This is a genomic window from Pseudomonas sp. AD21, from assembly GCF_002878485.1.
GTDB lineage: Bacteria > Pseudomonadota > Gammaproteobacteria > Pseudomonadales > Pseudomonadaceae > Aquipseudomonas.
On sequence record NZ_NQYG01000008.1, the window covers coordinates 135477 to 190551 of the forward strand.

At 59.8% G+C, this 55075-nt stretch carries 47 protein-coding genes and 1 pseudogene; 24 read left to right on the forward strand and 24 right to left on the reverse strand.

The window, feature by feature from the left end; all coding sequences use genetic code 11:
* Positions 1 to 201 precede the first annotated feature (201 nt).
* The 3 genes from zapE to PseAD21_RS07545 all read left to right on the forward strand — a co-directional run bounded on the left by zapE (position 202) and on the right by PseAD21_RS07545 (position 2544).
* Positions 202 to 1320 (forward strand): cell division protein ZapE, encoded by a 1119-nt coding sequence (gene zapE, locus PseAD21_RS07535; RefSeq protein WP_102355146.1) that lies wholly within the window; start codon positions 202 to 204, stop codon positions 1318 to 1320.
* A 17-nt stretch (positions 1321 to 1337) separates the two neighbouring features.
* Complete coding sequence (locus PseAD21_RS07540) at positions 1338 to 1919, forward strand: DinB family protein (protein WP_102355147.1); 582 nt, start codon at positions 1338 to 1340, stop codon at positions 1917 to 1919.
* A gap of 127 nt (positions 1920 to 2046) precedes the next feature.
* The gene (locus tag PseAD21_RS07545) at positions 2047 to 2544 is read left to right on the forward strand and encodes a GNAT family N-acetyltransferase (protein ID WP_102355190.1); all 498 of its coding nucleotides are present in this window, start codon (positions 2047 to 2049) and stop codon (positions 2542 to 2544) included.
* Between the two features lie 83 nt (positions 2545 to 2627).
* Here the strand turns inward: PseAD21_RS07545 and PseAD21_RS07550 are convergent, their stop codons facing one another.
* Positions 2628 to 2837 (reverse strand): hypothetical protein, encoded by a 210-nt coding sequence (locus PseAD21_RS07550; RefSeq protein WP_102355148.1) that lies wholly within the window; start codon positions 2835 to 2837, stop codon positions 2628 to 2630.
* Between the two features lie 202 nt (positions 2838 to 3039).
* Positions 3040 to 5286: a TonB-dependent siderophore receptor gene (locus tag PseAD21_RS07555; RefSeq protein WP_102355149.1), complete on the reverse strand. Its 2247-nt coding sequence runs from the start codon at positions 5284 to 5286 to the stop codon at positions 3040 to 3042.
* Here PseAD21_RS07555 and PseAD21_RS07560 point away from each other — a divergent pair.
* Both PseAD21_RS07560 and gorA read left to right on the forward strand, forming a co-directional pair.
* Complete coding sequence (locus PseAD21_RS07560; protein ID WP_102355150.1) at positions 5273 to 5500, forward strand: hypothetical protein; 228 nt, start codon at positions 5273 to 5275, stop codon at positions 5498 to 5500. The two genes, PseAD21_RS07555 and PseAD21_RS07560, sit on opposite strands and share 14 nt — an antisense overlap.
* Complete coding sequence (gorA, locus tag PseAD21_RS07565) at positions 5484 to 6842, forward strand: glutathione-disulfide reductase (protein WP_102355151.1); 1359 nt, start codon at positions 5484 to 5486, stop codon at positions 6840 to 6842. Before PseAD21_RS07560 ends, gorA begins: the two co-directional genes overlap by 17 nt.
* Here the strand turns inward: gorA and PseAD21_RS07570 are convergent.
* Positions 6839 to 7855 (reverse strand): DNA-binding protein, encoded by a 1017-nt coding sequence (locus PseAD21_RS07570; RefSeq protein WP_102355152.1) that lies wholly within the window; start codon positions 7853 to 7855, stop codon positions 6839 to 6841. The genes gorA and PseAD21_RS07570 overlap by 4 nt on opposite strands.
* A gap of 178 nt (positions 7856 to 8033) precedes the next feature.
* Between PseAD21_RS07570 and PseAD21_RS07575 the strand changes: the two genes are divergently transcribed.
* The 3 genes from PseAD21_RS07575 (at position 8034) to ahpF (ending at position 11359) form a co-directional block, all read left to right on the forward strand.
* Positions 8034 to 8972, forward strand: a complete 939-nt coding sequence (locus PseAD21_RS07575) for a site-specific integrase (protein ID WP_102355153.1) — start codon at positions 8034 to 8036, stop codon at positions 8970 to 8972.
* A 136-nt stretch (positions 8973 to 9108) separates the two neighbouring features.
* On the forward strand, positions 9109 to 9672 hold the full coding sequence (gene ahpC / locus PseAD21_RS07580) for an alkyl hydroperoxide reductase subunit C (protein WP_003224621.1): 564 nt from the start codon (positions 9109 to 9111) through the stop codon (positions 9670 to 9672).
* A gap of 124 nt (positions 9673 to 9796) precedes the next feature.
* The gene (gene ahpF, locus PseAD21_RS07585) at positions 9797 to 11359 is read left to right on the forward strand and encodes an alkyl hydroperoxide reductase subunit F (RefSeq protein ID WP_102355154.1); all 1563 of its coding nucleotides are present in this window, start codon (positions 9797 to 9799) and stop codon (positions 11357 to 11359) included.
* An 88-nt stretch (positions 11360 to 11447) separates the two neighbouring features.
* Here ahpF and gloA read toward each other — a convergent pair whose 3' ends face one another.
* Positions 11448 to 11969 (reverse strand): lactoylglutathione lyase, encoded by a 522-nt coding sequence (gloA, locus tag PseAD21_RS07590; RefSeq protein WP_102355155.1) that lies wholly within the window; start codon positions 11967 to 11969, stop codon positions 11448 to 11450.
* A 139-nt stretch (positions 11970 to 12108) separates the two neighbouring features.
* Between gloA and PseAD21_RS07595 the strand changes: the two genes are divergently transcribed.
* Positions 12109 to 12627: a DUF4946 domain-containing protein gene (locus PseAD21_RS07595; RefSeq protein WP_102355191.1), complete on the forward strand. Its 519-nt coding sequence runs from the start codon at positions 12109 to 12111 to the stop codon at positions 12625 to 12627.
* A 218-nt stretch (positions 12628 to 12845) separates the two neighbouring features.
* Here PseAD21_RS07595 and PseAD21_RS07600 read toward each other — a convergent pair whose 3' ends face one another.
* From PseAD21_RS07600 to PseAD21_RS07610, 3 genes are all read right to left on the reverse strand, one after another.
* Positions 12846 to 13211 (reverse strand): histone-like nucleoid-structuring protein, MvaT/MvaU family, encoded by a 366-nt coding sequence (locus PseAD21_RS07600; protein WP_102355156.1) that lies wholly within the window; start codon positions 13209 to 13211, stop codon positions 12846 to 12848.
* A 235-nt stretch (positions 13212 to 13446) separates the two neighbouring features.
* Positions 13447 to 14982: a cyclic diguanylate phosphodiesterase gene (locus tag PseAD21_RS07605; RefSeq protein WP_102355157.1), complete on the reverse strand. Its 1536-nt coding sequence runs from the start codon at positions 14980 to 14982 to the stop codon at positions 13447 to 13449.
* A 115-nt stretch (positions 14983 to 15097) separates the two neighbouring features.
* Positions 15098 to 15970: a LysR family transcriptional regulator gene (locus tag PseAD21_RS07610; RefSeq protein WP_102355158.1), complete on the reverse strand. Its 873-nt coding sequence runs from the start codon at positions 15968 to 15970 to the stop codon at positions 15098 to 15100.
* A 78-nt stretch (positions 15971 to 16048) separates the two neighbouring features.
* Between PseAD21_RS07610 and PseAD21_RS07615 the strand changes: the two genes are divergently transcribed.
* Positions 16049 to 16996 carry a DMT family transporter gene (locus PseAD21_RS07615; RefSeq protein ID WP_102355159.1) on the forward strand — a complete coding sequence of 316 codons (948 nt, stop codon included), beginning with the start codon at positions 16049 to 16051 and terminating at the stop codon, positions 16994 to 16996.
* Positions 16997 to 17241: 245 nt separating this feature from the next.
* Positions 17242 to 18318 carry a 4-hydroxyphenylpyruvate dioxygenase gene (gene hppD / locus PseAD21_RS07620; RefSeq protein WP_102355160.1) on the forward strand — a complete coding sequence of 359 codons (1077 nt, stop codon included), beginning with the start codon at positions 17242 to 17244 and terminating at the stop codon, positions 18316 to 18318.
* Between the two features lie 126 nt (positions 18319 to 18444).
* Here hppD and rarD read toward each other — a convergent pair whose 3' ends face one another.
* The 4 genes and pseudogenes from rarD to PseAD21_RS07640 form a co-directional block, all read right to left on the reverse strand.
* A complete protein-coding gene (gene rarD / locus PseAD21_RS07625) occupies positions 18445 to 19326 on the reverse strand; it encodes an EamA family transporter RarD (RefSeq protein ID WP_102355161.1) in 882 nt (293 codons plus the stop codon).
* A gap of 287 nt (positions 19327 to 19613) precedes the next feature.
* Positions 19614 to 20627, reverse strand: coding sequence for an aldo/keto reductase (locus PseAD21_RS07630; RefSeq protein WP_102355162.1), 1014 nt, complete (start codon positions 20625 to 20627; stop codon positions 19614 to 19616).
* Positions 20628 to 20695: 68 nt separating this feature from the next.
* A pseudogene (locus PseAD21_RS07635) lies at positions 20696 to 20905 on the reverse strand (LysR family transcriptional regulator); the annotation flags it as partial.
* 224 nt (positions 20906 to 21129) lie between these two features.
* Entirely contained in the window at positions 21130 to 22440 is a 1311-nt protein-coding gene (locus PseAD21_RS07640) for an MFS transporter (RefSeq protein ID WP_102355163.1), read from the reverse strand.
* Between the two features lie 172 nt (positions 22441 to 22612).
* Here PseAD21_RS07640 and PseAD21_RS07645 point away from each other — a divergent pair, with 172 nt between their 5' ends.
* The 4 genes from PseAD21_RS07645 to PseAD21_RS07660 all read left to right on the forward strand — a co-directional run bounded on the left by PseAD21_RS07645 (position 22613) and on the right by PseAD21_RS07660 (position 28286).
* Positions 22613 to 23731, forward strand: coding sequence for a sugar diacid recognition domain-containing protein (locus tag PseAD21_RS07645; protein ID WP_102355164.1), 1119 nt, complete (start codon positions 22613 to 22615; stop codon positions 23729 to 23731).
* 221 nt (positions 23732 to 23952) lie between these two features.
* The gene (locus PseAD21_RS07650) at positions 23953 to 25095 is read left to right on the forward strand and encodes a glycerate kinase (RefSeq protein ID WP_102355165.1); all 1143 of its coding nucleotides are present in this window, start codon (positions 23953 to 23955) and stop codon (positions 25093 to 25095) included.
* A 336-nt stretch (positions 25096 to 25431) separates the two neighbouring features.
* A complete protein-coding gene (locus PseAD21_RS07655; protein ID WP_102355166.1) occupies positions 25432 to 27057 on the forward strand; it encodes a methyl-accepting chemotaxis protein in 1626 nt (541 codons plus the stop codon).
* Between the two features lie 41 nt (positions 27058 to 27098).
* Positions 27099 to 28286: a pyridoxal phosphate-dependent aminotransferase gene (locus tag PseAD21_RS07660; protein WP_102355167.1), complete on the forward strand. Its 1188-nt coding sequence runs from the start codon at positions 27099 to 27101 to the stop codon at positions 28284 to 28286.
* 144 nt (positions 28287 to 28430) lie between these two features.
* On the opposite strand, the gene PseAD21_RS07665 is transcribed toward PseAD21_RS07660, so the two are convergent.
* From PseAD21_RS07665 to PseAD21_RS07685, 5 genes are all read right to left on the reverse strand, one after another.
* On the reverse strand, positions 28431 to 29408 hold the full coding sequence (locus PseAD21_RS07665; RefSeq protein WP_102355168.1) for a D-glycerate dehydrogenase: 978 nt from the start codon (positions 29406 to 29408) through the stop codon (positions 28431 to 28433).
* Positions 29409 to 29421: 13 nt separating this feature from the next.
* Positions 29422 to 30720 (reverse strand): MFS transporter, encoded by a 1299-nt coding sequence (locus tag PseAD21_RS07670; protein ID WP_102355169.1) that lies wholly within the window; start codon positions 30718 to 30720, stop codon positions 29422 to 29424.
* A gap of 43 nt (positions 30721 to 30763) precedes the next feature.
* Positions 30764 to 31822, reverse strand: coding sequence for a sugar kinase (locus tag PseAD21_RS07675; protein ID WP_102355170.1), 1059 nt, complete (start codon positions 31820 to 31822; stop codon positions 30764 to 30766).
* Positions 31815 to 32597, reverse strand: a complete 783-nt coding sequence (locus PseAD21_RS07680; protein ID WP_102355171.1) for a sugar phosphate isomerase/epimerase — start codon at positions 32595 to 32597, stop codon at positions 31815 to 31817. The genes PseAD21_RS07675 and PseAD21_RS07680 overlap by 8 nt, the downstream gene beginning before the upstream one ends.
* Positions 32598 to 32775: 178 nt before the next feature.
* Positions 32776 to 33804, reverse strand: a complete 1029-nt coding sequence (locus PseAD21_RS07685; RefSeq protein WP_102355172.1) for a LacI family DNA-binding transcriptional regulator — start codon at positions 33802 to 33804, stop codon at positions 32776 to 32778.
* Between the two features lie 201 nt (positions 33805 to 34005).
* On the opposite strand from PseAD21_RS07685, the gene PseAD21_RS29455 reads away from it, so the two are divergent.
* The 3 genes from PseAD21_RS29455 (at position 34006) to PseAD21_RS07695 (ending at position 39311) form a co-directional block, all read left to right on the forward strand.
* Positions 34006 to 34800, forward strand: coding sequence for a hypothetical protein (locus tag PseAD21_RS29455; protein ID WP_146011268.1), 795 nt, complete (start codon positions 34006 to 34008; stop codon positions 34798 to 34800).
* A 90-nt stretch (positions 34801 to 34890) separates the two neighbouring features.
* The gene (locus PseAD21_RS07690) at positions 34891 to 36858 is read left to right on the forward strand and encodes a hypothetical protein (protein WP_102355173.1); all 1968 of its coding nucleotides are present in this window, start codon (positions 34891 to 34893) and stop codon (positions 36856 to 36858) included.
* Between the two features lie 161 nt (positions 36859 to 37019).
* On the forward strand, positions 37020 to 39311 hold the full coding sequence (locus PseAD21_RS07695) for an autotransporter outer membrane beta-barrel domain-containing protein (RefSeq protein ID WP_256588102.1): 2292 nt from the start codon (positions 37020 to 37022) through the stop codon (positions 39309 to 39311).
* 754 nt (positions 39312 to 40065) lie between these two features.
* On the opposite strand, the gene PseAD21_RS07700 is transcribed toward PseAD21_RS07695, so the two are convergent.
* The 3 genes from PseAD21_RS07700 to PseAD21_RS07710 all read right to left on the reverse strand — a co-directional run bounded on the left by PseAD21_RS07700 (position 40066) and on the right by PseAD21_RS07710 (position 45143).
* Positions 40066 to 40707 carry a DUF1345 domain-containing protein gene (locus PseAD21_RS07700; RefSeq protein ID WP_102355174.1) on the reverse strand — a complete coding sequence of 214 codons (642 nt, stop codon included), beginning with the start codon at positions 40705 to 40707 and terminating at the stop codon, positions 40066 to 40068.
* Positions 40708 to 40871: 164 nt separating this feature from the next.
* Positions 40872 to 43970: an efflux RND transporter permease subunit gene (locus tag PseAD21_RS07705; protein WP_102355175.1), complete on the reverse strand. Its 3099-nt coding sequence runs from the start codon at positions 43968 to 43970 to the stop codon at positions 40872 to 40874.
* Positions 43971 to 43985: 15 nt separating this feature from the next.
* Positions 43986 to 45143 carry an efflux RND transporter periplasmic adaptor subunit gene (locus PseAD21_RS07710; protein ID WP_102355176.1) on the reverse strand — a complete coding sequence of 386 codons (1158 nt, stop codon included), beginning with the start codon at positions 45141 to 45143 and terminating at the stop codon, positions 43986 to 43988.
* 201 nt (positions 45144 to 45344) lie between these two features.
* Between PseAD21_RS07710 and PseAD21_RS07715 the strand changes: the two genes are divergently transcribed.
* Both PseAD21_RS07715 and PseAD21_RS07720 read left to right on the forward strand, forming a co-directional pair.
* Positions 45345 to 46046 carry a response regulator transcription factor gene (locus tag PseAD21_RS07715; RefSeq protein WP_003224662.1) on the forward strand — a complete coding sequence of 234 codons (702 nt, stop codon included), beginning with the start codon at positions 45345 to 45347 and terminating at the stop codon, positions 46044 to 46046.
* Between the two features lie 4 nt (positions 46047 to 46050).
* Positions 46051 to 47352 (forward strand): ATP-binding protein, encoded by a 1302-nt coding sequence (locus tag PseAD21_RS07720; protein ID WP_102355177.1) that lies wholly within the window; start codon positions 46051 to 46053, stop codon positions 47350 to 47352.
* A gap of 117 nt (positions 47353 to 47469) precedes the next feature.
* Here the strand turns inward: PseAD21_RS07720 and pncA are convergent, their stop codons facing one another.
* From pncA to PseAD21_RS07740, 4 genes are all read right to left on the reverse strand, one after another.
* The gene (gene pncA / locus PseAD21_RS07725; protein ID WP_102355178.1) at positions 47470 to 48096 is read right to left on the reverse strand and encodes a bifunctional nicotinamidase/pyrazinamidase; all 627 of its coding nucleotides are present in this window, start codon (positions 48094 to 48096) and stop codon (positions 47470 to 47472) included.
* Positions 48097 to 48145: 49 nt separating this feature from the next.
* On the reverse strand, positions 48146 to 48904 hold the full coding sequence (locus PseAD21_RS07730) for an anti-sigma factor (protein WP_102355179.1): 759 nt from the start codon (positions 48902 to 48904) through the stop codon (positions 48146 to 48148).
* Entirely contained in the window at positions 48901 to 49377 is a 477-nt protein-coding gene (locus PseAD21_RS07735; protein WP_256588103.1) for a sigma-70 family RNA polymerase sigma factor, read from the reverse strand. The genes PseAD21_RS07730 and PseAD21_RS07735 overlap by 4 nt, the downstream gene beginning before the upstream one ends.
* 72 nt (positions 49378 to 49449) lie before the next feature.
* Entirely contained in the window at positions 49450 to 49983 is a 534-nt protein-coding gene (locus PseAD21_RS07740; RefSeq protein WP_102355181.1) for a tetratricopeptide repeat protein, read from the reverse strand.
* Positions 49984 to 50158: 175 nt separating this feature from the next.
* On the opposite strand from PseAD21_RS07740, the gene PseAD21_RS07745 reads away from it, so the two are divergent.
* The 3 genes from PseAD21_RS07745 (at position 50159) to nudC (ending at position 52803) form a co-directional block, all read left to right on the forward strand.
* On the forward strand, positions 50159 to 50932 hold the full coding sequence (locus PseAD21_RS07745; RefSeq protein ID WP_102355182.1) for a class I SAM-dependent methyltransferase: 774 nt from the start codon (positions 50159 to 50161) through the stop codon (positions 50930 to 50932).
* A gap of 221 nt (positions 50933 to 51153) precedes the next feature.
* Positions 51154 to 51966, forward strand: coding sequence for a crotonase/enoyl-CoA hydratase family protein (locus PseAD21_RS07750; RefSeq protein WP_102355183.1), 813 nt, complete (start codon positions 51154 to 51156; stop codon positions 51964 to 51966).
* A 6-nt stretch (positions 51967 to 51972) separates the two neighbouring features.
* Positions 51973 to 52803: an NAD(+) diphosphatase gene (gene nudC, locus PseAD21_RS07755; protein ID WP_102355184.1), complete on the forward strand. Its 831-nt coding sequence runs from the start codon at positions 51973 to 51975 to the stop codon at positions 52801 to 52803.
* Here nudC and PseAD21_RS07760 read toward each other — a convergent pair.
* A complete protein-coding gene (locus PseAD21_RS07760; protein ID WP_025109917.1) occupies positions 52771 to 53550 on the reverse strand; it encodes a TSUP family transporter in 780 nt (259 codons plus the stop codon). The genes nudC and PseAD21_RS07760 overlap by 33 nt on opposite strands.
* Positions 53551 to 53872: 322 nt before the next feature.
* Between PseAD21_RS07760 and sfnG the strand changes: the two genes are divergently transcribed.
* A complete protein-coding gene (gene sfnG, locus PseAD21_RS07765) occupies positions 53873 to 54967 on the forward strand; it encodes a dimethylsulfone monooxygenase SfnG (RefSeq protein WP_102355185.1) in 1095 nt (364 codons plus the stop codon).
* Positions 54968 to 55075 lie beyond the last annotated feature (108 nt).

A 55075-nucleotide genomic window follows, 5' to 3' on the forward strand; every position in this document is an offset into this window, starting at 1 on the left:
GTGAGCTTGCTCACGAAGGCGGTGTGTCATTCAACGATGATGTCGGCTGACCCGGCGCCTTCGCGAGCAAGCCCGCTCCCACAGGGGCTTTATTCCATGCTGTTTGAGCATTGGCTGTGAGGCTGCGAGACACAAAGTCGACCTCTGATACACCACAAAAGTCCACCTGTCTTTCAGGGACATCGTGGCATACTGCCGCGCATGACTTTCGACTCTCCTTTAAGCGCCTGGCAACACGCGATCGAGCACAAGGGCTTCATTCAGGATGAAGCCCAGGAGCACGCGGTCTGGGCGTTACAGAAATGCCATGAAGCCTTGCACGCTGGTGCTCGTTCGGTCACTGGCGTGTACTTGTGGGGCCCGGTCGGGCGTGGCAAGACCTGGTTGATGGATCAGTTCTATCAGAGCCTGCGGGTGCCGGCCCGGCGTCAGCACTTTCATCACTTCATGGGCTGGGTGCACCAGCGCTCGTTCCAGTTGACCGGAATTGCCGACCCGCTGCGGGCGCTGGCCAAAGAGCTGGCGGCCGAAGTGCGGGTGCTGTGTTTTGACGAACTGTTCGTCAATGACATCGGCGACGCGATCATCCTCGGTCGACTGTTTCAGGTGATGTTCGACGAAGGCGTGGTGGTGGTCTGCACCTCCAACCTGCCGCCGGATGAGCTGTACGCCGACGGCTTCAACCGCGATCGTTTCGTTCCGGCGATTACCGCGATCAAGGCGCACATGCAGGTGGTGGCGGTGAACGGTGCCGAGGATCACCGCCTGCATCCGGGCGCGGGGCAGCAGCGTTATTTTGTCGCTGTGCCGGGGCAGGCCAGTGCGCTGGAGCCGGTCTTCCACTCACTCAACGCCGGGCAACCCGCCAGCGCTCTACCGGTGTCTGTCGGCCATCGGACATTGAACGTGGTGCAGGCCAGCGAATCGGTGCTCTGGTGCCGCTATGCCGATCTCTGCGAGCAACCGTTTGCCGCCATGGACTTCATCGCCCTGTGCGACCGCTATCGGTCTATCCTGTTGAGCGAGGTGCCGAACCTCAGCGCACAGAAACGCGAGGGGCGCATCGCTCGCGGTACGGAAGACGGCTCGGCGCAGGTGGTGGCCGGTGACCGCGAATTGCCGCAATTGTCGGTACACGACGACGGTGTGCGTCGCTTCATTGCGTTGGTGGACGAGTGTTACGACCGTAAAGTCCCGCTGTACATCGAGGCCCAGGTACCGATGGAGGCGCTGTACACCGAGGGTTATCTGGAATTCCCGTTCCGCCGCACCCTCAGCCGTCTGCAGGAGATGCAACTGCAGCGTTTTGCCGAATCCTGAGCGAAGAGGGCGCGAGCATGAGCCAACCGCTGTCTCATCATTTACTGACCATGGCCTACCAGAACGCGTGGGCCAATCATCGCCTCGGCAAAGCCTGGGGCCAGCTTGACGCTGAGGCTCTGGCGGCGCCGCGAGCGAGCTTCTTTCCGAGCATCCGCCTCACCCTCAATCACATCCTCACCTGCGACTGGTTCTACGTCGATGCGCTGGAACGCGAGTTGCGCGGCGTCGAGCCGCGTCCCGATTGCTATGTTTTTTTCAATCGTGATGAGCCGTTTACCGAGGCCACAGCGCTGCGCGTGGAGCAGGCGCACGTGGACCGACGGCTGATCGCCTATTGCGAACAACTGCGCGATGCCGATCTGGGACGAATCGTCACCATCGCCCGGGAAACGCCGCAGCACGACACTCGCCTGCGCATGGTCTCGCATCTGTTCGAGCACCAGATCCATCATCGCGGCCAAGTGCACGCGATGCTCAGCGCGACTTCGGTCAAACCGCCGCAACTGGACGAGTTTTTCTGCGCTGGCGAAAGTGGATTGCGCGCTCAGGATTTTGCTGAACTGGGCTGGACCGAAGAGCTGGTCTGGGGGCATTGAGCAACCGACATCTTTCCTCACGGATGTTTTTCATCTTTGAGGTTGTGGGTTGAATCAGCCTCGCGTTATGGTCGAACAGCCTTTCAGGTGTGCACCTTGCACGCCGGGGTCATGATCGGGGATGGAAATGGATTCCGCAGAAATTCTTGTGCTGCAAGCCAGTTACACCAATCCACTGCACGCCGAAGCGATCGGCATCGTGCTCAATCACTACGCAGAAGACCCCATGGGTGGCGCTCATTCGCTTGCCCCCGAACTGCTGCGCCGCGTGCCCGAAGAACTGGCGCGCCGACCCCATGCCTTCAGTGTGCTGGCTTTTGTTGGCGGTGAGCCGGCAGGGTTGGTGAACTGCTTTGAAGGCTTCTCGACGTTTGCCTGCAAACCGCTGGTCAATGTCCACGACGTGGCGGTGGTGGCGAAATTTCGCGGTCTCGGGCTGAGCCAGAAAATGCTGCGCAAGGTCGAGGAAATCTGCCGTCAGCGCGGCTGCTGCAAGATCACCCTCGAAGTGCTCGAAGGCAACGAGGTGGCGCAGAATGCCTACCGCAAGTTCGGCTTCGCCCCTGGGATGTTCAACCCGGAGCACGGCCGCATGCTGTTCTGGATCAAGGATCTGCAGGCATAAAAAAAGGCGCCCGGACAGGGCGCCCAACTGTCGTCTCCGAGGCCAGAGCGGAGCCATCGGAGGTCCATCGGTTGCTCGTTGAATCAGCGGCGATAAGACTCGGTGACTTGCGCGGTCTGATCGTCCGGAACCTTCAGTTCCACCGTTTTGGCTTCGGTCTGCTGCTCGCTTTGCGCGGGGTGGACCGGGAAGTTGTCGTAGTAATGCCGCATGCGTTCGGCGCCACCCTCGGCAAAGGCGCTGGCGGAACCGAGGGCGAGTAGCCCGGCTAGAATGGCGGTGCTGGTTTTCATGATGCCTCCTACTGAAAAACGTGGGAGCCGTTCGCCCATGAAGCAGATCTCGGGGCGCAGTGTCCCCAGCGTGAATTAACTCGGGGTTAACAGCAGCGGCGAGGGGGTTGGTGACGCATTGCGTGTCATCGGAGATTGGGGCCGCTTGGCGACCCATCGGGGATGAATCCCTTCACCACAGGGTTTTGTTTGAACGGATCAGTCAGAGCTTCCAGTCCAGGCTCAGCGTCACCGTGCGCGGATCGCCCCAGTACACGCCGTTGTAGAAGCCGACATTGTCGTAATACTTCTTGTCGAACAGGTTATCGACGTTCAGCGACGCCGACAGGTGTTTGTCGAACTCATAGCGCGACATCAGCTTGACCACGGTGTAGGCGTCCTGATTGATCCGCGCACGTTCGGTGATGATCCGGCCGTTGGCACCGCGACCGATCGGGCGGCTGGCACTGCCATAGACATCGCTTTGCCAGTTCACCGCGCCGCCCACGGTCAACGCGTGCCAGTTGCCCGGCAGGCGATAGGCCGTGGACAGCCGCAGCATGTTCAGCGGCTGAGTAGTATTGCTGCGTTGCTTTTTACCATCGACGGAGTGGGTGTAGGTATAGCCGGCGGTCATGTTCCAGCCGTCGAGGACTTCGCCGGAGACTTCCGCCTCAAAGCCATTGACCTTGCTGCCCTTGCCACCGGATTTGAAAAACTCCTCGCCGGTCACCGGGTCCGGAGGCACCGAGTTGTCACGTTCGGCGACGTTGTCCTGCTTGCTCCAGAACAGCGCTGCCGTGAGGTTGAGGCGCTCCTCGAGCAGGCTGCCCTTGAGCCCCAGTTCGTAGTTACTGCCAACCACCGGATCGAGGTAGTTGCGGCTGCTGTCGCGAGCGCTCTGCGGTTTGAAAATGTCGGTGTAGCTGACGTACACCGTGTACTCCGGCGTCAGGTCATACAGCAGACCTGCGTAGGGCGTCCAGATAGCGTTCTGGCGTTGATGGGTGGTTTTGGTAGTGGCGGGCTTTTGCTGCTCGTCATAGTAGTAATCGGTGTTCGACTCCTCCCAACTGCCATAGCGGCTGCCGAGCACGGCGTGCAGTTCATCGGTCAGGCTCAGGCGGGTCGCGAGATAACCGGCTTTTTGCCGGGTTATGCCATGTGAACCCGGCAGGCCGGTAACGGTATCGGCGAATTTGGCGATATCGCTCATGTATTTCCAGTCGCGGATATTGCTGTAGCCGGCAGCCTGCGGCGCATCGAAAGCGTAGGGCGAACTCGAACGGTTTTGTGCCTCACCGTAGCCGAACATCAACTCGTGTTCGCGACCCAACAGTTGGTACGGTCCCGCCAGGTTGACGTCATACACTTCCATCTTCTGTGTACCGAGCATGTGCCCCTTGTACGCCGTCATGCCGCTGCGGTCGGCCTCGGGAAAACCTGCGCCGCCGTAATAAATCTTGCCGTCGACATCACTTTCGCGATGGGTGTAGGCGGCCTTCAGTTTCCAGCCATGGCCCAGTTGCTGGTCAAGCGTGGCGAACGCGGTCCTGTCTTTCAGTGGCCAGGAACTCCAGGGCGTCGCCATGTTGGTCGAACGACCCAGGCCAGCCTTGCTGCCGTCGGCATTCCAGTACGGCACGGTGCCCCAGGAGGTGCCCTGGACCTGCTTGTCCTGATAGTCATAACCGACGGCGAGGACCGTGGATTCGCTCAGGTCGGCCTCGAGGATGCCGTAGCCGACCTCGCGTTGCAGCGCGTATTTGTCGCGGAACGACTGGCTGTCGCGATAGGCCAGCACCGTGCGCCCGCGCAGGCGTCCATCGAACGCCAGCGGCCCGCCGACATCGACGTAGCTGTAGTAATCGTCATAGCTGCCGCCGCTGACACCGGCCAGCGCTTGCAACCGGGCGGTTGGACGTTTGCGCACCATGTTGATCGTCGCCGAAGGATCGCCCGCGCCAGTGGTAAGCCCGGTCGCGCCGCGTACGACTTCGATGCGGTCATAGATGATGGTGTCCGAGTCCGACTTCATCCGCCCGAAGGTATTGAGCATTCCGTCGATCTGGAAGTTGTTGATCGGGTAACCGCGCGCCGAGTAGCTGACCCGGTCCGAGTCGTTGTGCTGCACGACGATGCCGGTGGTCTGGCTCATGGCCTCGGACAATGTACCGAGTTTGAAATCGTCCATTTGCTGACGCGTGACCACGGACACCGACTGCGGGGTTTCCTTGATCGACAGGTTCATCCGCGTTGCTGTGCTCATCGCGCCGGTGGTGTAGGCGTTGCTGTTCTCGGTGTTGATGCCCAGGCCCTCGGCGCTGACGCTGGTGGCCGCCAGTTCCACTGCCTGGGTGGCGGATTGTGGCGCTGTTTCAGGGGCGGTTTCAGCCAGCAGGTCGGGGCTCAACGCAGCACTGCACAGGCCGAAAATGAGGGTCATGGAACGGGTGATGGGCGCGAACATCGCAGCCGACTCCTTGTCTTCGAGAGAAAAAATCCGTTGGTTCAAAGACGAGGTGCAGCCCGGCGATTTAGTATCAAACGAGAAATATTATTATCTGGAGATGTTTCCCGGAATCGCCTGCCAGGCTGAAAAGCTGCGCACAGCGCTTGCCCAATGGAGCGCTGCGGGTATGCTGATGGCCTGCCGAGGAGATAGAAATGGCCTACGATTTTGACCTTTATGTGATTGGTGCCGGTTCCGGCGGTGTACGCGCGGCGCGCTTTGCTGCCGGTTTCGGCGCGAAAGTGGCGGTGGCCGAGAGTCGTTACCTGGGTGGCACCTGCGTCAACGTCGGCTGTGTGCCGAAGAAACTGCTGGTGTACGGCGCGCATTTTGCTGAAGACTTCGAGCAGGCGTCCGGTTTCGGCTGGAGCCTGGGTGAAGCGGATTTCGACTGGGCGACCCTGATCGCCAACAAGGACCGAGAGATCAATCGCCTCAACGGCATTTATCGCAACCTGCTGGTCAACAGCGGCGTGACCCTGCACGAGGCGCACGCGAAGATCGTCGGCCCGCATGAGGTCGAGGTCAACGGTGAGCGCTTCACCGCGAAAAACATCCTGATCGCTACCGGCGGCTGGCCGCAGATTCCCGAGATTCCAGGGCACGAGCACGCGATCACTTCCAATCAGGCGTTCTTCCTCAAAGAGCTGCCGAAACGTGTGCTGGTGGTCGGTGGCGGTTACATCGCGGTCGAGTTCGCCGGGATTTTCCACGGTCTGGGTGCGCACACCACGCTGCTGTATCGCGGCGATCTGTTCCTGCGCGGTTTCGATGGCTCGGTGCGCAAGCATCTCCAGGAAGAGCTGACCAAGCGCGGCATGGATCTGCAATTCAATGCCGACATCGCGCGTATCGACAAACAGCCTGACGGCAGCCTGAAAACGACCCTCCAGGATGGCCGCGTGCTGGAAGCCGACTGTGTGTTCTACGCCACCGGTCGCCGTCCGATGCTCGACAACCTGGGCCTGGAAAACACCGATGTGCAGCTCACCGACAAGGGCTTCATCAAGGTCGACGAGCAATACCAGACCGGCGAGCCGTCGATTCTGGCGTTGGGCGATGTGATCGGTCGCGTGCAACTGACGCCAGTGGCACTGGCTGAAGGCATGGCGGTGGCGCGTCGGTTGTTCAAGCCTGAGCAATACCGTCCGGTGGATTACAAGATGATTCCGACGGCAGTGTTCAGCCTGCCGAACATCGGCACTGTCGGCCTGACCGAAGAAGAGGCGCGTGGCGCGGGTCACGAGGTGGTGATTTTCGAGAGCCGCTTCCGCCCGATGAAGTTGACTCTGACCGAGTGTCAGGAGAAAACCCTGATGAAGCTGGTGGTCGACGCCAAGACTGACAAGGTGCTCGGCTGCCACATGGTCGGCCCTGATGCCGGGGAAATCGTGCAAGGCCTGGCGATCGCCCTGAAGGCCGGCGCCACCAAACGTGACTTCGACGACACGATCGGGGTTCACCCGACGGCCGCCGAAGAGTTCGTCACGATGCGTACACCGGTCGGCGCTTAAGCGTCTTTCGCTTTGGCTGTGTCTGGCGCTGCCGCAACGGTAGCGGCCAGACGCAAGCTGTCTTCGAGGCTCGCCTGAGTCTTGGTCAATTCTTTTTCCAGTGACTGATTGAGCTGCAGCTGTTCGTCGACGTTCTGTTTCAGCGTCTGACTTTCCAGCAGGGCCACGCGCAGGCGTTCCTGGAGGAGGGTGCGTTCGCTGTCGACGCGGCTGGCTTGTTCCAGCAGTTGATCCTGGCGCTGGTTGCTGTGCTTGAGCTGATCCTGCAGCAGGCTCAGTTCGCGCTGAGTGCCACGGTTCTCGGTGAGCAGGCGTTCGTTGTCACGGTGCAACTGGGTGATCTCGTCCTGACGCACCAGCGCACTTTGTTGTGCCTGACGCAGTTCCATCTGCAGTTGCTGCATCTGCCCTTCGTGGCGGGCCTGCTCCTGCTCGCGCTGCTCTTTAGTGGCGTTGCGGTAGTGCTCCAGCGCATCGCGGGCGTGCAGGTGCTTTTCTTCCAGTGAGCGGATCTGCTCGTCTTTGTCCTGCAAGCGCAATTCGAAGTCGGCCAGCGCCTGGTTCAGTCCGGCGTTGCGCGTTTGCTCGGTCTGCAGCATCGAACGGGTTTCGTTCAGCGCGCCGGATTCCCTGGCCAGCGCCGCGCCTTGAATATCGTGTTGTTGTTCCAGTTGTTCGAGTGCCTGGCGCACTTGCTTCAATTGCGCTTCCAGCGTTTCGCGCTGTTCTTCGAATTGCTCGCGGGCCTGTTCGATGGGTTCTTGCGCCTGTTCTTTCAGACGTTGAGCGAGGCGCGAGACCAGTGCCGTCAGCTCGTCGTTGATCGGTTCTGCGGACGCTTCGACCGGCTGGCTGCCGTCATCCAGCTCCTTCAGATAGCGATGGATCGTGGTTTTCGAACCGGTATTGCCCAGTTCGATGCGTACTGCATCGATGCTGGGGTGTTCGCCTCGGGCCAGAATCGCTGTGCGCGCTATCTGAACCACTGCTTTATTTACGCCACCACGGGCCATGTGAACTCCTACCGTTTCGTACTGTGGTACATGCCACTAAAGTCAGCAGTGTACCACGCTGAAAATAAAGTTAAATGTTTGATTAACAAGACGCGGGATATACTGGTATTACCCAATGTCAGGTGCTTAAATGGCTTTTTTTGCGCCCTGAATCAGTACGTCTGCGAGAACACTGCCCATGAGCGATATCGATCGCTATCTGCAAGCCGCCACCCGTGACAACACCCGCCGCAGCTATCGCTCGGCGATCGAACACTTTGAAGTGAAGTGGGGTGGCTTCCTGCCGGCAACGGCAGACAGCGTTGCGCGTTACCTGGTCGAGCATGCTGGTGTGCTGTCGATCAATACGTTGAAGCTGCGCTTGTCGGCGCTGGCGCAGTGGCACAACAGTCAGGGATTTGCCGACCCGACCAAGGCACCGGTGGTGCGCAAGGTGTTCAAAGGTATTCGTGCGCTGCACCCGGCGCAGGAGAAACAAGCCGAGCCACTGCAACTGCATGACCTGCAACAAGTGGTCGACTGGCTGGAGCAGGAAGCGAGCAGCGCCCGGCAACAACAGGATCGCCCGCAGTTGCTCAAGGCCTATCGCGATCGAGCGCTGATCCTGCTGGGCTTCTGGCGCGGCTTTCGCAGCGATGAGCTGTGTCGGCTGCAGATCGAGCACGTGCAGGCGCATGCCGGAAGTGGCATCACCTTGTATCTGTCACGCAGCAAGGGCGACCGCGAAAACCTCGGGCAGACCTATCAGGCGCCGGCGCTGCTGAAGCTGTGTCCGGTGCAGGCCTATATCGACTGGATCACTGAAGCGGCGTTGGTGCGCGGCCCGGTGTTTCGCGGCATCGACCGCTGGGGCCACCTGAGCGAGGAGGGCTTGCACGCCAACAGCGTGATTCCCTTGCTGCGTCAGGCGCTGGAGCGCGCCGGGATCTCGGCCGAGCGCTACACCAGCCATTCCCTGCGCCGCGGCTTTGCCACGTGGGCGCATCAAAGCGGCTGGGATTTGAAGTCGTTGATGAGTTACGTCGGCTGGAAGGATATGAAGTCAGCCATGCGCTATGTTGAAGCCAGCCCCTTTCACGGGATGGCTCGGATTACGGATAAGCCGCTTACGTCGTAGATATCGTTTTCTTCTATTAATACAGTCAGCTAATAGCGAAAACAAATCAGCAGCATCAGGTTTGCCAATGAGCCATCCGTCGAGTGAGTGGGTAGGATTCACCCATCGAATTCACAACCCTGACGGAGAGTCATCAATGCCTATCATCAACAGCCAAGTAAAACCGTTCAAAGCTACCGCGTTCAAAAACGGCGACTTCGTACAAGTCTCGGACGCTGACTTGAAAGGCAAATGGTCCGTAGTGTTCTTCTACCCAGCCGACTTCACTTTCGTTTGCCCAACCGAGCTGGAAGACCTGGCCGACAACTACGCTGCGTTCCAGAAACTGGGCGTAGAAATCTACAGCGTTTCGACCGACACCCACTTTGCCCACGCTGCCTGGCACAACACTTCGCCAGCCATCGGCAAAATCGAATACACCATGATCGGCGACCCGACCCACGTCATCTCCCGCAACTTCGACGTACTGATCGAAGAAGCCGGTCTGGCTGACCGTGGCACCTTCGTGATCAACCCTGAAGGCCAGATCAAAATCGTTGAATTGAACGATGGCGGCGTTGGCCGTGACGCTTCCGAGCTGCTGCGCAAGATCAAGGCTGCTCAGTACGTTGCCGCTCACCCAGGCGAAGTTTGCCCGGCCAAGTGGAAAGAAGGCGAGGCCACTCTGGCACCGTCCCTGGACCTGGTCGGCAAGATCTAAGTCTGTGACACGCAACTCAGGGCGGTACGCCGCACCTTCTTAAGTACGCTGCACCGCCCACTAAAAATGCCCGGGCGAGATTCGCTCGGGCTTTTTTTCGCCTCAAATAAAGGAAATCGCCCGTATGTTGGACGCCAATCTTAAAGCCCAGTTGAAATCGTACCTGGAACGGGTCACCCAGCCGATCGAGATCGTTGCCTCCCTCGACGACGGTGCGAAATCCCGTGAAATGCTGGAACTGCTGAAAGATGTTGCCAGTCTTTCGAGCCAGATTACTCTGATCGACAACGGTAGCGATGCTCGCAAGCCGTCGTTCTCGATCAATCGCCCGGGTGCCGACATCAGCCTGCGTTTCGCCGGCATTCCGATGGGCCACGAATTCACCTCGCTGGTGCTGGCCTTGCTGCAAGTCGGCGGCCACCCATCGAAGGCCAGTGTTGAGGTGATTGAACAGATCCGTTCGCTCAAGGGCGAGTTCAGCTTCGAAACCTACTTCTCGCTGTCGTGCCAGAACTGCCCGGACGTGGTCCAGGCGCTGAACCTGATGGCGGTGCTGAACCCGAACATCCGTCACGTCGCCATCGACGGCGCGCTGTTCCAGGACGAAGTCAACGATCGCAAGATCATGGCCGTGCCGAGCATCTATCTCAACGGTGAAAACTTCGGTCAGGGCCGTATGGGCCTGGAAGAAATCCTCGCCAAACTCGACACTGGCGCCATCGAGCGTCAGGCCGAGAAGATCAGCGCCAAGGAAGCGTTTGATGTGCTGGTGGTCGGCGGTGGCCCGGCCGGTGCGTCGGCAGCGATTTACGCTGCACGCAAAGGCATTCGCACCGGTGTCGCGGCTGAACGTTTCGGCGGGCAGGGGCTGGACACCATGGCCATCGAGAACTTCATTTCCGTGCAGGAAACCGAAGGCCCGAAACTGGCGACGGCGCTGGAAGAACACGTCAAGCAATACGACGTCGACATCATGAACCTGCAACGCGCCGACAAGCTGATCCCCGGCAAGAACGGCGAGCTGCACGAAGTCCACTTCGCCAGCGGCGCGACCCTCAAAGCCAAGAGCGTGATTCTGGCGACCGGTGCGCGCTGGCGTGAAATGAACGTGCCAGGCGAGCAGCAATACCGCAACAAAGGCGTGGCGTACTGCCCGCACTGCGACGGCCCACTGTTCAAAGGCAAGCGCGTGGCGGTGATCGGCGGCGGTAACTCCGGCGTTGAAGCGGCCATCGACCTCGCTGGTATCGTGGCGCACGTGACGCTGCTGGAGTTCGACGTACAACTGCGCGCCGATGCGGTACTGCAACGCAAACTGCACAGCCTGCCGAACGTCACCGTGATCACCAGTGCGCAAACCACTGAAGTCACCGGTAACGGCGAGAAGGTCAACGGCCTGCGTTACAAGGATCGCAACAGCGACGAGCTGCGCACTGTCGAGCTGGAAGGGATCTTCGTGCAGATCGGTCTGCTGCCTAACACCGACTGGCTCAAAGGCACCATCGAGCTGTCGCCGCGCGGTGAAATCATCGTCGACAACCGTGGCGAGACGTCGATTCCGGGCATCTTCGCTGCCGGCGACGTGACAACCGTGCCGTACAAGCAGATCGTGATTGCGGTGGGCGAGGGCGCCAAGGCTTCGCTGAGCGCGTTTGATCACTTGATCCGCACATCGGCTCCGGCGTAACTGCCAAGCCAGAAATGAAAAACCCGTGAGCGATCACGGGTTTTTTATGCCTGACACAATTCAATTGTAGGGGTTTTTGTGTAGTCAGTTACAGCGGAGTTGGCTGAATGATTTCAACCCAGTAGCCATCCGGGTCCTTGATGAACGCCAGGCTCTTCATGCGGCCATCGCTCAGGCGCTTCTGGAAATCGCAGCCCAGTTCTTCAAAGCGTGCACACGCAGCAACGATGTCCGGCACCGAGATGCAGATGTGGCCAAAACCACGCGGATCGGTGTTGCCATTGTGGTAGGCGAAGTCGGCATCGTTTTCGGTGCCGTGGTTGTGGGTCAGTTCGAGGATGCCGGGAATCGACTTCATCCACTCGGTGCGGGCAGCGGCGTCGGCCGGAATCTGCGCCTTGTCGACCAGGGCGAGGAAGTACAGGCTGAATTCGGCCTCGGGGAAGTCACGCTTCTCGACCAGCGAGAAACCCAGTACGCGAGTGTAGAAGTCCAGGGACTGGGTGATGTCTTTCACACGCAGCATGGTGTGGTTGAAGACGAAGTTGCGGGTTGCGCTGTCCGGGGTGGCGGTGACGCCGGGGAAAGTGCTCAGTTCGTGCAGGCTCATAGGCCCTCCGTAACAATGGGGCGAGTGAATGGGCGCAATGATACGCATGCCGGCCGGCATCGCCAAACCGAATGCGCGGCTTGCTCTGTGGGCGGGCGAGCCTCAGACTTTACCGCTCAATTTGCGAGTGCCTGTGGTAATGATCCGACCGTTAAAAGCGTTGTTCGTTGTCTTTTTCTCGTTGCTGCTGGCCGTTCCGGTGCTGGCGGATCAGCCGAGCATTACCTGGCCTGCGGGTTGGGAAGTCCAGGCGCTGCCTGACACGCCGCCTCAGGTTTCCCGCCAGCGTGCGGTGAAAAATGATGCCGACGGCAATCAGGTCATGGTGATGGAGTTGACCATGACTCAGGTCGAGGCTGGTCATCAGGTCAACGTGCCGGGCGTTTTGCTGGAGATGCGCAAGTCGATTCAGAAGGATTTCTTCCAGGGCGGCTATCAGAGTGTTTGCAACAAGGTGCACCCGGCAAAACTCGGTGCTCTGGATGCACTGGAGACCACCTGTACGATCACTGAAAACGGCCGGCATGTGTTGTCGCAAACATTGGTCGCTGCGGTCGAGGCGGATAAGGCTTATGTACTTTCTTACGCCGGTCAGGCCGAGGTTTATAAGGCCAGCGCCGACGAAATAGTCGCAGTGAGAAACAGCTTGAAACTTTGAGCGTCTGTTCGCCAACTGGCTCGATTAGATACCCGAAGGCATTAAGCACAAAGTTTAGCGCGGGTTACCGTGGCAACATCCCGGCGCAAAATGTTTAGCCGGACGTCTTGTGGGTGTTAAAACGGTGTCACAACTAGCCCGGGGGAAATCGTTGCTTTTGTTAGATATTGTCCAAAAAAAAGCCCCGCATAAAGCAGGGCTTGTTTGTTGACGCAAGATTAACCGCGCAACCAGGAATCAACGGTGGCTGCACCGTACTGTTCCTTCCAGGCTTTCAGGCCACGGTGGTTGCCGCCCTTGGTTTCGATCAGTTCGCCGGTGTGCGGGTTCTGATAAACCTTGACCACGCGAGCGCGGCGGGTTTTCGGTGCGGCAGACACTTGCAGGCCGGATTTGCCCGGGTTCGGATCGAGGATGGCGATGATGTCTTTCAGGCCTTTGCCGTAGTTTTTCATCAGCCCCTGGAGCTTTTCTTCGAATTCGATTTCTTTCTTGAGCCCGGCATCGTTCTTCAGCGATTCCAACTGCTTGAGCTGTTCCTGAAGGGCCTTTTCAGCTGCACGAAATTCAGCGAGTCTGGACAATATCTTTACTCCAATAGTGTGTTTGGCTGATACCAACCGCAAACAAAGCTATAAGCCAAGAGCCTTGAAGCGACTCGGTGATAAATGGCTCACCTGCCAATCTTGCACAGGCTGAAAAAATTGTAGTAGTTAATGCGCCAAGAGTAAATCCTGTTGTTGTCGTCATGTAACAACAGTGGTGTTTTGTATCAATTTGGTGCGTCGGCTCGCAGCGCTCGGGGTTAACTGATTTTAGTTAATGGTGACTTAATGCATCGATGAAGTCGGCGCCGGGCATGGGTTTCCCGAACAGATAGCCCTGCAGGAAGTTGACGTGGTGCGCAGTCAGATAATCGGCCTGTGCCTGAGTTTCTACACCTTCGGCAACAATACCCAGATCGAGCTTGGCCGAAAGTTCGATAATCGTGTCCAGAATATGCCGTGACAACGCATCAATCCCGATCATCGCGACGAAGCTTTGGTCGATCTTGAGAAAGTCGACATTGAATGTTCGCAGGTAGCCCAGGCTCGAGTGCCCGGTACCGAAGTCGTCAATGGCGATCATCACACCCAGCGTATGCAACTGCTCGAACAACTGGTGCGTGATCGCGGTCGGCTCAATCAGTTCGTGCTCGGTCAGCTCCAGCACCAGGCTGACGCTGGCGGGCGCAAATGCAGCGAGAAACTCGCGGCAATCGTCGACCAGTTGCAGGTCCTGACAGTGGCTGGCGGTGATGTTGATGCCGATGTGGAAGGGCTTGTCGAAGTCCGCGGACAGCGGGCCGAGCAGGGCGGCAGTCTGTTGCATCAAGGCGCGAGTCATGGGCACGATCAGGCCCGAATGCTCGGCGAACGGAATGAACAGGTCCGGACGTACCAGGCCTTCCTTGGGGTGGTTCCAGCGCATCAGCACTTCGGCGCCGGACCATTTCTTGCTGTCGCCATGCACCACCGGCTGAAAGTACGGGATGAACTCGCCAGCCTCCAGTGCCCTCAGCATTTCATGGCTGGGCGAGGTGGCGCGCCGCTGCAGGACATGGCCGATGGCGCCCGACACCACACCAAAAAACATCAGCAGGCTGAACAGCGGCGGGTATTCGTCGGCCATGTAGCGCCAGGTCTCGCCTTGCGGGAAACCGGCGCTGACACTGAAGGCATAACGCGAAGACGCCAGCATGCTTTGCGCCACTGGCAACGCTGGCAGCGCACCCTGATGCACCTTGCCATCGGCGGACAGCCAGTTGTCGCGGACCTGCAGCAACAGCAGCGTATGCCGACCGATCAGGCGCAGCACATTGCTCAGGTGATAGCCATCGAGCGTGGTCAGCGCGCCGCCGCGACCTTCGCTGAGCCGATACACCAACAGCGCGGTGTTGGGGGTGACGGGGTTGCCGTTCATCAACCACAGCTTGCCCTGGGCGTAGTCGCCCGGGTTCACGGCCTCCTTGAACTCACCGAACAACGAGCTGCAATAAAGGTTGTTGTCCCACACCAGATTGGTCGAGCGCACGAAGGGGCGGCGGGTCACCTGTTCGCGCAAGGCCAGTTTTACACTCTCGCAGGGCTGGCCGGCCAATGGCAGTAGATCGCTGGCGGCCTGGGCGGTGTTGTCGAGCATCAGTTCGAACTGGCGCAACGCCTCATCGGCAGTATGTTGAGTGCTCTGTTGCAGGGTGCGTTCGGCCTGCATGTACAGAATCCCGCTGCCCAGCAATACCGGCAAAAGACCACAAAGCAGGGTCACAATGATGCGCACGCTACGTTTGCGGCGGGGTCTGACGGTCAAGGGCATGGGCGCATCCTGTCGCGATGGAGTGGAACTCTCGAATGCAGGCCTGGCAACGGCGCGCCTGTGAAAATCAGCGGAGTCAGAAGGGATGATAGATGGCCGTTGGCGCTTGTGCTGCTCACGGTCGGTGGATCCGCGTCGCCAGTTCGATAAAGGCCAGGGTGGCCGGCGATGCCTGGCGCTGATCGAGGACCGCGAGGCCGATCTGCCGTTGCACTGCCGGCAACAGCGGCTTCTTCACGTAGCGCGGTGTGCCTTCATTCGGCAACGAGCCTTCGGCGACGACAGTGATTGCGTCTCCCCGGCCGACAACGTCCAGCGTACTGAGCAGTTGCGAGCAGCGGTAACGGATGTTCGGTTGCAGGCGCGCGGCATTGAACAAGCGCGAAACCAGCTCGCAAGAGCCCGCTTCGGTCAGCACAAACGGATCGGCGCACAGGTCCCTGAGGCTCAATGCGGGGGACGCGGCCAATGGATGATCGAGCGGCAGCAGCGCAACCATCTGGTCTGCGGCCAGAGCAAAGGTGTCGAAGCGTTCCTCGGGCAACACCACAAAACCGATGTCGATTCGCCGCTCCTCCAGCCACTGGACTATCTGCCGGTCTGGCCCTTCATCAATGTGCACTTCGATGCCCGGATGCGCCTCGCGATAGCGCTGCAGAATCTGCGGCAGCAACTTGATTGACGACGTCGGGCCGAACGAGCCAATACGCAACGTGCCGCTTTTCATGCCGCGCGCGTCGGCCGCTTCCTGGCGCAAGGTGTTGGCCAGGCCGAGCATGGCCCGCGCGCGCTGCAGTAATTGCTCGCCGATGTCGGTGAGTTCGACTGGCGACTGATGGCGGCGTAGCAGCTCGACGCCCAGTTCCTGCTCCAGCGATTTCATCGCGTGCGACACTGCTGACTGCGAAATCCCCAGGCGATGGGCGGCGAGGGTGAAACCACGCAGTTCAGCGACCAGTGAAAAGATCTCCAGTTGAGTGAGGGTCATGAGTATTTGCTCATTTTACGATGACAAGGAATGAGGTGAATGATACGCCATCCTTCAGTTGCTTTCGTTTGGAGTGTCATGCGCAACGTCGAGCAAACTCACGCAACAGTTTCCGATCGCCCGGTTTACCTGACCTTGGCGGCAGTGACCATGATTTGGGGTGGGACCTTTGTCGCCGGGCGTTTTCTGGCGGGCAGCCTCAGCCCTTTGTTTGCCGCCAGTCTGCGCTTCCTGCTGGCCAGTGCGGCGCTGCTGGGGTTTCTGTGGCTGGCGCGAATTCCGCTTGCGCGGCCGACGCCCCGGCAATGGCTGCAACTGACGCTGCTGGGGTTCTTCGGGATCTTCTTCTACAACCTGTGCTTCTTTTATGGCCTGCATTACATCAACGCTTCGCGTGCCTCGTTGATTGTCGCGTTGAATCCAGCGGTGATCGGCCTGGCTTCGTGGCTGCTGTTCAAAGAACGTCTGGGACGGCTGAAAGTGGTCGGCATCGCGCTCTGCATCGCCGGCGCCAGCCTGGTGATTGTCAGCCGCAACCCGCTATTGCTCGCCTCGACGCCTGATGCGTGGATCGGTGATCTGTTGATTCTCGGCTGCGTAGTGGGTTGGGGTGTCTACTCGCTGTTCTCCCGAGGCCTGAACCAGTCCCTCGGCCCATTGCAGACCGTGACGTTTTCCGTGTTGATCGGCACAGTGATGCTGTGGGCGCTGGCGACGCTGCGTGGCGAGGTGAGCGGGGCAGCCTTGATCAACCTCGGCACGCCACAATGGCTGAGCCTGATCTACCTCGGCGTACTCGGCTCGGCGATGGCCTACATCGGCTACTACGACGGCATCCGCAAAATCGGCGCGACCCGTTCCGGTGTGTTCATTGCTTTGAATCCGTTGACCGCAGTGCTGCTCGGCGCGCTGCTGCTCGGCGAACAACTGACATTGACCCTGTGCCTGGGCGGCGGCCTGGTGCTGGCGGGGATTTACCTGTGCAACAAACCCCTTGCGCCGGCGCCAAAAAGGCGGATTTTATAGAGAGGGCAGACAACCCTATTTACGCTGTGTAGAATCGGGTTACGCATACAATAATAATCGTCTTCTGGCAGCAGAAGCCTCGCCCGCAAGAGCCTTGGGTCGACAATGAAGATATTCGGGTTTCAACTGATCTATGGTGACTTCCTCGCCCGCAGTGTGCGAGGCATCTCCTGCGCACCTCCCGCCGGTCTCAGCATTACTGACAAATAACTCTGGTTAATTGATAAGAATGATGAGGCGTCACCATGACCGATTTATACGAAAACCCAATGGGCCTGATGGGCTTTGAGTTCATCGAGTTCGCATCGCCGACTCCTGGGACCCTGGAGCCGATCTTCGAGATCATGGGCTTCACCAAAGTCGCGACCCACCGCTCCAAGAACGTGCACTTGTACCGTCAGGGCGCGATCAACCTGATCCTCAACAACGAACCCAACAGCGTCGCTTCGTACTTTGCCGCCGAGCATGGCCCGTCAGTGTGCGGCATGGCGTTCCGCGTCAAGGATTCGCAGAAAGCCTACAGCCGTGCCCTGGAACTTGGCGCTCAGCCCATCCACATCGAAACCGGCCCGATGGAGCTGAACCTGCCGGCGATCAAAGGCATCGGCGGCGCGCCGCTGTACCTGATCGACCGTTTCGGTGAAGGCAGCTCGATCTACGACATCGACTTCGTGTTCATCGAAGGCGTTGACCGCAACCCGGTGGGTGCCGGCCTGAAGATCATCGACCACCTGACCCATAACGTGTACCGCGGCCGCATGGCCTACTGGGCCAATTTCTACGAGAAGCTGTTCAACTTCCGCGAGATCCGCTATTTCGACATCAAGGGCGAATACACCGGCCTGACCTCGAAAGCGATGACCGCACCGGACGGCATGATCCGCATCCCGCTGAACGAGGAATCGTCCAAGGGCGCCGGGCAGATCGAAGAGTTCCTGATGCAGTTCAACGGCGAAGGCATCCAGCACGTGGCATTCCTCACTGACGACCTGATCAAGACCTGGGATCAGTTGAAGAAGATCGGCATGCGCTTCATGACCGCGCCGCCGGACACCTACTACGAAATGCTCGAAGGCCGTCTGCCGAATCACGGCGAACCGGTTGATCAACTGCAATCGCGCGGCATTCTGCTCGACGGTTCGTCGAACCCGGACGACAAGCGCCTGCTGCTGCAGATCTTCTCGGAAACCCTGATGGGCCCGGTGTTCTTCGAATTCATCCAGCGCAAGGGCGATGATGGTTTCGGCGAAGGCAACTTCAAGGCCCTGTTCGAATCGATCGAGCGTGACCAGGTGCGTCGTGGTGTGCTCGCTACCGAGTAATCCACCACACCGATAAACACTGTAGGAGTGAGCCTGCTCGCGATAGCGTTTTCAAATCCAGCAATGTTGGTGACTGAATAAACGCAATCGCGAGCAGGCTCACTCCTACATTTTTTTGTGTCGGGTTTAAGGTCTGCGTTGCCGCATCAGGTGCTTGAAGCCTTCAAACACCAGTACCACCACCGCCAGCCAGATCGGAATGTAGGTCAACCATTCGCCGGCCTTGATGCTTTCACCGAGCAACAGCGCCACACCGAGCAGCAACACCGGCTCGACATAGCTGAGCAGGCCGAACAGGCTGAACGGCAACAAGCGGCTGGCAATGATGTACACCACCAGCGCCGATGCACTGATCAGGCCGAGCAGCGGAATCAGCCACAGCAGGCCCGGGTACTGATCGAACACGCCAAAGCCTTGCTCGCCCCCCTGCACGAACCAGTACGCCACCGGCAGCATCAACGTCATGTCGACCCACAAGCCGCCGAGGTGATCGGTCTTCAGGCGTTTGCGCAGCACGAAGTACAACGGATAGCCGACCACGACCACCAGGGTCGCCCAGGAAAATCCGCCGACCCGATACAACTCGTTGGCCACGCCGAGGGTTGCAAACAACACCGCGATTTTTTGCAGGTACGACAGGCTGTCGCCGTAAGCGATACGCCCGGTCAGCACCATTGCCAGTGGCAGCAGGAAATAGCCCAGTGACACGTCGAGGCTGTAACCGTTGAGCGGCGCCCACATGAACAGCCACAGCTGCACGCCGAGCAACGCCGCGGACACGATCAGGCCGCCGATCAGCTTCGGATATCCGGCCACCCGCCGCAGCAACTGCAGCACCCGCCGCCATTCTCCGGAGACCAGCATGAACACGGTCATGCACGGCACGGTCAGCAGCATCCGCCAGCCAAAGATCTCCACGCCACTCAACGGGGTGAGCAGCGAGGTGTAGTAATACATGACGGCAAACAGCACCGAGGCTGAAACCGATAAAGCGATACCTTTAGACAAACTGTCCTCGCGGGTGGGTGATCAAACAGGGCGCGCAGAATACGTGGTTTTTGTGCTGAATATTGGTCGAGTGATCAATATTCCCAACATCTTGAAGATAAGCACAAAACCGCTGGGAGCGACGGTACGATCATTCGGTCCGCTCGCGAGAGGGAAGCAGGCCCCACATCTTTAGTGACTATTCCAGTGCTTTCGCGAGCAAGCCCGCTCCCACAGTGGATCTGTGTCGAATACAACGTGTGCATCGCCAATGATTCCCTGTGGGAGCGGGCTTGCTCGCGAAGCTTTTAGCCTTGGTGCGGTTTACGGCCCGACACAAAATGGCTCACATCATTGAACCCCGGTGTCGACGCATGCCCCGGCGTCACCAGCGAATCGATAAACGCTTCATCCTCGGCCGTGATCTTCACCGCCTGCGCCTTGGTGTACGCGTCCCACTGTTGTTCGGTGCGTGGCCCGACGATCGCCGAAGTCACCGCGCTGTTGTTCAGCACCCAGGCAATCGCGAATTCGACAATCCCGACTCCACGCTCTTTTGTGTATTGCTGAATCTGCTGGGCAATGCGCAACGACTCCACGCGCCATTCAGTCTCCAGAATCCGCTTGTCCTGACGCCCGGCGCGGCTGTTGGCGTCCGGGGTCACGTCCGGTGCGTACTTGCCGCTGAGCACGCCACGGGCCAGCGGGCTGTAAGGCACCACGCCGAGGCCGTAGGTTTGCGCGGCGGTGATCTGCTCGGTCTCGGCCTGGCGGTTGACGATGTTGTACAGCGGCTGGCTGATCACCGGGCGGTCGACACCGAGTTTGTCCGCGATGCGAATCACTTCGGCAATCCGCCAGCCGCGATAGTTCGACAGGCCCCAGTAACGAATCTTGCCTTGGCGAATCAGGTCGCCAATCGCCGACACGGTGACTTCCAGCGGCGTGTTGTGGTCTTCGCGGTGCAGGTAGTAGATGTCGAGGTAGTCGGTACCGAGGCGCGTCAGGCTAGCCTCCAAGCCGTTGAAAATGTGCTTGCGGCTCAAACCGCTGCGGTTCGGCACAGCGTCCACCGGGCCGAAACCGACTTTGGTTGCCAGCACCCATTCATGCCGGTGACGGGCAATCGCCTCACCGACGATCTCTTCCGAACGGCCATTGGTGTAGACGTCGGCAGTGTCGATGAAATTGATGCCCTGATCCCAGGCCTTGTCGATGATGCGCAGCGAGTCTTCTGCGCTGGTCTGCTCGCCGAACATCATCGTGCCGAGGGTGAGGGTGGACACCTGCAACCCCGAGTGACCCAGTGTGCGATAGCTCATGCCGAAATCCTTTTGTCGGTGGGAAAACTCCAATCAAATACCAGAAGCGTCCAGTGCGGCAAAGTGAATTATTGGCTGAGTAACGCGCAACGCGCCTGCAAAAATGCCTGCAACACCCGCACCCGCTCGGACACCTGCACCCGATGCGGGCACAGCAGATTGAACGGCACGCTCTCGCCTTGCCAGTCATTGAACAGCGTCAGCAGGCGCCCGGCGCGCACGTCTTCGGCGACGTCCAGCCATGCCTTGTAGGCTATACCATGCCCGGCCAGCGCCCAGTTTGACGGATGCTTTGAAGAGCTGATGAGGAGGGGATTGAAGCAATTGCAAAAATCGAGTGCTGCTGAACATGGGCGAAAATCGAGTCTGAAAACCTGATTATTGCTTACGAAGCAGGCACAGCAAGGGGGAGCAAGCTCCCCCTTGGGTTTTTACCGGACACTAGTGACGCTCTGCGTGGGAATGTAGCCCCGGGCACGCACTGCGTCCCGATCAAGCCTGATTACGCCCGCAACGTGCGCGTCATGCGCAGCGCCAGCAAGCTCCCGCCAACAATCACCGCTGCCAGCAGGTACAACGCCGCATCGGTCGAACCGGTGCTGTCCTTGACCCAGCCGACCAGGTACGGGCTGAGGAAACCCGCCATCTGGCCCATGGAGTTGATCAGCGCCAGACCACCCGCCGCCGCACCCGCGCTCAACATGGCAGTTGGCACCGGCCAGAACATTGGCAAACCGGTCAACGCGCCCATGGTCGCAATGGTCAGACCGAGAATCGCAATCGCCGGGTTGGCCGCGAAGTTCACCGCAATCAGCAGGCCGACAGCGCCCATCAACATCGGCACCACCAAATGCCAGCGGCGTTCTTTGCGCAAGTCCGCCGAACGCCCGACCACCAGCATGAACACCGCTGCCAGCAGGTACGGAATCGCACTCAACCAGCCAATCACCAGGTTGTCGCTGAAACCGAGGTTCTTGATGATCGACGGCAGCCAGAAGTTGATCGCGTACACACCGCTCTGGATGCAGAAGTAGATCAGGCCGAAAGCCCAGATCGCCGGGTTCTTGAACACCGCGAGCAGCGAATCGGAAGTGGTTTTCGGTTTGTTCGCCAGGTCTTCAGCCTGATCCGCTTCCAGCACCGAACGCTCGTGCGGGGTCAGCCATTTGGCGTTGGCGAAGTTGTCGCTGAGCAGGAAGTAGGCGAGTGCACCGAGGATTACAGTCGGAATGCCTTGCAGCAGGAACATCCACTGCCAGCCAGCGAGGCCACCTTGGCCCGCAGCGAAGTGATTGAGGATCCAGCCGGAAAACGGGCTGCCGAGCAGGCCGGACACCGGGATCGCTGACATGAACAGCGCCATGATCCGGCCACGGCGAAAGGTCGGGAACCACTGCGAGAGATAGAGCACAACGCCCGGGAAGAACCCGGCTTCGGCCGCACCGGTAAACAGCCGCAGGGTATAAAACTCAGTCGGGGTGGTGACGAACAGCAAGCAGGTCGACAGCGTGCCCCAGGTGATCATCATCAGCGCGATCCAGCGCCGCGGGCCGAACCTGGTCAGGGCCAGGTTGCTCGGTACGCCGCACAGCACGTAGCCGATGAAGAAGATACCGGCGCCGAGGCCGTACACGGTTTCACTGAACTTCAGCGCGTCGAGCATCTGCAGTTTGGCGAATCCAACGTTGACCCGGTCGAGGTAGTTGAACAGGTAGCAGATGAAGATGAAGGGGATCAAACGCAGCGTGATGCGTTTGTAGACGGCGTTTTTACCGTCATCGATGGTCTGGGTAGCTGCGGCGCTCTGCGACATAGCGGCTCTCTCTTTATTATGATTTTTTGCGATGCACAGGTTAACGTTGATCGCCCTGAGAGTCTCGGCCACCTGTGGCCGGATTGTCTTTGTGCCTGAGCACAGGGTTTGCCGCCAGACCCTGTGCGGGTGAACAACCGTCCGCCGCCGTTGCTTAAGGATTTTGCCGATCATGTTCGAACTCGATCACGACCTCGCTCAGGATATCGTTGACCGGGCCATGGCCATTTTGCCCTACAACGTCAACGTCATGGACAGCCAGGGCCTGATCCTCGGCAGTGGCGAGCCGGAGCGCATCAACACCCGCCACGAGGGCGCGCAACTGGTGCTGGCCAACGGTCGGGTGGTCGAGATCGACGCGCAGACGGCGGTGCATTTGAAAGGCGTGCAGCCGGGCATCAACCTGCCGCTGATGCTCGATCAGCGGTTGATCGGCGTGCTCGGCATTACTGGCGAGCCGGAGCAACTGCGCACTTACGCCGAACTGGTGCGCATGACCGCGGAAATGCTGGTCGGCCAGCGCAACCAGCAAGCCGAGCAGCAATGGCGGCGCCAGCGTTGCGATGACCTGCTGGCATTGTTGCTGAGTGAAGCGGGGGACTCGCCGCGTCTGGTCGATGAAGCGCAGCAACTGGGGCTCAAACCGCAATTGACCCGGGTGCCGTATCTGTTCGAACTGGGTCTGGAACACGGCCCGGGGCAAACCGTCGACGCCTTGAGCGCCTGGCTGACGACGCGTTACCCGGACAGCTGGTGCGTGAGTTCGGCCAAGTCATCGCTGCTGTGGTGCCGTCCGGCGAGTCAGGCCGTTGAACATGATCGCCTGCTGGAAAAGCTCGACGGCCTCGGCTGGAATATTCTGCGCATCGCCGTCGGTGGGCAGGCGGAAGGGCTGGCCGGGTTGCGCCGTTGTTATCGGCGGGTCGGCGATCTGCTCGCCTATGGCCGGGACGTGTTGCCGCACTCACGTTTGCTGACGCTCAATCGCTATCGTTTGCCGGTGATGCTCTGGCGTCATCGCAATGATGATGCGCTGGACGAGTTGCTCAAACCGTTGCGCAAGGTCATCGCCAAGGACGCTAACGGCCAGTTGCTCGCGACGCTGCGCAGTTGGTGTGAACACGACGGGCAAAGCCAGGCGTGTGCCGACGCGCTGGGCATTCATCGCAACAGCCTGCGTTACCGCATGGAGCGGATTGCCGAGATCAGCGGCGTGGATCCTCTGCGGCTGGACGGGATGCTGGCGTTGTACCTTGGGGTGCAGTTGTTACCGCAGACTGATCCGAGCTGATCGGGTGTTTTCTGAGACGCCATCGCGAGCAGGCGAAGGCCTACATTTGAAATGCGTTCCCTGTAGGAGTGAGCCTGCTCGCGATAGGGCCGCAACATACAACGTCAATTCCAGGCTTTTGTAGAAATGAACAATAAACGCCCGCCCCGCTTGTGCAGCGGACAGGCGTCAATGCGCAGGCCGACTGGCAGCATGAAGGGCATTGCAACTGGAGAATTCGCATGAAGATCGTCATCGCCCCCGATTCGTTCAAGGACAGCCTGAGTGCCCAAGGCGTTGCCGAGGCCATTGCGCTGGGCCTGGCGCAAGTCTGGCCGCACGCCACGCTGGTCAAATGCCCGATGGCCGACGGCGGCGAGGGGACGGTGGAGTCGATTCTGGCCGCCTGCGAAGGCCAGTTGCGCCGCACCCGGGTGCGTGGCCCGCTGGGCACACCCGTCGACGCCGCGTGGGGCTGGTTGCCGCACAACCACACCGCGATCATCGAAATGGCCGAGGCCAGTGGCCTGCAATTGGTACCTACGGGGCAGCGTGATGCCTGCATCAGCAGCACGTTCGGCACCGGTGAACTGATTCGCGCCGCGCTGGATGCCGGCGCGCAACGGGTGATTCTGGCAATTGGCGGCAGCGCCACCAACGATGGCGGCGCCGGGGCCATGCAGGCGCTCGGGGTGAAGTTGCTCGATGCCCAAGGTCAGGCACTGGTGCCGGGCGGTCTGGCGTTGGCGCAACTGGCGCGTCTGGATCTGAGCGAGCTTGATCCACGTCTGGCCCGGGTGCGCTTCGACATCGCGGCCGACGTCAACAATCCGCTGTGCGGCGTGCACGGTGCCTCGGCGATTTTCGGCCCGCAAAAAGGCGCGTCACCGGCTCAGGTGCAGCAACTGGATCAGGCACTGGGGCACTTCGCCGAACTTTGTGCGCAAGCGCTGGGCAGGGACGTTCGCGACGAGTCGGGCAGCGGCGCGGCAGGCGGCTTGGGCTTTGCTGCCAAGGCGTTTCTCGGTGCGCAATTTCAGGCTGGCGTCGAAGTGGTGGCGGAACTGGTGGGGCTGGCAGACGCGGTCAACGGCGCCGATCTGCTGATCACCGGCGAAGGCCGCTTCGACGCGCAGACCTTGCGCGGCAAGACCCCGTTCGGTGTCGCGCGGGTCGCCAAACAGCACGGTGTGCCAGTGATCGTCATTGCGGGCACGCTGGGCGAGGGTTATCAGGAACTCTACGAGCACGGCATCGATGCGGCATTCGCCGTGACCAGCGGCCCGATGACCCTCGAACAGGCCTGCGCCGAGGCGCCGCGTTTGTTGCGCGAACGGGCGACTGACATCGCCCGGGTCTGGCAGATGGCCAAACGCAATATCTGACGCACTGAAAACATTGTGGTGAGGGGATTCATCCCCGATGGGTTGCGAAGCAGCCCCCCGCGTTTTCGCTAAAAACCAGTCTTCAGATTCTGCGACTGCAGCGTAGCCGAGCGGGGATTCATCCCCTCACCACAGGAGGGCAAGCTGCAAAGGTGTTTCACTGCTGAAACACTCTGAAAAATATTTCCGCTTTACACGAAACCTTCCTAAAGCCTGGCCGATACAGAGATCAGGCGCACACAGATTCCCTCGAACAGTGACGCCGGACTGAACCCGCCCAAGGTCCAGTGATGACGGCAAGGACGCTAGCAGTTACCTCTATCCGAGAGTCTAACCATGTCCTTGCGTAACCTGAATATCGCGCCCCGTGCCTTCCTCGGTTTTGCCTTTATCGCCTTGCTGGTGATCGTCCTTGGCGTGTTCGCCGTCAATCGCATGTCGACCATTCGCCAGGCCTCTATCGACATGGAGACCAACCAACTGCCCAGCGTCACGTACCTTGGTGTGGTGACGGAAAACGTTCTGCGCCTGCGGATTCTGTCGTTCCGCATTCTGGTCAACCGCGACCCTGCCGGTCTGCAAGAAGCGCAAACGCGTATCGGCGTGCTGGTGGACAAGGTGCGCAGCGCTCAGGCGAGTTACGCGGCACTGCCGGCAGAGACCGATGAACGTGCCTTGTATCAGGCTTTCGCGACGACGCTCGATAACTACCTGCAAGCGCAAAACCAGATGATGGAGCTGTCGCGTCAGGACAAGGTCGATGAGATGCGCACGCTGATCAACACGCGCATCAAGGACGGTACCGACCAGATGGGCGAGCAGCTCAACAAACTGATCGCGATCAACGCCGCCGGTGCGAAAGTCGCCTCCGCTCAGGCCGGTGAGCATTACGACAGCGCCATTACCGGGATCGTCATTGTTGCCGTTGTCGCGGCGCTTGCCACGGTACTGCTGGCACTGCTGCTGACCCGCAGCATCGTCACCCCGCTGAACCGTGCAGTACAGGCGGCGCAAACCATCGCCGGCGGCAACTTGAGCAAAACCATCGAAGTCGACGGCAAGGATGAAGCCACGCAGTTGCTACAGGCGCTGGCCACGATGCAGACCAACCTGCGCAAAACCATCGAACAGATCGCCGGTTCCGCCACCCAACTCGGCGCCGCGGCCGAAGAGTTGAGCGCTGTCACCGAGGAGGCCTCCCGTGGCCTGCAACAGCAGAACAACGAAATCGAACAGGCGGCCACCGCCGTCAACGAAATGACCGCTGCCGTGGAAGAAGTGGCGCGTAACGCCGTGTCGACTTCCGAAGCGTCGAACCAGTCGACCCAGGCCGCCCGCGAAGGTCGCGATCAAGTGGTGAAAACCGTCGACGCGATCCAGACCATGACCCACGACGTGCAGAACACCTCGCAGATGATCGAAGGCCTGGCCGCGCAGGGTCGCGACATCGGCAAGGTGCTCGACGTGATTCGCGCCATCGCCGAGCAGACCAACCTGCTGGCCCTCAACGCAGCCATTGAAGCGGCACGTGCCGGTGAAGCCGGGCGCGGGTTTGCGGTGGTGGCGGACGAGGTGCGCGCCTTGGCCCATCGCACGGCGCAATCGACTCAGGAAATCGAAAAAATGGTTGCCGGCATTCAGAACGGCACCGGCGAAGCGGTTTCGTCGATGCAGCAAAGCAATCAGCGCACCCAGACCACCCTGGAAATGGCCCGCGCCGCCGGTGTCGCGCTGGAGCAGATTACCCAGTCGATCCATCAGATCAACGAGCGTAACCTGGTCATTGCCAGTGCCTCGGAAGAACAGGCGCAGGTGTCCCGCGAAGTCGACCGCAATCTGGTCAACATCCGTGACCTGGCTACGCAATCGGCCGCCGGGGCCAACCAGACCAGCGCCGCCACCCATGAGCTGTCGCGCCTGGCGGTGGATTTGAACGCCATGGTGGCGCGTTTTGTGATTTGAGATAGGGTGAAGGCTGGAAACCGCGCAATCAGGAGACGTGCATGCGCTATTCAGCCTTGACCCAACGAATCGCCGGGGAAGGAGCAGCGGCCTGGCAGATTCATGACCGAGCCCTGGAGTTGCGCGCCGAGGGTGTCGATATCCTGCTGCTGAGCGTGGGTGATCCGGATTTTGATACGCCGCTGCCGATCATCCACGGCGCGATCGACAGCCTGCTGGCGGGCGATACACATTATTCCGAGGTGCGGGGCCGCTCGGCGTTGCGCAAGCTGATCGCCGCTCGCCACCAGCGCCGCAGCGGTCAGGAGGTGGATGCCGAGCACGTGATCGTGCTGCCCGGTGCGCAATGCGCGGTGTATTCGGTGGCCCAATGCCTGTTGGACCCTGGCGATGAAGTGATCGTCGCCGAGCCGATGTACGTGACCTATGAAGGTGTGTTCGGGGCGTGCGGCGCGACGGTGGTGCCGGTGCCCGTGCGGCCGGAGAACGGCTTTCGCGTTGACCCGGCGGATGTCGCGGCGCGGATTACCCCGAAAACCCGCGCCATGTTGCTCAACAGTCCCAACAATCCTTCCGGCGCGAGCCTTTCCCTGCTTATCTGGCAAGAACTGGCGGCGCTCTGCGTACGCCACGATTTGTGGCTGATCAGCGACGAGGTTTACAGCGATCTGCTGTACGAAGGCGAACACGTCAGCCCGGCGAGTCTGCCGGGCATGGCCGAACGCACGGCGACCATCAACAGCCTGTCGAAATCCCATGCCATGAGCGGCTGGCGGGTCGGCTGGTCGATCGGGCCGAAAGTGCTGGCTGAGCATTTGGTCAACCTGTCGTTGAGCATGCTGTTCGGATTGCCGGATTTCGTCCAGAAAGCGGCGCAAGTCGCGCTGGAAAGCGATCTGCCGGAAGTGGCGCAGATGCGTGAGGAATACCGCTTGCGCCGTGATCTGGTGTGCGAACGCTTGCGCGGTTGTCCGGGGTTGCAGCCGATTCGCCCGGATGGCGGGATGTTCGTGATGGTCGATGTGCGCCAGACCGGGTTTGGCGCGCAGGCGTTTGCCGAGCGGTTGCTGGAAGATTACGGGGTGTCGGTGCTGGCAGGGGAGGCGTTTGGGCCTAGCGCGGCGGGGCATATTCGCATCGGACTGGTGCTTGACCGGGTGAAGCTGGCCGATGCCTGTGCGCGGATTGCGCTGTGTGCGGTGCAGCTGTTGCAGGCGCGTAGTGCCTGACAGTGTTGTGTTGCCTGAACTGGCCTCTTCGCGAGCAAGCCCGCTCCCACAGTGGATGGGTGTGTACATAATGTTATCTGTACACACCAAACCCTGTGGGAGCGGGCTTGCTCGCAGAATGCAATCTGCCATTCAGCACATTTTTCAGCCCTGCCAAACCGCCGAATTCACCAGGTTTGCAGGCTTCTCCCCAGCCAAAGCCTGCAACAGATTCTTCACCGCACAGCTCGCCATCGCCTCCCGCGTCTCATGCGTCGCCGAGCCCATATGCGGCGTCGCCACCACATTGTTCAACTGCAACAACGGCGAGTCATGATTCAGCGGTTCTCGCTCGAACACATCCAACCCCGCCGCACGAATCCGCTGATGGCGCAGCGCGTCGATCAGCGCCGCTTCATCCACCACTTTGCCGCGCGAGATATTGATGAAGATGCTCTCGGGGCGCATCAACGCAAACTGCTCGGCGCCGATCAAGCCTTCGGTCTGCGCCGTCAGCGGCAGTGTCAGACAGATGAAATCCGCCTCTTGCAGCAGTGCCTCAAGGCTACGGTACTGTGCATCGAAACGCGCCTCGACCGCCGGTTTGCGCGACTGACTGTGATAAAGCACAGGCATGCCAAAGCCGAAATGCCCACGCTGGGCCAGCGCCTCGCCGATGCGCCCCATGCCGATAATGCCCAGGGTCTTGCCATGCACATCGGTGCCAAAATGCGCCGGGCCGATGTTGCGGTGCCACTGGCCGCTGCGCACCATGTTCGCCAGTTCCACCACGCGCCGGGCCGTGGCGAGAATCAGCGCAAAACCGGTGTCGGCGGTGGTTTCGGTGAGCACGTCCGGGGTGTTGCTGAGCAGGATCTTGCGCCGGCTCAGGTAGTCGATGTCGTAGTTGTCGACACCCACCGAGACGCTGGCGATCACCTGCAGTTGCGGCGCCAGATCGAGCAATGCGGCGTCGAGTTTCAGGCTGGCGCCGAGCAAACCGTGGGCGCCGGGCAGGGCGTCGCGCAGCCTCATCAGACCGTTGGCGTCGAGGCTTTCGATCAGCGTCACGTCACAGTGTTGTTGCAGGCGCGTCATCAGCGCCGGCGAGAGTTTCTTGTACAGCACGACTTGCTTTTTCATGGGCAAAATCTCTTCAGGAATGCGCCGGCACGGGACGAGTGACTACGGCTTTGGCCACGACGCGATCACTGGCGCCGGGCTTGAGAAAAATCGTCAGCACCACCGACAGCAGCAACGCGCCGCTCATCAGCAGGTACGAGGCACCGGGCGAGCCGGTGGAGCTGTTCAGGTAACCGACCAGGTACGAGCCGCCGAACGAACCGAGCGCGCCCATGCTGTTGATCAGCGCCATCGCGCCGCCAGCAACGTTGGCCGGCAGGATCTCCGGAACGATGGCGAAAAACGGCCCGTAAGGCGCGTACATGCACGCTCCGGCGATCACCAGCAGCGCGTACGACCACCAGAAATGTTCTGCGCCCAAGGCGTAGGAGCCGTAGAACGCAATGGACGCGATCAGCAGCGGCGGCCAGACGAAGCGTTTGCGTTTTTGCAGTTTGTCCGAGCCCCACGACACTGCGAGCATGCCGATCACCGCCGCCAGATACGGCAGCGCCGACAGCCAGCCGGCCTCGATCATGTCCATTTGCGCGCCAGCCTTGAGGATCGACGGCAGCCACAGCACAAAGCCGTAGACGCCGATGCTCCAGCAGAAAAACTGCAGCGCCAGAATGATCACCTTGGGCGAGCGGAAGGCTTCGGCGTAGTTCTTCACCGCTTTGATCCCGACCTGTTCGGCGGCAAGGGCGCTTTCCAGATCGTGCTTTTCCTGTTCGCTCAGCCACTTGGCCTGAGCCGGACGATCATCGGCCAGTTTCCACCAGATAAACGCCCAGATCACCGCCGGCAAGCCTTCGATGATGAACATCCAGCGCCAGCTGAAGTGCTGCACCAGATAACCCGAGACTACCGACATCCACAGCATGGTTACCGGGTTGCCGAGGATCAGGAAGGTGTTGGCCCGCGAGCGTTCGGCGCGGGTGAACCAGTGGCACAGGTAAACCAGCATCGCCGGCATCACTGCGGCTTCGACCACGCCGAGCATGAAGCGAATCACGATCAGCCAGTAGGCGTTGGAGACGACCCCGGTCAGGGTGGCGAGCCCACCCCAGAAAATCAGGCTGAAGAAGATCAGTTTTTTCACGCTGTGCTTTTGCGCGTAGATCGCCCCGGGCACCTGGAAGAAAAAGTAGCCGAGGAAGAACAATGCCCCCAGCAATGAAGACAGGCCCGGGGTGATCATCAGGTCGGCAGCCATGCCGGAGGCGGCGGCAAAGCCGTAGTTGGCGCGATCCAGATACGCCAGGCTGTAAGTGATGAACACGATCGGCATGATGTACCACCAGCGGCGGGCGGCGAGGGTTGCAGTTTTCATGGTGGTGCTCCTGAGCTTGTTGTTTTTGTCGCAGCAGGTTCAATTAATCGGTTGTCTGAGCGGGCCTCATCGCTGGCAAGCCAGCTCCCACAGGTATCTCGGGTAAGTCGACTATTGCATTCCCACCGCCGAACCCTGTGGGAGCTGGCTTGCCAGCGATGGCGGCCTCGAATTCGCTGGAGAGCTCGCACCGGGTCGGCAACCCCTCCATATCCCCACGACTCTGCACCGCCCGACTGCCAATCCAGTTGGCGCGCTGCACCGCCTCGGCAAAACTCTGATGCTCCAGCAGGGCACTGATCATGCCGACCGCAAAGCCATCACCCGCACCCACGGTGTCGACCACGTTGGCCACCGGTACCCCGGCGACAAAACCCTGATCCAGTTGCGTGCGGTAATAGGCACCTTGCGGCCCGAGTTTGATCGCTACGGCTTCGGCACCCTGATCGAGATAAAACGCCGCGATATCCGCCGGATCTTCGAATCCGGTCAGCAAGCGACCTTCGCTCAAGCCCGGCAGCACCCAGTGGGCGAGGGCGGCCAAGCGGTTGATCTCGCGGATCATCTCTTGCTCGCTGGCCCACAGGCTTGGGCGCAAATTGGGGTCGAACGACACGCTGCGCCCGGCATGGCGCATGCGCGTCATCAGCTCGCAAGACATTTCCCGGGCGCTCGCCGACAGTGCCGGTGGAATCCCGGTGGCATGCAGGTGGCGGGCGCTCAGCAGGCTGTCACTGATCGACAGCGGTGACAGATGACTGGCCGCCGAGCCACGGCGGAAATACTCGACCTGCGGGTCACTGCCATCGTCGTTACGCGACTTGAACTGGAAACCGGTCGGGTGCGCGCTGTCGACTGCGACGTGACTGCAATCCAGACCTTCCTCGATCAAGGTCTGGACCACGAAGCGTCCGAGGGAATCGGCGCCGACCCGGCTCAGCCACGCCACATTGAAACCCAGGCGCGACAGGCCGATCGCCACATTGCTGTCGGCGCCGGCAATGCGTTTGTGAAAGTGCTCGACGGCAGCCAGATCACCGGCCTGTTCGGCAACCAGCATCGCCATGGTTTCGCCGAACGACAAAATATCGAGATCAGACATGGGCAGGCTCCAGGCGCGATTGGCCGAGGCGGGCGAGGGCGGCGACATGTTCGGTGGTCAGTGCCACTAGATCATCGCCCTGCAACGGGTATTCGGCGGCACGCATAACGCCTTGGGCCATGTGCCGCAGCAGTTGTTCCCACAAATGCAGGTCGCTGACGGCGGGCGGCACGGCGACCAGTTTGCCGTCGGCGCGGCGGGCCACGGCTTTGCAGTGCACGTAGCCGACATGCCGTCCGAGCAGGCGTGCGGCGTTAGCGGCGGACTGGTCTTGCCACTGCCAGTTGCCGATATCGAAGGTCATCTTGATCGGCAAATCATGCTGCTCCACCGCCGCGAAAAAGCGCTGGAACGGTTCGATGCGGCCGCCATGCAAGGTCTGATCGTTTTCCACCAGCAGTTGCACCGGGCTGTTGCCGAGCAGTTGCTTCAACACCTGCAGATCACAATTGTCGGTGAAGTAACCGAGCGAGACTTTCAGCCATTTTGAGCCAAACGCCTCTGCATGTTGCAGGGCGCTGATCAGCTCGGGATTGGGCCGTGCCTGCCCGGCGAGCCACAGTTCGCTCGGCGACGAATAGATGCTTTGCAGGCCCTGCGCCTGGGTGGCGGCGTTCAGTTGCTCCGGCACTTCGCGGGTCAGCAACTCTTCGCGCCACTCGATGCGATCAGCGCCAGCAGCGGCCAGCACATCGATGAAGAACGCCTGGCCACGCTGGCGCACGAGCTCGGCGCCGTAGCTGGACAGGCTGATGGAAACGGCAGGTTTATTCATTGTTATCTACCTCTGAAACCGGTTTCATTTTTGTTCAAAAAAAAATCAGGTGGTTCTGTGATGGCCTTTCGGGCCTCATCGCTGGCAAGCCAGCTCCCACAATTTTCTGGGGGGCTGGATAGATTGCATTGACACCACAAAACCCTGTGGGAGCTGGCTTGCCAGCGAAGGCGTCAGCTCAAACACCACCAATCCTTCTGGTAGAACCCCGCTCAACCAACACCGGCGCAAAATCCACCCTGCGCGCTACCTCGACATCCCCCCGCAAACGCTTGAGCAAACACTCAAACGCCCGCGCGCCAATCTCGCCCGTCGGCTGGGCGAGGGCGGTAATCCCGCTGCCCACCAACGGGTACCAATCCAGATCATCCAGGGCAATCAGCCCGACATCCTCGAACAACCGGCAACCGATTTCGCGCAAGGCCAGGGTGCAGGCCAGCGCCGCCACGCCGTTGGCGCAGAACAGGGCTTTAGGTCCGGTCGCTGGTGTGTTTAAAAAGGTTTGCAGATGAGTGGCGAGTGCGTCGTCGGTTTCCAGTACGGCGCCGGTCAACCCGGAGCGCCGGGCAATTTGCGCCTGAAAACTGCTGACTCGCTCGATCCGCGAACTGGTGCCGTCATACGGTTCGGTTACCAGCAGCACATCGCAATAGCCACGATGCTGAAGATGCTCCAGCGCCATCTCGATGGCTTGCGGGTTGTTCAGCCCGACCATGTCGCTGTCCAGGCCTTCCACCTTGCGGTCCACCAGTACCAACGGCATCTCGCGGTGCAGTTCGTGGAGTTCTTCACGGTGATGGCCGAGGGTGTTCACGATCAGCCCTTCGATGTTGTACGAGCGCAACAGCGCCAAATTTTGGCGCTCCTGCTCATCGTCGCGGTCGGTGTTGCATACCACCAGGCTGTAACCGTGCGCACGGCAGGCGGTTTCCACCCCGTGCATCACGGCAATAGAATAAGGGTTGCGGATATCGGCCACCAGCATGCCGATCAGGCGGGTGCGCCCGCGTTTCAGGCCACGGGCCATCTGGTTCGGGCGATAACCCAGCTCACTGATCGCTTGCTCGATACGCAGGGCAATAGCTTCGGAGAGCAGGGCGCGGTCGTCGCCGATAAAGCGCGAGACGCTGGCCTTGGAGACGCCGGCGCGTTCGGCGACATCAAGCATGGTCACGCGGCTGCGCTGGGCGGCGGAGAAGTCGTTCATGTAGGCGGGCCTTGTTTTTATACTGTGAAACCGGTTTCAGGAAACCTCATCAGCCGCGCTACGTCAACAGGGATATGCGGCGAGTGATCAGAAGAAATCTGACAGACGGTAGTTTTACCTGTCAGATCTGACAGTTGGTCGATGCCGAGAATTGGCGCCTAATTGATTCCAGTACCACTCTGGAAATCAACGGGGAATGACATGCCTGACAATATTCTCGTCTATGACGCTCCGCAGGTTCGTGGTATCCCGGAAAGCGATCCTGCCGGGAACATTCCGCCTGATCTCCTGCAGAATGGTATTGAGGTCATTATTCCTGTATGGCCGCAACAGTCCCCACCCGGAGAGCAAGACACTCTGATTGTTCGACTGACACGAAACGGTGTTGTCGAGTTTATTTCTACAACGACTTATACATCGCCTATTACAGCGCCCGAGATCATTATTCCCATTGGTCCAGAGTTTCTGATCAATGATGGCATCGTGGAGTTGTCTTATGAGACACAAAACTTTGTAGGTAATCCCGCTTACTCTGCTTCTCGAACTTTAACCATCGATCACACTCCCGTTCCGGTCAATCTGCCCGCGCCGGATTTCCCCGCAGCCAATATATGGGGGTATCTCAATTGCAGTTCCAACCCTCCAGTCTGGAACGGGATTGAGGTCAAGGTACCGCCACTGCCAGCTTTTTGTCAGATTGGTGATGTCTGTGCAGTGGAATGGTCCGGTTATTCAACTCTGAATGGCAGTGGAACTGTCATCCCGGGTACTTACAAACGAATCGATAAAACATTGTTGAGTGCTCAGGAAATTGCTGTCGGCTTCTCTATCACGGTAGAGCCATTTGTGCCGCATATAGAACCGATGAAAAAGGATGCATCGGGCAAGGCCGGTTATTCAATTTATCGTGGCTTCAGATTGATCGGGTCCTCAAACAGTGGAGTGGTCAAGATTGACCGGATAATTCCCGGTGAAAACTTGCCGTGCGGTCCTTGAAGGTATTGGTACAAAGCGTCAAACCCTAGCACCGACTTTCGCGTCTCGCCGGATAAGGTGCCTTTATGCATGAGAAACGGAGATCACGTCATGAACACCAGAGTAAGAAATACTGCCTTCAACAAACAGGTTCGGTTGCAAGGTAACGGCCCATCGAATTTGCCCGGTGCCACTATTGCCGACAGAATTCCTGGAGATGGGCGTATTCCGATTTCGAAGTTGAATGCAAACCTGCCGTATACGATTCCTCAGCCGCCTGACGAATTCGCGAACGATACGCTGGACGTCAATCTATACGTCAATGGTAGTACAACCCCTATCACGCTTTTACTCGATCATCCTCTGGGTCCAATTGCCAATCGCACCTGGCCCCTGCCGCTCGCGATACCACTGGCCCGACTTGTAGAGTTGCCAACACCGGAAACGCCCACCGAATATGACCTTGAATACATCATCTATGCCGGAGGCGCTAACCCGACTGACGCCGATATCACCCAATACCGCATCGACAAGACCAAGCCTTACCAGATCAAGTCACCAGCCTCGGACCTGTCGCCACCCGCGATCAATTTCCCCGCAGATTTGCCACCCAGTCAGGAGATCGATGATGCCTATCTGGGCGCCCACCCTGGCGGTATCGACGTCAGAATCACGCTCGCAACGTTCAATGCCGAAGCGACAGACGTTTGTGATATCTACTTTGGCATCTCGAACGATCCGGCCTATGCCACACCCGTTCTGCGAGATGTGACTGTTCCGGCGAGCGGGCTAATCAACATTCCTCTCAGTATTCTCAATGCTCTGAAGGATGGGGTGAATGAGCTGAGATTCATAGTCAAGGATCTGGTGGGCAATATCAGTCACAGGTCAAGACAAAACACGCGAGTGGTCCGGCACCTTGCTCCCCCTGTGCCGGAGAAACCTGGTGTTCCGCTGGCAGATGGCACGGATGGCGATACCCTGATTGATGTGGCGGATTGCATGCTTGGGGTCACTGTCGAAGTGCCCGTTCCCCAGCCCAGCGCGCCTTCCGACTCCATCCGGGTATATTGGGGCAAAACGCAAGCAGATTCCGAGCAGCTTGTGGGCACCAATACGACGCTGGTCTTTCCGGTGGATTACGCAATCATCAAAGCAGAATACGGTGTCACTGACGTGCCTGTCCCAACTAATGTCCGTTACGAAATGTTCCGGGGAGCTGGCGCGCCGATTGCCACGGAAGACACCGATATCGAAGTCGATATCTTCCAGGATGGCCCCGACAATCCCGATGAGCCGAGCGACGTCAACCCGAACTTTGATTTGCCACGACTGGTTTCTTCTCAAGGCGTCGATAACATCCTCGACGATAACGACCATGGCAAGGATGCGGAAATCTTCGTACAACTCTATGACGCTCCTCCTGCCGAAACCGCGCTGTCAGTCACCGTGTTTTATGACGATGTAGCGTTAACGCCGGATATCCTGTTGCAGCCTGGCGATGAGGGAACGGAACTGGGGCCTGTTGTGGTGCCATGGAGTGTTATCGAGTTGAAACAAAACGCAACTATCAAGATCAAGTGGAAACTTTCCCGGATTGGCGGGAACAACCCGGTATTTTCGAAAGAACAGGATGTTGTTGTAGACATCACAAAAATCGACTTGCCGGCCCCGGTGGTAAGTGATCTGGTAAGGAACCGGATTTCCTGCCAGACATTGAACTTCCCGCCGAATGGGGATGGTACTACTCGACGCAACCTCAAAGTGACTGTGCCGCAAAGTCCTTCAATGGTTGTCGGGCGCACAGTGACTTTGACTTGGGAAGGGTTCTCGGATGAAAACGCTACCGTTCCTATTCCGGGAACCCGCGTGCAAGTTGTTGACCAACCGGTTCCGGATCCGGTTAAAGATATGGTGTTCGAAATCGGCGTATACGCAACTCATCTGAAACCTGTATCAGCAGGCTGGGGCAAACTGACCTACGCAATCTCCAGCGTTCTACCGGAATCGACACCTGCCATTCACGCCGTATTCCTGGTCAATAACGAAGGTAAATTTTGTGAAGAAGTCAGTCCTTGATTGACGTGTGAATCAATGGGGGCGTGTATTTGTTTCACGCCCTCATGTTCACATCTGCGTTTTAATCTTCGTGTGCATAGAGTTATCGCTCATGAGAAAAGGATAAGTCCTACAGATAACAAAGTAATTGCTCTATAGCCTTGCACCCCTTCAGAAACGAGATGCCGGGCATCTCGTCGTATTCGATCGTTTATTTTTCGGAGCAGGTGACCAGTATGTATTTACGTTCGTTCCGTGGCTTTTCATTGAAAGGACTGTGCTTGCCATTTCTTGTGATTTCTTCCTTTGCCAGTGCAGCACCCGTAGTAGGGGGCACCGCGAACGTCAATACAGGAGATGCCATCGAACGCTGGGATCTCACTCAAAATGCCACGCTGAACGTCAACAATGCCGAGACCCTGGCAATCACCGCCAACCGCTCGACGGTGAATGTCAACGCTGGTAGCCGAACTCAGGGTATCAGTGCCACCAACAACTCGACGGTGAATCTGAGCGGCGCCAACCTGTCGAGCGTGGGTGCCCGAGCGGGTTTGCAGCTTGTCTCAAGTCTGGGCAACGTCGACAACAGCACGATCAATGCGGACAGAATCGGTCTGTCGGCGGCGCGCGTGTTCGGCACGCAGGCGGGCTCGACAGCCAATATCACCAATAACAGCATCATCACCGGCGTGACCGCTGGCGCCCTGGCCACCTCCCACAGCCTGATCAATGTCGTCGACTCGACCCTTGAGGGAACCGGCCCTTCGGGTTATGGCCTGTGGCTGCAGAGTGCTGATGCCGTTGCCAGAAACAGTACCCTCACGGGCGCTCAGAACGGTGTCTTCATCGCGCTGGATGTAACAGGTGTAGCACCCGCCACGTTGAATCTGGACAACACCACTGTTCAGGGTAAAAACGGTTCTGCCATTCTGGTGGATTTCGCTAATGTCGAGCGGACCACCGCGACATTGACACTTTCCAACTCCAGACTTCTGGCGGGCAATAACACCTTGGTTGAGGTCAGGGGCGGTTCCGATGTTTCAATGACCGTCAACAGCAGTACACTCAATGGCGATATCGTGACGGAGGCGGGCAGCACGTTCGGGCTGACCTTGCAGAACAATTCGGTGCTGACTGGCCGGCTTGGAAACGTGGCCAACGCCACGATCAACGACAACTCACAATGGGTGCTGGTGGATAACAGCCAGGTCGGAAATCTTGTGCTCAATGGTGGCTCGGTCAAGTTCGGGGCAGACAACGCGTTCTATCAACTGGATGTGACCAATCTGTCCGGCAACGGCCATTTCATCATGGGTACCGATCTGGCGACCGGCCAGACCGATTTGCTCAACGTCACCGGCACGGCCAGCGGTTCGCACGAATTGCTCATTGCCAGCAGCGGTACGGAACCGCCTGCGGGTCAGCCAGTGACGGTGGTCAAGACCAACGGTGGCTCCGCACAATTTTCGCTGCAGGGCAATGTCGTCGATCAAGGCGCGTATTCCTACGCCTTGGCCAAGAGTGGCAACGACTGGATTCTTGACCCGACCTCTCGCATTGTCAGCCCGGGCGCACGCTCGGTACTGGCACTGTTCAATACGCCTCTGCCGACCTGGTATGGCGAGCTGACCTCGTTGCGCAGCCGGATGGGTGAGTTGCGTTTCAATGGCGGGCAGGGCGGCGCCTGGGGGCGGACCTATGGCAATCAATATCAGATCGCTGACGGATCCGGTGTCGGCTACCGGCAGAGTCAGGTGGGGTTCACCCTGGGGGCTGACACCACCCTGCCGGTAGGGGACGGTCAGTGGCTGGTTGGTGTGATGGGCGGCCACAGCAAGTCCGACCTCGATCTGAATGCGGGCACGTCGGGTAATGTCGACAGTTACTACCTGGGCACTTACGCCACCTGGCTGGATGCAAACAGCGGTTATTACGCCGATGCCGTGTTGAAAGTGAACCGGTTTCGCAACGAAGCGAAGGTCAGCCTGAGCGACGGCGCCCGGGCCAAAGGCGACTATGACAACACGGGGGTCGGTGGATCGGTGGAATTCGGTCGGCACGTCAAGCTTGACGACGGTTATTTCGTCGAGCCCTTCACCAAGTGGTCGGCCGTGGTCATTCAGGGCAAGGATTTTTCGCTGGACAACGATTTGCAGGCAGACGGTGGCCGCGCACGTTCACTCCTCGGTGAAGCGGGTGTGACGGCAGGTCGCAATTTCAAACTGAACAATGACGTTGAAGTGCAACCTTATCTGCGGGTGGGTGGCGGCTATGAGTTCGCCAAAAACAACGAAGTGAAGGTCAATGACAACGTGTTCAAGAACGATCTTTCCGGGGCACGGGGAATGGTCGGAGCCGGTGTCTCGGCATCGGTATCGAAAAACCTGCAAATGCATGCCGACTATGAATACAGCGACGGCAAGAACTTCCGTCAACCCGCCGGATTGACCCTGGGCTTGCGATACGCGTTCTGATCGGCATACTGGAAACGAGAAAAGGAGGCTTCGGCCTCCTTTTCTTTTAGATGCCTAACCGGCCTGGCGTCGATCAATCAGCATGGGCCCCTGCGGGATGACGGTGGACGCGGAATTCGCCGCATAGGTGGTGTTGGCAGGGCTTCAAATTCGACGTACAGATTGACGGTTCTAATTGTGTCCTCATCCCGATTTTCGAGTGTGGCGTTAATAATGCCACTGAAAATGGACTTATTAGCGTCGAATGCGAGTTCAGCTATTCCATTGTTGTTGGTATAGGAGATTGGTGTACCCGGTGTAGAACTATCGACAAAAATTACCTGGACGCTAGGAGAGCCAGGAAGCAATGCATATCTGTCGTTCGCGAGACCCTTGGTAAAAGAAACCGTGACTTCCTTGGTTTTATAATCCGGGGCTGACCCCCGCTGTATGGCCTGCATGACATGTGCCTCACCATGAGGCGGGGGGTAGGTCGCCTCAGACAGTATTACCATGCCGGCCTCGTAAGGCTCTGTTACATTGATTGTTCCTTTACATGTGCCTGCCATCACTGATTGGTATGGCACTTTTGCTAATGCGTTCATAAATCCAGCCTCCGCTGTCATGACAAAGGATATCTCGCCATTCAATACAGGCGGGATAGCCTATGAGATGCCAGCCAGGCGAAGCTGTAAACTGTCAGACTTTACAGGTATACATCGCCGTTTTTATGTGATTTTTTATTGGCGTCGATTCTTGTGTTTGTGAATGACCTTCAACCGAACAACCCTGCCGCAATATTGATCGAGAAGCCCAGAATCGCCGTGTTGAACACAAACCCGATCAATGACTGTGCCAGTACGATCTTGCGAATGTCGCGAGTGGCGACGCCGACATCGGCCGTCTGTACCGCGACCCCGATGGTGAACGAGAAATACAGGAAGTCCCAGTAATTGGGTGTTGTCAGGCCCTCGGCAAAGCGCAGTGCCGGCTCCTTGCCGTCCCAGGTGTAAAACAGCCGGGCGTAGTGCACGCTGAAAATCACCCCGATCACCAGCCACGAACCTACGACGGTGAGGGCGGTGAACGCGTAATGCAGAAGTTTGCGATGGGTATCCAGATCTTTGGTGCCGGCCAGCTCCAGGGTGATGGCGGCCAGGCTGGCCAACGCCGCGATACACACCACGAACAATACCAGCCCGGCGTTTTCGTCTTCGATGACGGCGATACGTTTGACGTCCGGCGCCTTCGCCCGAACGGTCAACCAGAACATCAGGATCAGGTAGGTCCAGACGCCGGCATTCCAGCCAATCAGTATTTTGCTGATGATCGAATCGGCAGGGACCAGCAGGCCGGTGGCAAGGCCCACCAGAGCGGCGGCGGACAGGCGAGGGTGGGTGCGGGCGAGAAAGCGCATGAGGACTCACAGTGATGATCAATCCCGGAACCTTAGCGCACGCAGCAGTGCTTTTGTAGGAGCTGCCGCAGGTTCGGGCCGCGATCGGACGATCTTTTGATCTGAAACAAAATCAAAAGATCGTCCGATCGCGGCCCGAACCTTCGGCAGCTCCTACAGTGGGGTTAGTGGGGTTTGGTGAAACGCTGTACCAGCTTCATCACCACCACGAAAAACAACGGCACAAAGATCACCGCCAGCGTTGCCGTGATCATCCCGCCGATCACCCCGGTGCCGATGGCTTGCTGGCTCGCCGAACTGGCGCCGGTGGCGATGGCCAACGGCACCACGCCCAGGATGAACGCCAGCGAGGTCATGACGATCGGGCGCAGACGCAGGCGCGCTGCCTGCAACGTCGCATCGATCAGGTCGTGTCCCTCGTCATAAAGGCTCTTGGCGAATTCGATGATCAGGATCGCGTTCTTCGCCGACAGACCGATGATGGTAATCAGCCCGACCTTGAAGAACACGTCGTTGGGCATCCCGCGCAAGGTCACCGCCAGCACTGCGCCGAGCACGCCCAGCGGCACCACCAGCAGCACCGAAGTCGGAATCGACCAGCTCTCGTAAAGTGCCGCCAGGCACAGGAACACGATCAGCAACGACAGGCCGAGCAGGATCGGCGCCTGGCTGCCGGACAAACGTTCCTGCAACGACAGCCCGGTCCACTCCTGACCCAGACCTTTCGGCCCTTGAGCGACCAGCCGTTCAATCTCCGCCATCGCTTCACCGGTACTGTGCCCCGGCGACGGTTCGCCGGAAATCGCGATCGCCGGGTAACCGTTGTAACGGGTCAGTTGCGCCGGGCCTTGCGTCCATTTCGCCTGAACGAACGCCGACAGCGGCACCATGTGCCCGGTGTTGTTGCGCACGTGCATTTTCAGCAGATCATCGACCTGACTGCGCTGATCGCCTTCGGCCTGTACCACCACCCGCTGCATGCGCCCCTGATTGGGGAAGTCGTTGATGTACGAGGAACCCACGGCGGTGGACAGTACGTTGCCGATGTCAGCGAACGACACACCCAGCGCGTTGGCCTGCTTGCGGTCTACTTCCAGTTGCACCTGCGGCGCTTCGGCCAGCGCGCTTTCACGCACGTTCATCAGTACCGGGCTTTTTTCCGCAGCGGCGAGCAACTCGCCGCGCGCCTGCATCAACGTGGCGTGGCCGAGGCCGCCGCGATCCTGCAGGCGGAACTCGAAACCGCTCGACGTACCGAGGCCGTCCACCGGTGGCGGCAACACGGAGAAAGCCATGGCGTCCTTGATCTGGCTCAGGGCGATGTTGGCACGATCGGCAATGGAGCTGGCCGAGTCATCGCCGCCGCGTTGTGACCAGTCCTTGAGCGTGGAGAACGCCAGTGCTGCGTTCTGTCCGCTGCCGGAGAAGCTGAAGCCCAGAATCACCACGCTGTCACTGATACCCGGCTCGCCGGCGTTATGCGCCTCCAGCTGTTCGGCCACCTGCACCGTACGGTTTTTGGTCGCGCCGGGTGGCAGTTGAATGTCAGTGATGGTGTAACCCTGATCCTCCACCGGCAGGAACGAGGAGGGCAGTCGCGCAAAGCACAGGCCCAGGCCGACCAGCAACACAACGTAGATCAACAGATAACGCCCGCTACGCTTCAATGCGTAGCCAACCCAGCCTTGATAACGATCGGTCAATTGTTCGAAGCGGCGGTTGAACCAGCCAAAGAAACCGCTCTTCTCGTGATGCTCGCCCTTGGCAATCGGCTTGAGCAGCGTTGCACACAGTGCCGGGGTCAGGGTCAGCGCAAGAAACGCCGAGAACAGGATCGAGGTCGCCATCGACAGCGAGAACTGCCGGTAGATCACGCCCACCGAGCCCTGCATGAACGCCATCGGGATGAACACCGCCACCAGCACCAGGGTGATGCCGATGATAGCCCCGGTGATCTGCTTCATCGCCTTGCGCGTCGCCTCTTTCGGCGACAGGCCTTCGGTAGCCATGATCCGTTCGACGTTTTCCACCACGACGATGGCGTCGTCCACCAGAATACCGATGGCCAGCACCATGCCGAACATGGTCAGCACGTTGATCGAGAAACCCAGCGCGAGCATGGTGGCGAAAGTGCCCATCAAGGCCACGGGCACCACCAGCGTCGGGATCAGCGTGTAGCGGATGTTCTGCAGAAACAGGAACATCACCGCAAACACCAGCAGCATCGCTTCGCCGAGTGTGTAGACAACCTTGGTGATCGAGACCTTCACGAATGGCGAAGTGTCGTAGGGAATCTTGTATTCGACACCGGCCGGGAAGTAGCGCGACAGCTCGTCCATCTTCGCCCGGATCAAGGTCGCGGTCGCCAGCGCATTGGCCCCCGGTGCCAACTGCACGCCGACGGCGGTCGACGGCTTGCCGTTCAGGCGCGTGCCGAACTGGTATTCCTGACTGCCAATCTCGACCCGCGCCACGTCACCGATGCGTACGGTGGAACCGTCACGATTGGCCTTGAGCACGATGTCGGCGAACTCTTCCGGGGTCGACAGCTGACCTTTCACCAGAATCGTTGCGGTGATTTCCTGGGCGGAGGGATTGGGCAAGTCGCCAATGCTGCCTGCCGATACCTGGGCGTTTTGCGCGACGATGGCGGCGTTGACGTCGGCCGGCGTCAGGTTGAAACCGATCAGCTTCTGCGGATCGATCCAGATCCGCATCGCCCGCTCGGCGCCGTACAGTTGCGCCTTGCCGACGCCATCGATGCGTTTGATCTCGTTCATCACGTTGCGCGCCAGATAGTCACTGAGCGCCACGTCATCGAGTTTGCCGTCGCTGGAGGTCAGGGTGATCAGCAACAGGAAGCCGGCAGACACTTTCTCCACCTGCAAACCTTGCTGGTTCACCGCTTGCGGCAGCCGTGACTCGACCACTTTGAGGCGATTCTGCACATCGACCTGAGCCAGCTCCGGGTTGGTGCCCGGCTGGAAAGTGGCCTTGATTGTGGCACTGCCGAGGCTGCTCTGCGATTCGAAGTACAGCAGGTGATCGGCACCGTTGAGCTCTTCCTCGATCAGGCTGACCACACTTTCATCGACGGTCTGCGCCGAGGCGCCAGGGTACACGGCGTAGATTTCGATCTGCGGCGGTGCAACGTCCGGGTATTGCGCCACCGGCAATTGCGGAATGGACAGCGCACCGGCCAGCAGGATGAACAGGGCGACGACCCAGGCGAACACCGGGCGATCGATAAAAAACTGCGGCATATAGAAGCGTCCTGCTTACTGACCAGTGGTCTGGGCAAGTGGAAGAGGGGTGTCGTCGATCTGCACTTTTTCGCCGGGACGGGCGTGTTGCAGGCCTTCGATGACAATGCGGTCGCCGGGCTTGAGGCCGCCGGTGACGATCCAGCGGTCGTTCTGCACCGCGCCCAGTTGCACCGGTTGCTGGGCCACACGCATCTGCTCATCGACGGTCAGCACTTGGGCGATACCCGCGCTGTCACGCTGCACTGCACGCTGTGGCACAGTGATGCCGTGCTCGATGGTCGCTTGTTGCAGGCGTACGCGGATGAAGCTGCCCGGCAGCAGGTCGAGGTCCGGGTTGGGAAATTCGCTGCGCAGAATGATCTGGCCAGTGCCCGGGTCGACGGTGATGTCGCTGAACAGCAGCTTGCCCGGCAACGGGTAGAGGCTGCCGTCATCCTGAATCAGCGTGGCTTTCACCTGGTCCTGACCGACTGCCTGCAATTGCCCGGAACGGAAGGCGCGGCGCAGTTCATTCAGTTCACGGGTCGACTGGGTGAGGTCAGCGTGGATCGGGTTGAGCTGCTGAATCAGCGCCAAGGGCGTGGTTTCGTTCTGCCCGACCAGCGCACCTTCGGTGACCAGTGCACGCCCGACACGCCCGGAAATCGGCGCGGTGACGGTGGCGTAGCCCAAGTTCAATTTCGCGCGCTCCACCGCCGCCTTGTTGCCGGCTACATCGGCAGCGGTTTGCCGGGCATTGGCGCGTGCGTTGTCGTAATCCTGAGCGCTGATGGCTTTATCGTCGATCAACTGCGCGTAACGCTGCTCCTGCAACTTTGCCTGGAACGCGTTGGCCTCGGCCTTGCGCAGCGCGGCTTCGGCGCTGTCGAGGTCAGCCTTGAACGGCGCCGGGTCGATGCGGAACAGCACATCACCCTTTTTCACGTCGCTGCCTTCGCGGAAGGTGCGTTGCAGCACCACACCGGCCACCCGTGCACGCACTTCGGCGATGCGTGGCGCGGCGATGCGCCCGCTCAGTTCGCTGCTGATCGTCAGGGGGCGGGCCTCGATGGTTTCGATGCGCACGGTGGCCGGCGGCGCTTCCTCTTCGGCTTTAGAGGACGAATCACAGGCACTCAGCGACAGTGCGATTGCGATCAGGCCGAGCCCGGCCAGCAGATTTTTCGACATGTACCACCCCCAATATTGAAGCCCGCATCCTACGGTCAGACGCCGAGGGTAGCGGTGAAGCTTTGTAGGCGCTGTGTGAAATTGTGTAAGGGTTTTACTCAGGGACGGGTGAGGGCGTATATCCTTTACGCCTTGAAATTTATTGCGACAGATAAACCGCCATCGCGAGCAGTCGCCACTGCACTTTCCTTGGAACACCCCATGCCCAACATCCTCCTGGTCGAAGACGACACCGCCCTCGCCGAACTGATTTCCAGCTACCTGGAGCGCAACGGCTATTCCGTCAGCGTGATCGGGCGTGGCGACCATGTGCGTGAACGGGCACGGATCAACCCGCCCGACCTGGTGATCCTCGACCTGATGCTGCCCGGCCTCGACGGTCTGCAGGTCTGCCGTTTGCTGCGGGCGGATTCGGCGACGTTGCCGATCCTGATGCTCACCGCCCGCGATGACAGCCACGATCAGGTGCTGGGCCTGGAAATGGGCGCTGACGATTACGTCACCAAACCGTGCGAGCCACGGGTTCTGCTGGCCCGAGTGCGTACCTTGCTGCGCCGCAGCAGCCTCGGTGAACCAATGACCGTCAATGACCGGATCGTCATGGGCAACCTGTGCATCGACCTGTCCGAACGCACCGTGACCTGGCGCGAGCAGCCCGTGGAGCTGTCCAGCGGCGAATATAATTTGCTGGTGGTGCTGGCCCGGCATGCCGGCGAAGTGCTGAGCCGCGATCAGATCCTGCAACGCCTGCGCGGCATCGAGTTCAACGGTACCGACCGCTCGGTGGATGTGGCGATTTCCAAGTTGCGGCGCAAGTTCGACGACCACGCCGGCGAGGCGCGCAAGATCAAGACCGTGTGGGGCAAGGGTTACTTGTTCAGTCGTTCCGAATGGGAATGCTGAGCTGATGTTCAGAATCCTCTTTCGCCTGTATCTGGTGACGATTGTTTCCTACAGCGCGGCGATCTACCTGGTGCCGGATCTGGTGATCATGGCGTTCCGTGATCGCTTCATCGCCTATAACCTCGATTACTCGCGTGGCCTGCAATCGCTGATCACCCGCCAGTTTCACGCGGTGCCGCATGATCAATGGCCGGCACTGGCGCAGTCGATGGACAAGGACTTCCAGCCGCTGCACATTGTGCTGGCGCGCATCGACAACGCCGAGTTCACCGCCGCCGAGCAGGCGCGTTTGCGTCGCGGAGAAAACGTGGTGCGCATCGGGGACTGGGGCTGGCGAACATTGGCGGTTGCGCCGCTGAACGAAGACGTCGCCGTGCAAATGGTAGTTCCGCCGGACCCGATGGACGTCAATCTGCTGTACTGGAGCATCAACGTGCTGATCGGCGCGAGCATGCTCGCCTGCCTGCTGCTGTGGATTCGCCCGCACTGGCGCGACCTGGAACGCCTCAAGGGCGCTGCCGAACGCTTCGGCAAGGGTCACCTGAGTGAGCGCACGCAGATCCCGGCCAGCTCCAACATCGGCAGCCTGGCCAATGTCTTCGACACCATGGCCGGCGACATCGAGAACCTGCTCAACCAACAGCGTGACTTGCTCAACGCGGTGTCCCACGAATTGCGCACGCCGCTGACCCGGCTGGATTTCGGTCTGGCGCTGGCGCTCTCCGATGACTTGCCGGCGACCAGCCGCGAGCGCCTGCAGGGGCTGGTGGCGCACATTCGTGAACTGGATGAGTTGGTGCTGGAGCTGTTGTCCTACAGCCGCCTGCAGAATCCGGCGCAATTGCCCGAGCAGATCGAGGTCTCGCTGGACGAGTTCATCGACAGCATTCTGGGCAGCGTCGATGAAGAACTGGACTCACCGGACATCGTTATTGATGTGCTTTTGCACGGTCAGCTCGAACGGTTTTCGCTGGATCCGCGCCTGACCGCGCGGGCCATCCAGAACCTGCTGCGCAATGCCATGCGCTATTGCGAGAAGCGCATTCAGATTGGCGTGCAGGTCAGTCCCGATGGCTGCGAGATCTGGGTCGACGACGATGGTATCGGTATCCCGGATGACGAGCGTGAGCGGATTTTCGAACCGTTCTATCGGCTTGACCGCAGCCGCGACCGGGCTACAGGTGGGTTTGGTCTCGGGTTGGCAATCAGCCGCCGGGCGCTGGAGGCGCAGGGTGGGACGTTGACGGTAGAGAACTCGCCGTTGGGTGGGGCGCGGTTCCGGTTGTGGTTGCCTGACATGGCTTGACCCGAAACCTGTGGGAGCGGGCTTGCTCGCGAAAGCTGTGGGTCAGCCAAATATCGGGTGACTGACACACCGCTATCGCGAGCAGGCTCACTCCTACAGGGAGGGGGAACGCGTCGGTCAGATCAGTTGGTTCGATTGAATCAGGCCAACCCCGGCGGTCTGCATCCGCTCCATGGCCGCCGCCAGTGATCCGTCCCTGTCAATGGCGCGGCAGGCATCCAGCAGCACAAACGTATTGAATCCGGCCGCCCGGGCATCCAGCGCGGAAAACATCACGCAGAAATCCAGTGCCAGACCGACCATATAGACCGTGTCGATACCGCGCTCCTTCAGATAACCGGCCAGCCCTGTGGTGGTGCGCCGGTCCGCTTCGAGAAACGCCGAATAACTGTCGATATCCGGATTGCAGCCTTTGCGAATGATCAGTTGCGCGTGGGGCAGATCCAGCGCCGGGTGGAACTCGGCGCCGGCCGTGCCTTGTACACAATGCTCCGGCCAGAGTGTCTGTTCGCCGTAGGGCAACTGAATCACCTCGTAAGGCTTGCGCCCGGGGTGACTTGAGGCGAACGAGGCGTGGCCGGTCGGGTGCCAGTCCTGGGCAATGACCACCTGTTTGAACAGGCCGCCCAGGCGATTGATCAGCGGCACAATCAGATCGCCTTCGGGCACGGCCAATTGGCCGCCGGGGGTGAAGTCGTTCTGCACGTCAATGACCAGCAGGGCGGTGCGGGGTGAAATCTGCATCGGTGGGGCCTCCTTGGATAATCACCGGTCCAGCATAGTGGAGCGGCATTTACGCGCCCAACTTTTCGATCAAGTGTTTTGCCCGCTCCTCCAGCTCCAGCGCCGGGTTGTGCCCGATCAACATCCACGCGTGCTCGCCTTCGGCCCAGTACACCACGTTCATCTCATGCCGCCGTTCGTGCGCCAGTGGCCGGCTGCCGCTGTTGGACCGCGTGACACACAGGGCCAGCGGGCCATGCTTCGCGTCCAGATAGGTCAACTGTGCAATCGGCACGCCGTCGTACTCAAGCATCTGTGCCCGCTTGAGTTCGGCGCCCGGCAACGTCACCAGTGCCGGTGACAGATTCAACCCCAGCCGTGCGTCCACCGTGCGCAGTTGCGCGCGTTGACTGGCTTCGTCGCTCGGCAAGTGATCGAGGGTCTGCGGCACATAGAGCGCCATGTAATCGCCGACCAGCGCGCGCCAGTTATGCGCTTGTTGCGCCTGCCAGGCGATAAACAGCCGATCGGCCAACACGCCGCCAGCCAGCAGGCCAGCAGCGGTCGCGCCGATAAACCAGCGACGGCTCAGGCCCGGCCGCTGAGGCGCGGCGATGGCATCGAGGCGTGCTTGCAAACGCTCCAGTGGCGCCTGTTGCGCCAGCTCGTCATAGGCCTCTTTGTACGGCAGGCTGCTGCGGTCGAGCCATTGCACGCGCAGACTGAGCAACGAGTCGTCGGCAATCGCGCTGTCGAGCTGGCTGCGATAGGCCGGGTCCAGTTCGTCATCGAGGTAGGCCGTCAGTTGTTCGTCGGAGGGCTTGTTCATGGGTGATCACCTCCGGTGGATTTCGGTACGGCTTGCAGGGGCGGGTATTGCGCCAGTTTCAGGCGCGCGGTGGCCAGGCGACTCATGACCGTCCCGATCGGCACTTGCAGGATCTCGGCGACCTCGCGGTAGGACAACCCTTCGATATAGGCCAGGTATACGGTTTCGCGCTGGGCTTCGGGCAAGGCATCGACCCGGCGGATCACCTGCGCCGCCATCACGTGCGTCTGCGCGGCGTACTCGCCATCGATGGCCAGTTGACCGTCTGCATCGACCTGGCCCGCGCCCTGACGCACCCGGCGTGCGCGTACTTCGTTGAGCCAGATCGAATGCAGGATGCTCAGCAGCCAGCGATCCATGCGTGTGCCGGCCACGTATTGACCGGCACGTTCCAGCGCCCGCACACAGGTCGCCTGCACCAGATCCTCGGCCACGTGCCGATTGCGCGACAGCAGCAGACCGTAGCGCCACAAACGCGCCAGGTGCTGTCCGAGTTCTGCTCTGAATGCCTGATCGCTGACGATGATGGCGTTCCTTTATTGATTTCAGGTTTTCGATGAATCGTTGATGGCTTCGGCCAGGTCCTGGTATTCCTCGCAGGACATACCGCATATCGATTTGATCTGCTGCAACTGTTCCTGCGCCAGGTCGACGCGGCCTTTGATCACATAGGCTTCGCCGAGATATTCGCGTACTTGCGCGTATTGCGGATCGAGTTTTACTGACTGCAGGTAATAGCTGATGCCTTCATCGGTGTGCCCCAGTTTTCGTGTGGCGTAACCGCGGTAATTGAGGGCCTTGGCGGTGTTCGGCTGTTTCAGGGTGTCGAGCAGGGCAAGGGCCTCTTCGTACCGACCGTCCTTGGCCAATCTGTAGGCGTAGTCGGTACGGTCGGCATCCGGCACGGCGCTGCTGGTCTGCATCACGCATTTCTTCGATTTGCTGTCCCAGACCTGGCCTTTGGGGCAGTTGGGTTTCTGCACGGGCGCGCTTTCATCACCGTTGGCAAACGCCATCGATGCGGACAACGCGGTCACCAGCAGCAACGGGGCGGCGAACATAACGGAACGGATAGTCATGGGCAAGGCTCCACAGAGGGTTATGTTTCACTTTGAACACCACAGCACGGGATTTTATTCATTGCTTTGTCAGGCTCTGTTCAAGGTACGCGCAAATTGTGGCGTTATGCTCAGGAATGCCAGCCGTCCATCCAGCGCCTTGCCATGCCGCCGCGCTGACACACGAGGAACTGCCATGAAAGATCAGGTTCATCATTGCGCTGCCGCCGGCTACAAAACTGCCGCCGATACCTACGTCAAAGGCCGCCCCGACTATCCGCCGCAGGTCAGTCAGTGGCTGACGCAAACGTTAGGCCTGGACAGTCGCAAAACGGTCATCGATCTGGGTGCCGGCACTGGCAAGTTCACCGGGCGGCTGGCGGCCACCGACGCGCAGGTGATCGCTGTGGAGCCGGTGGCGCAGATGCTGGAAAAACTCTCCGCCGCCTGGCCCGAAGTGCTGGCCGTGAGCGGCACCGCGACGGATCTGCCATTGCCCGACGCGTCGGTGGACGTGGTGGTCTGCGCCCAGGCATTTCACTGGTTCGCCACCTCCGAGGCCTTGACCGAGATTGCCCGGGTGCTCAAGCCCGGCGGCAAGCTCGGCCTGATCTGGAACCTGCGTGACACACAAATCAGTTGGGTGCCGAAACTCGACGCTATCGTCAACGCCCTGGAAGGTGATACGCCGCGTTATTACACCGGCCAATGGCGCGAGGCGTTCCCGCATCCGGCGTTCGGGGGCCTGCAATTGCAGCAGTTTCACCATGGGCACACCGGCTCGCCCGAGGACGTGATTTTCAATCGGGTGCGCTCCACCAGTTTCATTGCCGCGCTGCCTCAGGCGCAGCGCGACAAGGTCGATGAACAGATCCGCGCACTGATCGCCTCGGAGCCGGCGTTGCGCGGCCGGCATGTGCTGACGGTGCCTTATGAGACGGCGGCGTATGTGGCGGTAAAGGGCGGTTAGACCGGCGGTGCGGCCCTTCGCGAGCAGGCTCGCTCCCACATTGATCTTCAGTGAACAGGGATTCTGCAGTCACCACCGATCCCTGTAGGAGTGAGCCTGCTCGCGAAGGGGCCGGCCCTGACACCACATCTCTCGACCCAGTCCCGCATTTGGCCGAACCGCCATTGTGATGCCTTGTTATAGTTCGGGCCTCATTTTCTGTCCGGTAAAGGATCACTGCCATGTCTCAATACACCGCCTTCAGCGTCGAACTGGCCGACAACATCGCTCATGTGCAGATCAACCGTCCGGAAAAGATCAACTCGATGAACGCCGCGTTCTGGAGCGAGATCGTCGAGATTTTCCAGTGGATCGATGACACCGACGAAGTGCGGGTGGTGGTGCTCAGCGGCAACGGCAAACACTTTTCCTCCGGCATCGACCTGATGATGCTCGCCGGCGTCGCCAATGAACTGGGCAAGGATGTCGGCCGTAACGCGCGCCTGCTGCGGCGCAAGATCCTCACCCTGCAGGCCTCGTTCAACGCTGTCGACAACTGTCGCAAACCGGTGCTGGCCGCGATTCAGGGCTACTGCCTGGGCGGCGCGATCGACCTGATCGCTGCCTGCGATATGCGTTACGCTGCTGAAGACGCGCAATTCTCGATCAAGGAAATCGACATCGGCATGGCCGCCGATGTTGGCACCTTGCAACGGTTGCCACGGATCATCGGTGACGGCATGCTGCGTGAACTGGCTTATACCGGTCGCACCTTTGGCGCCGAAGAGGCGCGCAGCATCGGCCTGGTCAATCGCGTGTACAGTGACAAGGAACTGCTGCTCGAAGGCGTGATGGACATTGCCCGCGCCATCGCCGGCAAGTCGCCGATTGCGGTCACTGGCACCAAGGAAATGATCAGCTACATGCGCGACCATCGCATCGACGACGGTCTCGAATACGTTGCCACCTGGAACGCCGCCATGTTGCAATCCACCGACTTGCGCGTGGCCATGGCCGCCCATATGAGTAAACAGAAACCCGAATTTCTGGATTGAGAAACCATGACAGCTCGTTGGACCACTGCAGTACTGGACACCGATCAACCCGGCGGCTGGGCCGTGGCGCGCAGCCCCGAAGGCTTTCTGTTCGATGACAACGGCGCGCTGTTCCCCCGCGATTGGCTCAAGCGTCAGGACCTGTCAGTCCTCGCCGAACACGGCATCGGTCACCTTGATGGCGAGCCGGTGTTTCTGCTGGAATTGCGCAGTTCCAGCGAAGTGCCGGGCTGCAACTGGAAAGGCCTGCGGGCGTTCATGCTCGATGGCGATCACACCGTCTACAAAGTGCTGGGTTATGCCGCGCAGATCGGCACCTGGGCGCGCGAACATCGCTTTTGCGGCAACTGCGGGCAGGCGATGACGCAGGTGCCGCGCGAGCGGGCGATGTATTGCCAGCCGTGCGACCTGCGCAGTTATCCGCGCATTTCGCCGAGCATGATTGTGCTGATCACGCGCGGCGACGAGATTCTGCTGGCGCGCTCACCGCGTTTTGTCACCGGGGTTTACAGCACGCTGGCCGGTTTTGCCGAGCCGGGCGAGTCGGCGGAAGAGTGCCTGGTTCGCGAAGTGCGCGAAGAAGTGCAGATCGAGGTGAAGAACATCCAGTACATGGGCAGCCAGTGCTGGCCGTTCCCGCATTCGATGATGCTCGGCTTCCATGCCGAATACGCCGGTGGCGAGATTGTCTGTCAGGAAGACGAGATCGAAGATGCCCAGTGGTTCAACGTGCACGATCTGCCGCCGTTGCCAGCGTCAAAATCGATTGCCCGTTACCTGATCGACGTCTACGTGGCGCGGCGTTCAGGCCACGCTGAACCAGTGCTGCCAGGCTAACCGCACGGTCAGCCCCAGCACCACGGTGATGAACACCGGGCGAATGAACTTGGCGCCACCGCTGATCGCGGTGCGCGCCCCGAAGAACGCGCCGACCATCACCGACAGGCCCATGCTCAGGCCGATGATCCAGTCCACTTGCCCGGAAAACACGAACACCGACAGCGCCGCGATGTTGCTGACGAAGTTCATGCTGCGCGCCACGCCGCTGGCCTTGACCAGATCGATCGGGTAGAGCAGCAGGCTGCTGACGGTCCAGAACGCGCCAGTGCCGGGGCCGGCAACGCCGTCGTAGAAACCCAGGCTGAAGCCCTGACTCGACTGCCATTTCTTCTTGATCGGCGCATCGCTGTCCAGCGGCGCTTTGGGCGTGCCGCCGAACAACAGATACACGCCGCAGGCAAACACGATCACTGGCAGCATTTTATTCAGCCATTCTGCTGGCAGATAGTGGGCGACGATGGCGCCGGTCAGTGCGCCGACCAAGGTGCCGATGATCGCGTGCGTCCACTGCCGGGGGTGGAACAGCTTGCGCCGGTAGAAAGTGAAACTGGCGGTGGCCGAACCGAAGGTCGAACTCAGCTTGTTGGTGCCCAGTACCAGGTGCGGCGGCAAGCCGGCGGTGAGCAGCGCCGGGGTGGTCAGCAGACCGCCGCCGCCAGCGATGGCGTCGATGAAACCGGCAATGAAAGCGACGAGGGCCAGAACGGCCAGGGTAGTGAGGTCAACGCTGAGTTCGAAAGGCATGGAGTCGGCTTATTCGGCAGGGCGCAGAAGGGCTGCGGGGAGGTCGGCCATGTTACCTGCATCCGGCTTTTGCGGCGACCCGTCGGACGCCTTTGCGAGCAAGCCCACTCCCACATGTTGCATCTGTGGGAGCGGGCTTGCTCGCGAAGAGGCCAGCTCAGGCACTGACTATTCAACTGTTGCCCACCCAACACCTCGACAACAAATCACCCTCCAACAATGCAACTCCATCAGCCTCAACCCCAATAAAAACGGGTGACTGGACGCTGGCACGCTTGCTGCTCTGACTCCTTGACCTTCCCAATGTCCCGAGGACACGCCAATGAGCAAGCAAGCCGTGAAATTCGCCTACTGGGTGCCGAACGTCAGTGGTGGTCTGGTGGTCAGCAAGATCGAGCAGCGCACTGATTGGGGCATCGACTACAACCGCAAACTGGCGCAGCTCGCCGAAGCGGCGGGGTTCGAATATGCGCTGACGCAGATCCGCTTCACTGCCGGTTACGGCGCCGAGTTCCAGCATGAATCGGTGGCTTTCAGTCACGCACTGCTGGCCGCCACCAGCAAGCTCAAAGTGATCGCGGCGATTCTGCCGGGGCCATGGCAACCGGCGCTGGCGGCCAAGCAATTGGCAACCATCGATCAACTCACCAACGGCCGGATCGCGGTGAACATTGTCAGTGGCTGGTTCAAGGGCGAGTTTCAGGCGATCGGCGAGCACTGGCTGGAACACGACGAACGCTATCGGCGTTCCGAGGAGTTCATTCGTTCGCTGCGCGGGATCTGGAGTCAGGACAACTTCAGCTTTCGCGGCGACTTCTACCGGTTCGACAATTACAGCCTCAAGCCCAAACCGCTGGGGCGCCCGGAGATCTTCCAGGGCGGCAGTTCACGTGCCGCGCGGGACATGGCGGCACGGGTGTCAGACTGGTATTTCACCAACGGCAACAGCGTCGAGGGGATCAAGGCGCAGGTTGATGACATTCGTGCCAAGGCGGCGGCGAACAATCACTCGGTGAAAATCGGCGTCAACGCCTTCGTCATCGCCCGTGACACCGAAGAAGAGGCGCGCGCCGTACTGGCGCAGATCATCGAGCAGGCTGATCCGGAAGCGGTGAATGCTTTTGGCGACGCGGCGAAGCAGGCGGGCAGGGCATCGCCGGAAGGTGAGGGTAACTGGGCGAAATCGACGTTCGAGGATCTGGTGCAATACAACGATGGCTTCAAGACCAACCTGATCGGTACGCCATTGCAGATTGCCGAACGGATTGTGGCGCTGAAGGCGGTGGGGGTGGATCTGGTGTTGGCGGGGTTCCTGCACTTTCAGGAGGAGGTGGAGTATTTCGGCAAGCGAGTGTTGCCGTTGGTGCGCGAACTGGAGGCTGAAACGCATTCTCAAAAGACTCCGGCAGTCGCCTGACCACTACAAAGCAAATGTGGGAGCAGGCTTGCTCGCGAAAGCGTCGTGTCAGTCAGCATTCATGTCGCGGACACACCGCCTTCGCGAGCAAGCCCGCTCCCACAGGGG

Bases quoted from the DNA above. Each gene is read 5' to 3' on its own strand.
- zapE (WP_102355146.1), top strand. From the start codon at position 202: ATGACTTTCGACTCTCCTTTAAGCGCCTGGCAACACGCGATCGAGCAC.
- PseAD21_RS07540 (WP_102355147.1), top strand. From the start codon at position 1,338: ATGAGCCAACCGCTGTCTCATCATTTACTGACCATGGCCTACCAGAAC.
- PseAD21_RS07545 (WP_102355190.1), top strand. From the start codon at position 2,047: ATGGATTCCGCAGAAATTCTTGTGCTGCAAGCCAGTTACACCAATCCA.
- PseAD21_RS07550 (WP_102355148.1), bottom strand. From the start codon at position 2,837: ATGAAAACCAGCACCGCCATTCTAGCCGGGCTACTCGCCCTCGGTTCC.
- PseAD21_RS07560 (WP_102355150.1), top strand. From the start codon at position 5,273: ATGGGCGCGAACATCGCAGCCGACTCCTTGTCTTCGAGAGAAAAAATC.
- PseAD21_RS07555 (WP_102355149.1), bottom strand. From the start codon at position 5,286: ATGTTCGCGCCCATCACCCGTTCCATGACCCTCATTTTCGGCCTGTGC.
- gorA (WP_102355151.1), top strand. From the start codon at position 5,484: ATGGCCTACGATTTTGACCTTTATGTGATTGGTGCCGGTTCCGGCGGT.
- PseAD21_RS07570 (WP_102355152.1), bottom strand. From the start codon at position 7,855: ATGGCCCGTGGTGGCGTAAATAAAGCAGTGGTTCAGATAGCGCGCACA.
- PseAD21_RS07575 (WP_102355153.1), top strand. From the start codon at position 8,034: ATGAGCGATATCGATCGCTATCTGCAAGCCGCCACCCGTGACAACACC.
- ahpC (WP_003224621.1), top strand. From the start codon at position 9,109: ATGCCTATCATCAACAGCCAAGTAAAACCGTTCAAAGCTACCGCGTTC.
- ahpF (WP_102355154.1), top strand. From the start codon at position 9,797: ATGTTGGACGCCAATCTTAAAGCCCAGTTGAAATCGTACCTGGAACGG.
- gloA (WP_102355155.1), bottom strand. From the start codon at position 11,969: ATGAGCCTGCACGAACTGAGCACTTTCCCCGGCGTCACCGCCACCCCG.
- PseAD21_RS07595 (WP_102355191.1), top strand. From the start codon at position 12,109: ATGATCCGACCGTTAAAAGCGTTGTTCGTTGTCTTTTTCTCGTTGCTG.
- PseAD21_RS07605 (WP_102355157.1), bottom strand. From the start codon at position 14,982: ATGCCCTTGACCGTCAGACCCCGCCGCAAACGTAGCGTGCGCATCATT.
- PseAD21_RS07610 (WP_102355158.1), bottom strand. From the start codon at position 15,970: ATGACCCTCACTCAACTGGAGATCTTTTCACTGGTCGCTGAACTGCGT.
- PseAD21_RS07615 (WP_102355159.1), top strand. From the start codon at position 16,049: ATGCGCAACGTCGAGCAAACTCACGCAACAGTTTCCGATCGCCCGGTT.
- hppD (WP_102355160.1), top strand. From the start codon at position 17,242: ATGACCGATTTATACGAAAACCCAATGGGCCTGATGGGCTTTGAGTTC.
- PseAD21_RS07630 (WP_102355162.1), bottom strand. From the start codon at position 20,627: ATGAGCTATCGCACACTGGGTCACTCGGGGTTGCAGGTGTCCACCCTC.
- PseAD21_RS07640 (WP_102355163.1), bottom strand. From the start codon at position 22,440: ATGTCGCAGAGCGCCGCAGCTACCCAGACCATCGATGACGGTAAAAAC.
- PseAD21_RS07645 (WP_102355164.1), top strand. From the start codon at position 22,613: ATGTTCGAACTCGATCACGACCTCGCTCAGGATATCGTTGACCGGGCC.
- PseAD21_RS07650 (WP_102355165.1), top strand. From the start codon at position 23,953: ATGAAGATCGTCATCGCCCCCGATTCGTTCAAGGACAGCCTGAGTGCC.
- PseAD21_RS07655 (WP_102355166.1), top strand. From the start codon at position 25,432: ATGTCCTTGCGTAACCTGAATATCGCGCCCCGTGCCTTCCTCGGTTTT.
- PseAD21_RS07660 (WP_102355167.1), top strand. From the start codon at position 27,099: ATGCGCTATTCAGCCTTGACCCAACGAATCGCCGGGGAAGGAGCAGCG.
- PseAD21_RS07665 (WP_102355168.1), bottom strand. From the start codon at position 29,408: ATGAAAAAGCAAGTCGTGCTGTACAAGAAACTCTCGCCGGCGCTGATG.
- PseAD21_RS07670 (WP_102355169.1), bottom strand. From the start codon at position 30,720: ATGAAAACTGCAACCCTCGCCGCCCGCCGCTGGTGGTACATCATGCCG.
- PseAD21_RS07675 (WP_102355170.1), bottom strand. From the start codon at position 31,822: ATGTCTGATCTCGATATTTTGTCGTTCGGCGAAACCATGGCGATGCTG.
- PseAD21_RS07680 (WP_102355171.1), bottom strand. From the start codon at position 32,597: ATGAATAAACCTGCCGTTTCCATCAGCCTGTCCAGCTACGGCGCCGAG.
- PseAD21_RS07685 (WP_102355172.1), bottom strand. From the start codon at position 33,804: ATGAACGACTTCTCCGCCGCCCAGCGCAGCCGCGTGACCATGCTTGAT.
- PseAD21_RS29455 (WP_146011268.1), top strand. From the start codon at position 34,006: ATGCCTGACAATATTCTCGTCTATGACGCTCCGCAGGTTCGTGGTATC.
- PseAD21_RS07690 (WP_102355173.1), top strand. From the start codon at position 34,891: ATGAACACCAGAGTAAGAAATACTGCCTTCAACAAACAGGTTCGGTTG.
- PseAD21_RS07695 (WP_256588102.1), top strand. From the start codon at position 37,020: ATGCCGGGCATCTCGTCGTATTCGATCGTTTATTTTTCGGAGCAGGTG.
- PseAD21_RS07700 (WP_102355174.1), bottom strand. From the start codon at position 40,707: ATGCGCTTTCTCGCCCGCACCCACCCTCGCCTGTCCGCCGCCGCTCTG.
- PseAD21_RS07705 (WP_102355175.1), bottom strand. From the start codon at position 43,970: ATGCCGCAGTTTTTTATCGATCGCCCGGTGTTCGCCTGGGTCGTCGCC.
- PseAD21_RS07710 (WP_102355176.1), bottom strand. From the start codon at position 45,143: ATGTCGAAAAATCTGCTGGCCGGGCTCGGCCTGATCGCAATCGCACTG.
- PseAD21_RS07715 (WP_003224662.1), top strand. From the start codon at position 45,345: ATGCCCAACATCCTCCTGGTCGAAGACGACACCGCCCTCGCCGAACTG.
- PseAD21_RS07720 (WP_102355177.1), top strand. From the start codon at position 46,051: ATGTTCAGAATCCTCTTTCGCCTGTATCTGGTGACGATTGTTTCCTAC.
- pncA (WP_102355178.1), bottom strand. From the start codon at position 48,096: ATGCAGATTTCACCCCGCACCGCCCTGCTGGTCATTGACGTGCAGAAC.
- PseAD21_RS07730 (WP_102355179.1), bottom strand. From the start codon at position 48,904: ATGAACAAGCCCTCCGACGAACAACTGACGGCCTACCTCGATGACGAA.
- PseAD21_RS07740 (WP_102355181.1), bottom strand. From the start codon at position 49,983: ATGACTATCCGTTCCGTTATGTTCGCCGCCCCGTTGCTGCTGGTGACC.
- PseAD21_RS07745 (WP_102355182.1), top strand. From the start codon at position 50,159: ATGAAAGATCAGGTTCATCATTGCGCTGCCGCCGGCTACAAAACTGCC.
- PseAD21_RS07750 (WP_102355183.1), top strand. From the start codon at position 51,154: ATGTCTCAATACACCGCCTTCAGCGTCGAACTGGCCGACAACATCGCT.
- nudC (WP_102355184.1), top strand. From the start codon at position 51,973: ATGACAGCTCGTTGGACCACTGCAGTACTGGACACCGATCAACCCGGC.
- PseAD21_RS07760 (WP_025109917.1), bottom strand. From the start codon at position 53,550: ATGCCTTTCGAACTCAGCGTTGACCTCACTACCCTGGCCGTTCTGGCC.
- sfnG (WP_102355185.1), top strand. From the start codon at position 53,873: ATGAGCAAGCAAGCCGTGAAATTCGCCTACTGGGTGCCGAACGTCAGT.